The following is a 56591-nucleotide window of genomic DNA, read 5'->3' as shown; positions in this document are numbered from 1 at the left end:
CGCTTCATCGACGTCTCGGCCAACCATCACCTCGGCATCGACTCGCTTGAATTCGGCGCCGGAATAGCCGGCGATGCGCAACTGCTGGGTCACCACTTCGGTATCTGCCATGGAGAACGGTCCGGGTCCGCATGTTGCAGCGTGTTCCTTTACGGGTGGCAGGTGACGCAACACGACTTCCTTTGCGCGAGTGAGCCACGGGTTGTCGATTTGCGCGCGCCAGACAATCATGGTCGTGGTTCCTCCGGGTTGGAGCGCTGATCGCATGTTGCGCAAGCCCGCCACGGGATTTTCGAAAAACTGCGTTCCGAACCGCGAGAAGCAGAAATCGTACTCCGGCCTGAACGCGTGAGTTTCCACGTCCGCTTCGAGGAATGTTACATTTCCCAGGCGCGCTGCCTCGGCATCCGCACGTCCCGCGTCGAGGAAGGCACCACAGCAGTCAAGACCTACGACCTTGCCCGTCGGTCCAACGCGTTGAGCGATCTCAATCGTGGTCTCGTCCCATCCGCATCCAACGTCGAGCACATTGTTGCCGCTCCCGAGCGTGAGTGCGGGAAAAACCTTGGCACTATGCTGGCTAAGGCCTCCCACCAGCACATGTCGCCACTGGTTGAATTTTGGCACGAGTATCGCATTCCAGAAATCGACGTACTGGCTCTTGGGTTCGATTGCGCTCGCAATGTTCATAACGAAGCTCCAATTTCTGCTGCAAGTTTTTGGGGACGCCGTGGCGTCAGCCGTTAGCCTGGTATGGACGTTGCCGTCCGCAAAACGGCCGACGCCGACGCGCGTTCGCCGCCATCAAACGACTTGCTAACTATATATTCACCGCTGATGCATGCAGCCGTTGGACCACCGGCATATCGTGTCGCGAGCAGCCGCCGTTGCGTTGCCGGCTATTTCCTGGTGCGGGGATCGTCCGCCGGATTGACGTAGGTGATTGCAAAGGGACCTTGACCGTGAACCTGCACAATCGTTGGGCTGGTTATCCAGGCGTAATGGTTCATTTTCGCCGGTGCCTCGCCATACCCTCCTGAGGTCAACTCAATTCCCTTCTTTTCGTCCACGCTGTCGCCCATCCCGATGTGAAAATTGCCGGATACGACCGTCACGTTTTCCGTTGTCGGGTGATTGTGGGGCGGGATCTTGTAACCCGCCGGCATCTTCAGACGAACAACGTAGAGACCGTCCTTGCCTGGATCGCCCGAGAGCACCGCAAACTCCGCGCCTTTTGGAAAGAACGGCGGCGCCGGTCCCCAGGAGATGTCCTTGCCATTCATCGGCATCTTCATATCGTCCGCCAATGCGCCACTGGCACCGAGGACGACGAAAGCCATGAGCGCGAGTCGAGATGACATGGTGTCCTTCCAGGATTTCAAGGTGTCGGTCTGGGCCCGTGATTGCGCAGGCGAGGCCAGCTCGGATGCTGCTGCAGTCACGGAATAGTCGGCCTGTTTGGGGATGGTCACTGTTGCGTTGGTCATGGGTCTTCCTCCTGGTATTCGAAGTGGTCTGTGGTGCGATCGTGATGAACCAACCGTGGCCGAAAGACTCTGACTGAGGCTTGGTTTGTCCCTGAGATCAGCCTGAGTTTTCATCCAGACAGGCCCTTGGCCGGTTGAGCACACGTGCGGTTTCAGGGTTCTGGCGATCGGGGCATTGCGAGCTCAGTTCATTCCAATGTCCGCGTCTGACACTTTCGGACCTGCGCCGATGTCCGCCGGGAGTCCGACTGCGCCGGACGAAATTAACGAGTCTACATCCCTTGCGGAGCCGTAAGTGACAGCGTGATCCAGCCCGACGGGCAAATCAGAAAAAGCTGTCCAGCCCCGTTGCGAAAAATTTTCCGCTTGTGCCGTCGGGCAAATCAGTGATTTGACTCCGCGCGTCTCACCCGACAAGAGGGGCGGCTCGCGATCGTCACGAAACGCGCGGTGGGATGCGGTGGACGCGAAAGCTGCGACTGACGAGCGTGGCCGATGCGGACGGCGAAGTCGTGTGGTCCTGACGCCCCGACGCTGGCGTCAAGTCGTGCGGAAGTATCCGCATGGCGACGGTGGCAAGAAAGCCCGGTCGCCGGGGAGAGCACGAAGGAAACCGTAAAACCATTGCGCAGGGAAGGCCGGATGTTCTCCGCTGAACCTGTATGCTCGTGTGCGCATTCTTATGCACATATTGCACGCGAGACCGCGGGTGCAGCGCGCACCCGGCTTTCCCTGCGCCCTCTGTGTTTCAAGAGGGCCGACGATTGCAACAGCTCGGGCGCGTCGCGCCGCGAGAACGCAGACTCGCATCACTCCGGCTCTCGGAAAAATGAAGCAGGAATTCTCCCCACGTCGTCCCGGGCTTGACCCGGGACCCATAACCCCAGGGAGAAGTTTTGCGGAAGGTCTCTGCCACCGATGCCTTATTGAAACATCACGCGGTATGGGTCCCGGCTTTCGCCGGGACGACGTGTTGATAGCGCGCCGCCTAAACCGGTTTGCCTGCATACGGCATCGACGCCGTGAGCCCGCCGTCGACCGGGATCGCCTGGCCGTTGACGTAGGACGCCTCGTCGCTGGCGAGGAACAATCCCATCGCCGCCAGTTCATGCGGCTGGCCCGCGCGCTTCAGGGGATTGAGCTGGCCGATCTTGTCCTGGGTGCCGCGTTCCTTGGCGCGATCGAACACCGGTTTGGTCATGCCGGTTTCGATCAAGCCCGGGCACACCGCATTGATGCGAATGCCGGTGCCGGACAGCGAATAGGCCGTGGTCTGCACCAGGCTGATGACGCCGGCCTTGCTGGCGCCGTAAGGGTGCCCGCTGGCGCCGGCCTTCAGCCCCGCGACGGACGCGGTGCAGATGATCGAGCCAAACCCCTGTTTGGTCATATGTGGGATCGAATGTTTGATCGCGAGGAACGGACCGATCAAATTGATACGCAGCACTTCCTGCCAGTGCTCGACGGTTTGTTCGGGGATGGGCACCAGCCCGCCGCTGACGCCGGCATTGGCCCAGATCGCATCGAGCCGCCCGTATTTCGAAACCGCCTTGTCGATGAAGGCTTTTACGTCGCTTTCCGAACCCGCATCCGCCATCACGGCTTCCACGATGCCGCCGGCATCGCTGACCAGCTTTGCGGTTTCCTTCACGCTCTCGCTGCGGTCGACCGCAATCAGTTTTGCGCCTTCCTTGGTGAACAACAGCGAAGCGGCGCGCCCGATGCCGCTTCCAGCGCCGGTGATGATGACGGATTTGCCTTCGAGGCGGCCCATGAGGTTCTCCCTTGTAACTTATGCGTGTCGGCGCTTGCCGCTTCACGGAATTTCAAACAAGATTTCAAACGCCCAAGCCACTTGCAACGACAAGTCACTTGAGACGATGTGTGCACTGACGTACAGCCATGGCGAACAGTATGGAAGGGTATTCGCGATGTCCAATCCAGCCAAACCAACCGTCGTCACAACACGGTGGTGGTGGGTGCGCCATGCACCGGTGCGCAACGACGGCGGCAACATCTACGGCCAGTCGGACATCGCCTGCGACACCAGCGATCGCGAGGTGTTCGAGGCGGTCGCGAAGATTCTGCCGCGTAGCGCGGTCTGGTATGCGAGCAACCTGATGCGCACGCATCAGACGGCGGAGGCGATCTGGGCGGCGGGATTTCCAAAGCCTTCGGCGATGCCGCACGTGGCCGCCTTTGCCGAACAGCATCTCGGTGAATGGCAGGGAATGAACCGCGCCGCCTTCATCGCCAGCCGGCCGGTCGGCAGCCATTGGTTCGCTGATATCGACGAACCTGCACCGGGCGGTGAAAGTTTCATGGATCTCTATCATCGCACGCGTGGTGCGATCGAGCGGATCACCATCGAGGAGGCTGGCAAGGACGTGATCGCGGTTGCCCATGGCGGCACCATCAAGGCCGCCGTCGGCCTGGCGCTGGGTGGTCAAGCGGAAAAAGGCCTCGCCTTTGACATCGACAATTGTTCGGTGACGCGGCTCGATCACTTCTCAAGCACTGGCCACAGCAACTGGCGGCTGCCCATGGTGAACCAGCAGCCGTGGATCGCGGATGCCAGGCACGCCGCGATGCATCAGCCGGCCGGGCCGGAAGTCGTGCCGGAGACCAAGCTTGCCTGAAGCGCAGTTGTCGAATGCCGTGAACGCTGCGTAAGCTTAAGAGATGAAAATCAAAACCTGAAATTGGGAGAGAAACATGACCTTGTTCGATATGAAGGGAAAAGTCGCCGTCATCACCGGCTCGACGCGCGGCATCGGCCGCGCCATTGCCGAGCGCATGGCCGAGCACGGCGCCAAGGTTGTGATCTCCTCGCGCAAGCAGGATGTCTGCGACCAAGTGACCAAGGAGATCAACGACAAGTTCGGCAAAGGGACGGCGGTCGCGATCGCCGCGAATATTTCCAGCAAGGAAAACCTGCAAAACCTGGTCAACGAAACCAACCGCGCCTTCGGCAAGATCGACGTGCTGGTCTGCAACGCGGCGTCCAATCCATATTACGGTCCGCTCGGCGGCATTTCCGACGACCAGTTCCGCAAGATTCTCGACAACAATATCGTCGCCAACAACTGGCTGATCTCGATGGTGGTGCCGCAGATGATCGAGCGCAAGGACGGCTCGATCGTCATCGTCTCCTCGATCGGCGGCCTGAAGGGCTCCACGGTGCTCGGCGCCTACGCGATCTCGAAGGCGGCCGACATGCAGCTCGCGCGCAACCTCGCCTGCGAATACGGCAAGCACAATATCCGCGTGAACTGCATCGCGCCCGGCCTGATCAAGACCGATTTTGCCAAGGCGCTGTGGGACAATCCGGAAACCCTCAAAGCCTCCACGGCGCGCTCGCCGCTGCTGCGCATCGGCATCCCCGACGAGATCGCAGGGGCTGCGGTATTCATGGGATCGGCGGCCGGCGACTTCATGACCGGCCAGACCATCGTCATCGACGGCGGTGCCACGATCAGTTGACGCGATGGTTGGCCATTCCGGGGCCTATCGAACCCTGCGCGGGACGAAGCGCCCCGGAATCCGCCGAAGTGTCGATTTTCGTTAAGACTAACGGAATGCGGGCTGAACCGCTTCGCCGGCGACACGGCCAGCGCTGGCGCCTGCAACCTTTGATTTCACACGGCGGAGCTTGATTCACGCGCTTGAGGATGATTGGAATTCGAAAACAGCTTCGCGAAAGGGAAACTGTGGCGCCGTCGAGTCGGTGCTGTTCCGTCAATTGATAAGGATCCTTCCCGGAACATTGTCATTGCCGCGGCAAGTATTGATTCATGGATGCTCTCTAAGGTTGTGGGACGTTTTCCCGGAGTTCCCCATGACAACGCTCGATCTACCCGTCGCCAATGACGGGGCGCGCCTTTCGACATGGGCCAAAATTCTCTGCGCCCTTTTCTTCTTCTCCGGCTTTCCGGCCTTGATCTACCAGCTTACCTGGCAACGCGAGTTGTTTCGCATTTTCGGTGTCAATTCGGAGTCGGTGACCATCGTCATCACGGCCTTCATGCTTGGATTGGGACTCGGCAGTCTTGCCGGCGGCTGGGTTTCAAACCGGCGCGGGATCAGTCTGCTGCCCTTGTTGGCGGTGATCGAGATAATGACCGCCGCCTTCGGCATCGTGTCGCTCAGCGTGTTCGAGCAGGTCGGTGCGCTCATCGTCAATTGGTCGCTGCCGGCCATGGCCGCCGTCAACCTGTTGCTCGTCATCGTGCCGACGCTGCTGATGGGCGCGACCTTGCCGATCCTGGTTTCGCACCTGGTTCGTCGCTCCGGGCAAGTCGGCAACGCCGTCGGCCTGCTCTATTACGTCAATACGCTCGGCGCGGGGGCGGCCTGCGTCGTCTGCTGCATCGTGCTGTTCCCGTTCCTTGGCATGCATGGGGCGGTTTTTACCGCCGTTGGCGTCAACGTTGCCGTCGCCATCGGCGCAATGGCGGCGCACGCGCTGCATCCCGATGAACCTCGCGCTGTACCCTCGATGGCAGAAAATGGCGCGGGCGAGGCGATCGTTGCCATGCGACCCGTGTTGCTGCTGGCGGCGCTCGGCGGGTTCATTTCCTTATCGTATGAAATATTTCTGTTCCGAACCGTCTCCTATGCCTCCGGATCGAGTGCAACGGCATTTGGCCTGACGCTGGCGTGCTTTCTCGCTGGCATCGCAGGCGGGGCACAGAGCGCGGGCAAGGTATGTGAGACGCTCCCGCAGGCCGACGCGATGCGCAAAGCAGCCGACGAACTTGTTTTCGCAAATCTCCTCGGCCTGCTGTTTCTGCCGGCCATGGCGCATTTCGCCTGGCTCGGCAGCGGCGTTTTCGTCATTGCGATGGTGATGGTCTATTTGATCGCCCGCCGATGGGGATCGCTGCTGCCGTATCTCGCCCAATTCGGCGTCCGGGCCGACGATCGCGCCGGAATGCAAACGGGGCTGCTTTATTTCGCCAATATCCTCGGCTCCGCGGCCGGCGCTATCCTGACCGGCTTTGTTTTGACGAACTGTCTGACTCTGGTGCAGATCGCCGTGCTGCTGGTGATTGCGGGCACGGCCTGCGCGCTGGCCGTGATCGCGATGCTCGATGTCGCGCGCACGGAGCGGCTGAAGCGCGCGGCGGTCGCTGTCGGCGTGTCGGTTGTTGCCGTGGTCGTGACACCGTTGCTGTCGGAGCGCGTGCTCGAAAACCTGCTGTTCAAGGGCACCGTCGATCACGCCTTTGGCCATGTGGTCGAGAATCGCGGCGGCATCATTACCGTCGACACCGATGGCACCGTATTCGGCAACGGGATGTATGACGGACGCTTCAACACGCGATTACAGGACGATCGAAACGGCATCATCCGGCCCTACGCGTTGAGTTTGTTTCACGCATCTCCGCGCGACGTTCTGATGATCGGGCTGGCATCGGGTTCGTGGGCGCAGGTGATCGCCAACAATCCCGCGGTGAACTCGCTTACGGTGGTCGAGATCAACCCGGGCTATGTTGACTTGATCGCACAGCAGCCGGAGGTCGCTTCCGTGCTCGGCAACCCGAAAGTCACCATCATCAAGGACGATGGCAGACGCTGGTTGAGCCACCATCCCGAACGGCGCTTCGACGCGATCGTATCGAACACGACCTGGAATTTTCGCGCCAATGCCGCAAACCTGCTATCGACCGAATTTCTCAAGCTCGGGCAGCAGCACCTCAATCCGCACGGAATCATGTTCTACAATACGACCGACTCCGCTCGCGTGCAGCGAACCGCCTGCCTGGCATTTCCTTACGGGGCACGGTTCACCAACCACATGGTCGTTTCGGAAACTCCAATCGACTGGAATTTTAGCCGCTGGCGCCAGACGCTGGAGTCTTACGTCATTGATGGGCACAACGAGTTCGACAGCCAAAGCGCAGACGACCGCGTACTGCTGGATTCACTGGCAACGGTCGATCAAAGTTCGCAGCACATGATCGAGGGCTGTCCGGAAGTGCTCGCCCGCACGGCGGGTAGCCAATCTATCACGGACGACAACATGGGAACCGAGTGGCGCCATTACCTTGGAATGGAATGAAGGGCGTCTGGGCGCATCTCGGGACAGCCCCGCAGGGCCGTCCCGGGAACGATGTCCGTCATTCCACCGCCGCGTACACCAGATCGCGTAGCAGCGAGCGGGTATATTGCCGTTGACCCGGGCCCTGCATCATGAACACCGCGAACAGGTCCTCCTTCGGATCGATCCAGAAGAACGTGCCGGCCATGCCGCTCCAGAAGAATTGACCGAGCGAACCCGGGAACGGCGCAATTCCGGCATGGGTGCGGACCGCAAAACCGAGCCCAAAACCGTGGCCGGGCGGCATCAAGGGAGAGTCGACCTTGACCTCGGGGCCGAGATGATCCGACGCCATCAGCTCCAGCGTCTTGCGGCCGACGATCCTGACGCCGTCGAGGCTGCCGCCATTGAGCAGCATCTGGCTGAACCGCGCATAGTCCATCGTGGTGGAGACCAGTCCGCCACCGCCGGATTCCATCCCCGGCTTTTCCAGCATGTTGAAGAGCTGCACCTTATCGCCGGTCCAGGGATCGGTCGGGAACGGCTCGGCGAGACGGCCGGCATTGGCTTCGGCGGTGTGGAACGCGGTCTCCGCCATTTGCAGCGGTGCCAGGATGCGTTCGGCGAGGAACGCACTGAGCGACTTGCCGCTGACGACTTCGATGATGCGGCCGAGGATGTCGGTGGAGCGGCTGTAGTTCCACTCCGCGCCGGGCTGGCACATCAGGGGCAGGCTGGCGACGAGGCTCGCGTGTTCCGCGTTGGTGATCTTGCGGCTGCGCAGCCGCGACTGCTGATACAGCCGCTGCACCAGGCCGTTGCCGGTGTGGTCGTAGGTGATGCCCGAGGTGTGCCGCAGCAGATCCTGAACCGTCATCTGCCGCTTCAGCGGGACGAGTTCGAGTTCGCCGTTGTGTTCGACGCCGACTTTCTGGTTGGCAAATTCCGGGATGAATTTTGCGACCGCGTCGCTGAGCAGAAAATGGCCGTCCTCGATCAGCATCATGATGCCGATCGAGACGATCGGCTTGGTCATCGAGAAGATGCGGAAGATGCTGTCCTTCGCCATCGGCGCTGCGGCCAAGGGGCTCTGCTTGCCGATGGCGTCGAACCAGCCGATCTGGCCGCGGCGCGCCACCAGCACGGTCGCGCCGGGCAGGGTGCCCTTGTCGACCTCGCGTTTGAACGCATCGGACAGAAGCTGCAGGCGAACGGGGGAGAGCCCGAGCTGCTCCGGCTTGGCATGCGGCAGCGACGGGGTCTGCGGGGCGGAAGTCTGCCTGGCGGCGGTTTGGGCGTTCATGGTCTCTCACATTTGCTCTTGTTGTTTGTGGTGAGCTTGAAGTTTGGCGCAGAAGTTCCGAATTGAACAGGGTGATTTCTGCCGGCGGACCGGCAACCCGATGGGAATTTGCCGCGCGGCGGCGTTGCATTTCAGTGTCGCCCGCTATGGCGAAAACTATCGTAACTGGCTGTTGCGGAGCCGGTGGTTTGTCGGCGTTCGACCGCTTCGCCCTTGCAATCGGGGTGTGGCTTATGCTTGAAACGGCACGAACCGGCGGCGACGCACGGTTCCCTGCAGGAGTGTAGCTCAATTGGTAGAGCACCGGTCTCCAAAACCGGGGGTCGCAGGTTCGAGCCCTGCCACTCCTGCCAGCAAAATCAAAGACTTGGATGAACTTCCTGCTGCTGGGCCGCAGCTAGCCAAAAAACGCGGTGACGACTGCCATGTCCGACATCGCGGGAGCGACGCCGCGCAGATTCGCATCGATCACGCGCCGGCAGGCGTCGACCGTGACGGCGTCGCCAAGGTCGTTCGCGGCGTCAAGGACCGTCCAGGCGGGGTCGACTGGCGGCTTTTCCTGGTCGTCGCCAAGCAGTGCCATGGTTATCTCATTGCCGGTTGATGGGACGAACACGATGCGCGGCAATTTTTAAGAAGCCGATCGCGGTCTTGTTTGGATTTGAGATGCGGCGTTAGCGGCGATTAACCATTCGGGTTCCGGATCGGGTCGGAACAGCGCGAAATAACGCGGCTAATCCTCGTCCTCTTGTGGAGGTGGCGGCTGCGGCTTTTGGCGTTTCCGCGGGGCGATCGGCTGCGGCGGCGGATCGTCCTGCGGTCGAAAGAAAACTTCAAAGCAAGCCGGGCTCAGGCGCGGACCGCTGGCCCTCAGACACGCGGCCACGCCGTCGGGGTCCGGCATATAGGCGCCGCAAAGTCGAAAGGCGTCCGGGGTGCAGGCTTCACGCTGTTGCGGGGTACCCTGGGCGAAGACAAAGGCTGGAAGCAGAAGGAACGCGGCACCTGCGATCCCGCAACAAATTCGATACGACGCCATTCCGATTTCCTGCTCCTTTGCCGGATTCCTGAGGGCAGATCAGGCCATGCATATGCGTCAATAAATGGGCTCGGGCGCAAGGCGCGAGCGGTGATCGCGGTGGGTTGATGCCTGCGAATTAGGCTGCAGTAGTGAGAGCAGGCGTCCGAGGCTCGATTGATTGAGCCCCGGATTTATTTCGCGCGTGGATTAGGTCCGGCGGGGATATCGCACCGGTCCGATCCAGGATAATGCGTTAAGGCGTTGATTTCTCTTGCTGCCAGCGCCTGTCGGGACGCCGGGGGCGGCGCCTGGCACCTTGACCTTTTGCCCAACTGGCAGTAGATACCCGCCACCTGCTGCCGGCCCGCTCTGCGGATATCCGGCGCGGCTTTAAATTCCCCCGAACAATCGAGCCCGCTTGGCGGCTCATCCTTCGAGAGAGGGCTGGGCCTAATTCGGCTGTTCGGATTTTCTTGAAATCAGACAATCGTCTCACGAAGGACGCGGATACCCAACGATGGCTTTCAGCCCGTTCAAATTCCTGCAGGAAGTGCGCTCGGAGACCAACAAGGTCACCTGGCCGACGCGCCGCGAGACGACGATCACCACGATCATGGTGTTCGTGATGGTTGCGCTGGCTTCGATTTTCTTCTTCGCCTCGGATCAGATTATCCGTTATCTCGTCACCTTCTTGCTGGGTGTGCACTAATGAGCACCGGAACTCAAACGATGGATAAGCGCTGGTATATCGTCCACGCCTATTCGAACTTCGAAAAGAAGGTCGCGGAATCGATCCGCGAGCAGTCGAAGCAGCGCGGGCTCGAGGAACTGTTCGAGCTGGTGCTGGTGCCGACCGAAAAGGTCACCGAAGTGCGCCGCGGCCGCAAGATCGATGCCGAGCGAAAATTCTTCCCGGGCTATGTGCTGGTGAAGATGAAGCTGACCGACGAGGCGTTTCATCTCATCAAGAACACGCCGAAGGTGACCGGTTTCCTCGGCGCCGAAAACAAGCCGATGCCGATCTCGGAAGCCGAGGCGATGCGGATCCTGCACCAGGTGCAGGAAGGCGTCGAGCGTCCGAAGGCGTCGGTGTCGTTCGAGATCGGCGAGAATGTCCGCGTGGCCGATGGGCCGTTCGCGTCGTTCTCCGGGGTGGTCGAGGAAATCGACGAGGCGCGTTCGCGCGTCAAGGTCGCGGTGTCGATCTTCGGTCGCGCCACGCCGGTCGAACTGGAATTCGGGCAGGTCGAGAAGGTCTGATCGTTTTCAAGCGGCAACGCCGCTTGAGGAGTGCCGTGGGAGGAGATGGACGATCGCCAGTCGTCCGTCGAACCGCACCACGGTCCTGTGAAGCTTCCGGAATCCTCCGGAGCAACATGAGGAGTGACGTATGGCGAAGAAAGTGACCGGATACCTGAAATTGCAGGTGCCGGCCGGTGCGGCGAATCCTTCGCCCCCGATCGGTCCCGCGCTTGGTCAGCGCGGTCTCAACATCATGGAATTCTGCAAGGCGTTCAACGCCCAGACGCAGAAGGAAGAAAAGAACACCCCGATTCCGGTGGTGATCACGATCTACGCCGATCGTTCGTTCACCTTCGAGATGAAGACCCCCCCGATGTCCTTCTTCCTCAAGCAGGCCGCCAAAATCCAGTCCGGGTCGAAAGCCCCGGGCCGCGACAAGGCCGGCGCGGTGACCAAAGCGCAGGTGCGCGAGATCGCCGAGAAGAAGATGAAGGATCTCAATTGCGACTCCATCGAGTCGGCCATGAAGATGGTCGAGGGCTCTGCCCGTTCGATGGGTCTTGAAGTTGCGGGGTAACGGGTCATGGCAATCGGTAAGCGTTTGAAGAAGGCCCGCGAGGGCGTCGACCGCGAAAAGCTCTATCCGCTCGCGGATGCCATCAAGATGGTCAAGGAACGCGCCAAGTCGAAATTCGACGAGACCATCGAGATCGCGATCAATCTCGGCGTCGATCCGCGTCACGCTGACCAGATGGTTCGCGGCGTGGTGACGCTGCCGAACGGCACCGGCCGCACCTTGCGCGTCGGCGTGTTCGCGCGCGGCGCCAAGGCGGATGAAGCCAGGGCCGCAGGTGCCGACGTCGTCGGCGCCGAAGACCTGGTCGAGAAGGTGCAGGGCGGCACGATCGACTTCGATCGTTGTATCGCCACCCCCGACATGATGCCGCTGGTCGGCCGCCTCGGTAAGGTGCTCGGCCCGCGCGGCATGATGCCGAACCCGAAGATCGGCACCGTGACGATGGACGTCGCCAACGCCGTGAAGGGCGCCAAGGGCGGCTCGGTCGAATTCCGCGTCGAGAAGGCCGGCATCGTGCAGGCCGGTATCGGCAAGGCGTCGTTCACCGAAGAAAAGCTGGTGCAGAACGTCAAGGCGCTCGCGGATGCGGTCGCCAAGGCGAAGCCTGCCGGCGCCAAGGGCACCTACATCCAGCGCGTGGCGGTTTCCTCCACCATGGGCCCGGGCGTGAAGGTCGAGCCGGGCACGCTGCTCGGTTAAGCTTCTTGCGGCACATTTGACGAACTAACGGCGAAACAGCGAAAGCTGTTTCGCCGTTTTCGTTTGGGACCAGCGCGCGCTCAGCTGTTCCTCTGCTTTGCGGGTGCGATGCCCGGCACGATCGCGCGGGGTAGGGCAGGCGTCGGCTTTTCGTCGAGCGCGGTTGCCACGGTCCGGCTGACGCCGACGACCAGGGTTGCCAGATAATGGTCGGCCTGTTCGCGGATATCGCAAAACCCGCCATGGGTCGTGTCCGACAGCGCAAACTCATCGTTGGTGTTGAAGGTGTTGCGAACCGCCTTGCGGCTGTAGGCGCCGACATTGGCGAAAATGTACTGGCTCAGCGCATCCGGGAAATACATCTGGCCGGTGAGCATGTTCTTGTCGTCGATGAAGATCTTGAAGTGCACATGCACGGTGCGGCCGTCGTACCAGCCGGGATAGACGCTGCGGAAGGCGGCTTCGCCGCGGGCGTCCGCGATCTGGGTGCCGCGCATGAAAGTGCCGCCGGAGGTATCGACATTGTGCTTGTCGCCCTGGCCGGGATAGCCGGAGTAGTAACCGTCCGCCCGTGTGTGCCAGATATCGACGCGCGCGCCGGAGACCGGTGTGCAATTGGCTGCGTCGAGCACGACAAAGCGCAACCGCAGCGGTACGCCGGGATGGCCTTCGGTGATATCGGCGCGCTGCAGTTTTGGATCGAAGTAGAACGGGCCCGGTATTGCCGCCGGCGTCAGGATGCATGCCGGCGTCAGCGCTGCGGTCGGTGCTGACGGAGTTTGCGCGAACGCCCCGGGGACGGATGCGGCCACTGCGGGCGCGGAGGCGAGCGCTGTGAGCGCCGCACGGCGGCTAAGGGGCGATTCTTCAAACCACGACGATTTTTCGAAGGAAGACATGGCTGAGCTTCCGGAACTGCATGAGCTCTCGTCGAGGCATGATACACGGACCCGGGATATTGCAGTAAGTTACAAATATTCGCGCGGCACATGCGCCGTTTCGAAGGTCAGGACGCCTCGTCCGCACAGTCCGCAGGAATTGAAATGCCCGAAAAAGTCCTGGTCTATTCGCGCTTCCCCAAGGCGCTGATGCTCCGCATCGGCGAACGCTACGAACTGCTGGATGCCGCCGGCAAACCACCGGCCCAGGTGTTTGGGGCCGACCAGCTCGCGGATATTCGCGCCATGATCACCGCCGGCGGCACGCCGCTCGGCGCCGACATGATGGACATGGTGCCGAAACTCGGCGCCATCGTCTGTTACGGCACCGGCTATGACGGCGTCGATCTCGCCGCGGCGGCAAAGCGCAAAATTACCCTGGGCCACAGCCCCGGTGCGAATGCCTCGTCGGTCGCCGATATCGCGGTGACGCTGATGCTGGCGGCGATCCGCCGCTTGCCGGTCGCCGACAATTACGTCAGGAGCGGCGACTGGGCCGCCGCAAAACCGTCGCCGATGATGCGCCCGCAGGCGGGCATGCGCGGCCGCAAGGTCGGCGTCTACGGCATGGGCGAGATCGGCCGCAAGATCGCCGCGCGCGTCGCCTCGTTCGAGACCGAGGTCGGCTATTTCAGCCGCAGCCGGCACGACGTGCCGTATCAGTATTTTCCGAGCCTGGAGGCGCTGACCGAATGGTGCAGCGTGTTGATGATTGCGGTGCGTGCCGGCGGCGACACCCACCACATCGTCAATGCCGATATCCTGCGCAAGCTCGGCAAGGACGGCTATGTCGTCAACATCGCGCGCGGCTCGGTGATCGACCAAAAGGCGCTGATCGCGGCGCTGTCGGACCAGACCATCGCCGGCGCCGGGCTCGACGTCTACGCGAAAGAGCCGCACGCGCCGGACGCGCTGACCGCGTTTCCGAACGTGGTACTGTCCCCGCATATCGGCGGTCACACGCTGGAATCGCATGTGGCGATGCAGGATTGCGTGATGGCCAATCTCGCGGCGTATTTTGCCGGAAAGGCGCTTCCCTATGAGGTCAAAGGCGCCTGAATCGCAGATTTCTACTTTCGATATCGTAATGAAGTGCGAGCATATCTACCAGACAACAGTCGCGCGACGATCCGACATCAGCTCTCACGGGTGGCCACCGGGGCTACCGAGCTTGGACAATCCATCCAACAATCCGCCGGAATTTCCGGCCCTAAACAACCCACCCAGGAGCCCGCCGGCGCTCCGGTTGCCCAGCCAGTGTCGGGCGCGAAGATTATCGTAGACGTCAAGGCCGCCAACGACGGTAGGTGTAGCGTGATCGATTTCCCATCCGTACGCGGTGGTCTTGCCGTACTCCGCCCAGCAGATAACCCGACCATCACAATCGATACGGTCTGAACTATCCTCGAGTGAGCGGGCGCTGTTCCAGGCGACTATTTTGCGTCGCTCGTCCTCTGTTTGGCCGGCCGAGGCAAGCAGCGTTGGACCAAGAAGGGGGACGTCGTTAGGACCAGTCATTTGTACTCCCGAGCTGAAACAGAATCTTCCGGTAGTGATTCTATGTTCATGATATGTTCTTTTCGGCGCGTAGTCCATCGGCCAGGTCCATCGGCCAGCTTGAGCCCGCCCCGGGTGAAATTCGGTTTTCCAAACTGGTCTGAATTTTGCTCTTGGCAAACAGGGCGAGACTCGTTAAAGAGCCGCTTCCGGGCGTGCTGGCAGTTGCTGGCGGGTCCGTGCTCGCATTCCGAAAACCCGATACGGTAGGAGATCATTCCTTTCAGGACATCCGCATGGATTGCTCGAAAGGAAGGGAACCCGTCGCTTTGGCGGAATGCAGGCAGGGGTCTTCGGCTTAGCCGGATGACCTCGATCCTGTCCGAGACTGCAGGCGCCCGCGATAAACCATCGGTTTTTCAACGGCTTAATTCAATGCCTGCATAGACGGGTGAAGACCGGATTTCGCTTACGTCGCCTTTGGCGGCGGATGGCTTGTTTGGTTCGAACCTCGACACCCCGCGCCACCTGGTTCGGGAGGGCAGGCTTTTCAATGTCGTCGTGCCCGGCGTGTCTTGAGGCTGTTGTCTTGAGGTCAGGTTTTGGGCGGGACGATGGGTGCAACCCGGCGGTCTCGCTCTAAAGCGCGAAGGCCGCCAACCGGAGAGAGCTTGCTGTGGAAAGAGCGGCAAAAAAGGACGCGGTTGAAGCGCTGAACGGGGTCTTCAAGGCCACGAGCGTTGCAGTCGTCGCCCACTATTCCGGCCTCACCGTGGCCCAGATGCAGAAGCTGCGCATGCAGATGAAGCAGGCGGGCGCGTCGGTGAAGGTCTCGAAGAACCGTCTCGCCAAAATTGCTCTTGAAGGCACAGACGTCGTTGCCATCGGCTCCCTGCTGAAGGGACCGACCGTGATCGCGACTTCAAACGATCCGGTAGCGGCGCCGAAGGTTGCCATCGAATTTGCCAAGGCGAACGAACAGTTCGTCATTCTCGGCGGATCGATGGGTAAAACCGTCCTGGATGTTAACGGCGTCAAGGCGCTTGCCGCCCTGCCGTCACTCGATGAACTGCGCGGAAAGATTGTCGGCCTGCTTGTGGCGCCGGCGACCAAGATCGCTCAGCTCTCGACTGCGCCCGCGGCCAAGCTCGCGCGCGTCATCCAGGCCTATGCCTCAAAGAGCGAAGCGGCCTGACCCTTCGCAATTCAAACCTGGTTCGAACCAATACGTTTAAGGAAACAGATCAATGGCTGACCTACAGAAAATCGTCGACGACCTCTCGAGCCTCACCGTGCTCGAAGCTGCCGAGCTCGCAAAGCTCCTGGAAGAAAAGTGGGGCGTGTCCGCCGCTGCTGCCGTGGCCGTTGCCGGTCCCGCTGCCGCCGCTGCTGCTCCGGCTGAAGAAAAGACCGAGTTCACGGTCATGCTCGTCGCCGCCGGCGACAAGAAGATCGAAGTCATCAAGGAAGTCCGTGCCATCACCGGCCTCGGCCTCAAGGAAGCCAAGGACCTCGTCGAAGGCGCGCCCAAGGCTGTCAAGGAAGGCGTGAACAAGGACGAGTCCGAGAAGATCAAGGCCCAGCTCGAAAAGGCTGGCGCTAAAGTCGAGTTGAAGTAAGCGTACACAAAAATGTGTGGGGATTCGCGGGGTTAACCCTCGAATCTCCACTATTGTCACCCCATATCGGGACGGCAGCAGGAAAACACGGTAGGCGGCGGGGACGGCAGGGTTCCCGGCGTAAGCCGTTGGGAGACAGTCAAATTTCGGGCTTTTTCAGTCCGTGAAGCGAAAAGTTGTGACGGGCGGGTGCAGTCATGCGCCCGCGCGTCGTTTTGCGTTTTGAAGGCGTGGAGAACGGGTTTGGGACTTAATTCCTGAATTTGGGCTTTGTTCCAGCGAAGCGATTCGAAATTCAACCCGGGGGCGATGGCAGTCGCGCTTCGGAAGGTTCGCCCATCAGGGGCGACGAAATGAGAGGCCACGATGGCGCAGCAGACATTCACCGGTCGCAAACGTGTTCGCAAGTTTTTCGGACACATCAAGGAAGTCGCCGAGATGCCGAACCTCATCGAGGTTCAGAAGGCGTCCTATGACCAGTTCCTGATGGTGGACGAGCCGGTCGGCGGGCGGCTGGACGAGGGCCTGCAGGCGGTGTTCCGTTCGGTATTTCCGATCTCGGATTTCTCCGGCACCTCGATGCTGGAATTCGTCCGCTACGAATTCGAGCCGCCGAAATACGACGTCGACGAGTGCCGCCAGCGCGGCATGACCTATGCTGCGCCGCTGAAGGTGACGCTGCGCCTGATCGTGTTCGATATCGATGAGGAAACCGGCGCCAAGTCGGTGAAGGACATCAAGGAGCAGGACGTCTACATGGGCGATATCCCGCTCATGACCATGAACGGCACCTTCGTCGTCAATGGCACCGAGCGCGTCATCGTTTCGCAGATGCACCGGTCGCCCGGCGTGTTCTTCGATCACGACAAGGGCAAGACCCATTCGTCCGGCAAGCTGCTGTTCGCCGCGCGCGTAATTCCGTATCGCGGCTCCTGGCTCGATATCGAATTCGACGCCAAGGACATCGTGTTCGCGCGCATCGATCGCCGCCGCAAGATTCCCGTGACCTCGCTGATGTACGCGCTCGGTCTCGACGGCGAGACGATCCTGTCGACCTTCTACAAGAAGATCAATTACAAGCGGGGCAAGGAAGGCTGGCGCGTGCCGTTCGACGCCACCCGTTTCCGCGGCTACTCGACCATCAACGACCTGATCGACGCCGACACCGGCAAGGTGGTGCTCGAGGCCGGCAAGAAGCTCACCGTGCGCGCGGCGCGTCAGCTGCAGGAAAAGGGCCTCAAGGCGCTGCGTCTGTCGGACGAAGAGCTGATCGGCAACTACCTCGCCGAAGACCTCGTCAATCCGAAGACCGGTGAAATCTACGCCGAAGCCGGCGAGGAGATCACCGAGAAGTCACTGAAGGCGCTGAACGAGCAGGGCTACAAGGAACTGCCGCTGCTCGACATCGACCACGTCAATGTCGGCGCCTACATCCGCAACACGCTGCATGCCGACAAGAACATGACGCGTGAAGACGCGCTGTTCGACATCTATCGCGTGATGCGTCCCGGCGAGCCGCCGACCATCGACTCGGCGCAGACCATGTTCCAGTCGCTGTTCTTCGACTCTGAGCGTTACGACCTGTCCGCGGTCGGCCGCGTCAAGATGAACATGCGCCTCGAACTCGATGCGCCCGATACCCACCGCACGCTGCGCAAGGAAGACATTCTCGCCGTCATCAAGACGCTGGTCGATCTGCGCGACGGCAAGGGCGAGATCGACGACATCGACCATCTCGGCAACCGCCGCGTCCGCTCGGTCGGTGAATTGATGGAGAACCAGTACCGCATCGGTCTGTTGCGCATGGAGCGCGCGATCAAGGAGCGCATGTCCAGTGTCGATATCGACACCGTGATGCCGCAGGATTTGATCAACGCCAAGCCGGCGGCAGCCGCGGTGCGCGAGTTCTTCGGCTCGTCGCAGCTGTCGCAGTTCATGGACCAGACCAACCCGCTGTCGGAGATCACCCACAAGCGCCGTCTCTCGGCGCTTGGACCGGGCGGTCTGACCCGCGAGCGGGCCGGCTTCGAAGTCCGCGACGTGCATCCGACCCATTACGGCCGTATCTGCCCGATCGAGACGCCGGAAGGCCCGAACATCGGTCTGATCAACTCGCTCGCGACCTTTGCTCGCGTCAACAAATATGGCTTCGTGGAGACGCCCTATCGTAAGGTGAAGGACGGCCGCGTCACCGACGAGGTCGTGTATCTCTCGGCGATGGAAGAGGGCCGTTATCGCGTGGCGCAGGCCAACGTGCCGCTCGACGCCAAGGGCCGCTTCACCGAGGACCTGATCGTCTGCCGTCACGCCGGAGAAGTGCTGCCGATCACGCCCGACAAGGTCGACTACATGGACGTGTCGCCGAAGCAGCTGGTTTCGGTCGCTGCGGCCCTGATCCCGTTCCTCGAGAACGACGACGCCAACCGCGCGCTGATGGGCTCGAACATGCAGCGCCAGGCGGTGCCGCTGGTTCGCGCCGAGGCGCCGTTCGTCGGTACCGGCATGGAAGGCGTGGTTGCCCGTGATTCCGGCGCTGCGATCGCCGCCCGCCGTTCCGGCGTGATCGACCAGATCGACGCCACCCGCGTCGTGATCCGCGCCACCGAAGATCTCGATCCGACCAAGTCGGGCGTCGATATCTACCGGCTGATGAAGTACCAGCGCTCCAACCAGTCGACCTGCATCAACCAGCGTCCGCTGGTGAAGGTCGGCGACATCGTCAAGAAGGGCGACATCATCGCCGACGGTCCGTCGACCGATCTCGGAGAACTCGCGCTCGGCCGCAACGTGCTGGTCGCGTTCATGCCGTGGAATGGCTACAACTTCGAAGACTCGATCCTGCTCTCCGAAAGAATCGTGAAGGACGACGTCTTCACCTCGATCCACATCGAGGAGTTCGAGGTGATGGCGCGCGATACCAAGCTCGGGCCTGAGGAAATCACCCGCGACATTCCGAACGTTTCGGAAGAAGCGCTGAAGAACCTCGACGAAGCCGGCATCGTCTATATCGGCGCGGAAGTGCGCGCCGGCGACATCCTGGTCGGCAAGATCACGCCGAAGGGCGAAAGCCCGATGACGCCGGAAGAAAAGCTCCTGCGCGCCATCTTCGGCGAAAAGGCTTCCGACGTCCGCGATACCTCGCTGCGCGTGCCTCCGGGCGTGCAGGGCACCATCGTGGAAGTCCGCGTCTTCAACCGGCACGGCGTCGACAAGGACGAGCGCGCGCTGGCGATCGAGCGGGAAGAGATCGAGCGTTTGGCCAAGGACCGCGACGACGAACAGGCGATTCTCGACCGTAACGTCTACGGCCGTCTGGCGGAGCTTCTGGAAAACCGCCAGGGCATCGCCGGTCCGAAGGGCTTCAAGAAGGACACCAAGATCACGCGCGCGGTGCTCGACGAGCATCCGCGGTCGCAGTGGTGGATGTTTGCTTCGCCCAACGACAAGCTGATGGCTGAAATCGAGGCGATGCGAAAGCAGTACGACGAATCGAAGAAGGGCCTTGAACAGCGCTTCCTCGACAAGGTCGAGAAGCTGCAGCGTGGCGACGAATTGCCGCCCGGCGTGATGAAGATGGTCAAGGTCTTCGTCGCGGTGAAGCGCAAGATCCAGCCCGGCGACAAGATGGCCGGCCGTCACGGCAACAAGGGTGTGGTATCCAAGATCGTTCCGATCGAGGACATGCCGTTCCTCGAGGACGGTACCCATGCCGACATCGTGCTCAATCCGCTCGGCGTGCCCTCGCGCATGAACGTCGGCCAGATTCTGGAGACGCATCTTGGCTGGGCCTGCGCGGGCCTCGGCAAGCGCATCGGCCAGACCATCGACGCCTATTATCACAAGCAGGATCTCAAGCCGCTGCGCGAGACCCTGAAGAAGATCTATGGCGACGATGAAACCATCAAATCGCTCAACGACAACGAGTTGGTGGAGCTCGGCCGCAACCTCAGCCACGGCGTGCCGATCGCAACGCCGGTGTTCGACGGCGCCAAGGAAGCCGACATCGAGGAGATGCTGAAGCTCGCGGGCTTCGACGCCTCGGGTCAATCGACTGTCTATGACGGCCGGACCGGCGACGCCTTCGACCGCAAGGTGACGGTGGGCTACATCTACATGCTCAAGCTGCACCATCTCGTGGACGACAAGATCCACGCGCGTTCGATCGGACCGTACTCGCTCGTCACCCAGCAGCCGCTGGGCGGCAAGGCGCAGTTCGGCGGCCAGCGCTTCGGCGAAATGGAGGTGTGGGCGCTCGAAGCGTACGGCGCCGCCTACACGCTGCAGGAAATGCTGACCGTGAAGTCGGACGACGTCGCCGGCCGTACCAAGGTGTACGAGGCGATCGTGCGCGGCGACGACACGTTCGAGGCGGGTATCCCGGAATCGTTCAACGTGCTGGTCAAGGAAATGCGCTCGCTCGGCCTCAACGTCGATCTGCACAATTCCAAGATAGCGCCGGGGACCACGTCCGAGGCGGCAGAGTAACGCGAAGATTTTGTGCCCGGCTCAAAAGCGCGAAGCCCGTCTTCGCTCAAATGTGCCGGGCATTCGCGCCTTGCTCGGACGTTGAGCGGGGCGCGGTCCAGAAAGAATTTCGAATTTGCTGCCGGTGACGATCGGCACGCGAGGAGAAGACCATGAATCAAGAAATTATGAATCTCTTCAATCCGACGACGCCGGCGCAGGTCTTCGACCAGATCCGGATTTCGATCGCGTCTCCGGAGAAGATTCTGTCCTGGTCCTACGGCGAGATCAAGAAGCCGGAGACCATCAACTACCGCACCTTCAAGCCGGAGCGTGACGGCCTGTTCTGCGCGCGCATATTCGGGCCGATCAAGGACTACGAGTGCCTGTGCGGCAAGTACAAGCGGATGAAGTACAAGGGCATCATCTGCGAAAAGTGCTCGGTCGAAGTGACGCTGTCGCGGGTCCGGCGCGAGCGCATGGGCCATATCGAACTGGCGGCGCCGGTTGCTCACATCTGGTTCCTGAAGTCGCTGCCGTCGCGCATCGGCCTGCTGCTCGACATGACGCTGAAGGATCTCGAGCGGATTCTGTATTTTGAATATTACGTCGTTCTCGAGCCCGGGTTGACCGCGCTCAAGGACCGTCAGCTGCTGTCGGAAGACGAGTACCTGAAGGCGCAGGACGAATACGGCCAGGATTCGTTCACCGCCATGATCGGCGCCGAGGCGATCCGCGAGCTGTTGAAGGGCCTGGAGCTCGAAAAGCTCGAGGTCTCGCTCCGTGCCGAAATGCACGAGACTGAATCCGACATCAAGCACAAGAAGCTCGCCAAGCGCCTGAAGATCGTCGAGGCCTTCCGCTATTCCGGCAACAAGCCGGAGTGGATGATCCTGACCGTGGTGCCGGTGATTCCGCCGGACCTGCGTCCGCTGGTGCCGCTCGACGGCGGCCGCTTTGCGACCTCCGACCTCAACGACCTCTACCGCCGCGTCATCAACCGCAACAACCGCCTGAAGCGGCTGATGGAGCTGCGCGCGCCCGACATCATCATCCGCAACGAAAAGCGCATGCTGCAGGAGGCCGTCGACGCGTTGTTCGACAACGGCCGCCGCGGCCGCGTCATCACCGGCGCCAACAAGCGCCCGCTGAAGTCGCTGGCCGACATGCTGAAGGGCAAGCAGGGCCGCTTCCGGCAGAACCTGCTCGGCAAGCGCGTCGACTATTCCGGCCGTTCGGTGATCGTGGTCGGTCCTGAACTGCGGCTGCATCAGTGCGGCCTGCCGAAGAAGATGGCGCTCGAACTGTTCAAGCCGTTCATCTATTCGCGGCTCGACGCCAAGGGTCTGTCCACCACGGTGAAGCAGGCCAAGAAGCTGGTCGAAAAAGAGCGTCCCGAGGTCTGGGATATCCTCGACGAGGTGATCCGCGAGCATCCGGTGCTGCTGAACCGCGCGCCGACGCTGCATCGCCTCGGCATCCAGGCGTTCGAACCGGTGCTGATCGAAGGCAAGGCGATCCAGCTGCATCCGCTGGTTTGCGCGGCGTTCAACGCCGACTTCGACGGCGACCAGATGGCCGTGCACGTTCCGCTGTCGCTGGAAGCGCAGCTGGAAGCGCGCGTGCTGATGATGTCGACCAACAATATCCTGCATCCGGCGAACGGCCAGCCGATCATCGTGCCGTCGCAGGACATCGTGCTCGGCCTGTATTACCTGTCGATCATGCGCGAAGGCCTGCCCGGCGAGGGCAAGATCTTCGGCGACATGGCCGAGCTCGAGCATGCCCTGCATTCGAAGGTCATCCACCTCCACACCAAGATCAAGTTCCGGTGGGAAGGCTCGGACGAGAACGGCAAGCAGGCCAGGCGCTGGATTGAGACCACCGCGGGCCGCGTCATGCTCGGCAACGTGCTGCCGAAGTCGTCCAAGATTTCGTACGAAATCATCAACAAGCTGATGACCAAGCGCGAAATCTCCGGCGTGATCGACCAGGTCTATCGTCACTGCGGCCAGAAGGAGACGGTGATCTTCTGCGATCGCATCATGGCGCTCGGATTCTACAACGCGTTCAAGGCCGGCATCTCGTTCGGCAAGGACGACATGGTCGTGCCGCACAGCAAGTGGAAGATCGTCGATACGACGCGTGCGCTGGCGAAGGATTTCGAGCAGCAGTACAATGACGGTCTGATCACCCATGGCGAGAAGTACAACAAGGTGGTCGACGCCTGGTCGAAGGCGACCGAAGAAATCGCCAAGGAGATGATGAAGGAAATCTCCTCGACCAAGAAGACGCCGAAGGGCGCCGACGCCGACATCAACTCGATCTACATGATGGCGCATTCGGGCGCGCGCGGTTCGCCGGCGCAGATGCGTCAGCTCGCCGGTATGCGCGGCCTGATGGCCAAGCCGTCGGGTGAGATCATCGAAACGCCGATCATTTCCAATTTCAAGGAAGGTCTGTCGGTGCTCGAATACTTCAACTCGACCCACGGCGCCCGCAAGGGCCTCGCGGACACCGCGTTGAAGACCGCGAACTCGGGCTATCTGACCCGTCGTCTGGTCGACGTCGCGCAGGACTGCATCATCACGCAGGACGATTGCGGCACCAAGCTCGGCATCAAGATGCGCGCCATCATCGATGCCGGCACCGTGGTTGCGTCGCTGGCGTCCCGCATTCTCGGCCGCACCGCGGGCGAGGATCTGCGCGATCCCGCGACCAACAAGGTCGTGGTCAAGCGCGGCACGCTGATGGAAGAAATGCATGTCGACGCCATCCAGCAGGCCGGCATCCAGGAAGTGAAGATTCGCTCGGCGCTGACCTGCGAACTCGTCAACGGCATCTGCGGCAAGTGCTACGGCCGCGATCTGGCCCGCGGCACGCCGGTCAACCATGGCGAGGCGGTCGGCGTCATCGCGGCGCAATCGATCGGAGAGCCCGGCACCCAGTTGACGATGCGCACGTTCCACATCGGCGGCGCGGCGCAGATCAACGAGCAGTCGTTCGTGGAGTCGAACTTCGACGGCAAGGTGACCATCAAGAACAAGGCCATCGCAAGGAACAGCGAAGGCCACCTGGTCGCGATGGTCCGCAACATGGTGTTTGCGATCACCGATGCCGACGGCACCGAGCGTGCGACCCACCGCATTCAGTACGGCGCGCGCGTGCACGTCGATGAAGGCGATATGGTCAAGCGCGGCCAGCGCATCGCGGAATGGGACCCGTACTCACGGCCGGTTCTCACCGAAGTCGAAGGCACCATCGGGTTCGAGGATCTGGTCGAAGGCCAGTCGATCTCGGAAACGCTCGACGAATCCACCGGTATCGCCAAGCGCGTCGTCATCGACTGGCGCGCGTCGCGGGGCGGGGCGGATCTGCGTCCGGCCATCGTGGTCAAGGGCAAGGATGGCAAGGTGCTGAAGCTCGCACGTGGCGGCGATGCCCGCTACATGCTGTCGGTCGATGCCATTCTGTCGGTCGACGTCGGCGCCAAGGTCAAGTCCGGCGACATCCTGGCGCGTATCTCGACCGAGAGCGCCAAGACCCGCGACATCACCGGCGGTCTGCCGCGGGTGGCCGAACTGTTCGAGGCCCGCAAGCCAAAGGACGCGGCGATCATCGCGGAAATCGCGGGCACCATCCGCTTTGGCCGCGACTACAAGAACAAGCGCCGCATCTCGATCGAGCCGATGGACAAGACCGAGGAGACCAGGGAGTACCTGATCCCGAAGGGCAAGCACATCCATCTGCAGGACGGCGACATCGTCGAAAAGGGCGATTTCATCGTCGAAGGCAATCCGGCGCCGCACGACATCCTGGCGATCAAGGGCATCGAGGAACTCGCAGCCTATCTGGTCAACGAAATCCAGGAGGTCTACCGGCTGCAGGGCGTGCTCATCAACGACAAGCACATCGAAGTGATTGTCCGTCAGATGCTGCAGAAGGTGGAGGTCACCGACCAGGGCGACACCGACATGATCTCGGGCGAGCAGGTCGACAAGATCGAGTTCGACGTGCTGAACGCCAAGGCCAAGGAAGAGGGCAAGAAGATCGCCACGGGAACGCCGGTTCTGCTCGGCATCACCAAGGCGAGCCTGCAGACCCGCTCATTCTTCTCGGCGGCCTCGTTCCAGGAGACCACCCGCGTGCTCACCGAAGCCGCCGTCAACGGCAAGGTGGACCCGCTGGAAGGCCTCAAGGAGAACGTCATTGTCGGCCGGCTGATCCCGGCGGGCACCGGCGCTTCGATGGCCAAGATTCGCGAAGTCGCGGTCAAGCGCGACAAGCTGATTCTCGACGAGCGCGAGAAGCAGGCTGCGATCGTGCCGGCTGCTCCCGAAGTGGAACCGCTGGCGCTGCCGCCGGCGGAATAAGCTGCTCCGGAAGAATACGGTGAATACGAAAAGGCCGGCTTATCGCCGGCCTTTTTGCTGCTTTCTTTCATTGCTGCGATGCAGGAACCTGCTTTGTTCATCTTTCCTTCAGAGTGAAAAGCGCTTTTGCTAGGACGACTTAGACCGGACGCTTCGCAGCGGGGCCGGAGACGACGGAACACACATGCTTGATCTTGCAATCGTTGGCGGCGGCCCCGGCGGGCTGATGAGCGCCTGGTATCTGAAAAAGAAGCTCGGCGACCTCTGCCGTATCACGATCTACGAGGCGTCCGACCGCGTCGGCGGCAAGATCGTCACGCGCAAATTCGATTCCGCGCCCGCGATGTACGAGGCCGGCGTTGCCGAGATCTACGATTACTCGATGACCGGTCCTGATCCGCTGCGCGAACTGATCCAGCATTTCGGTCTGCAGACGATTCCGATGGATGCCGAGCAGGTCCAGTTCGACGGCGAACTCCTGAACGACGTGCCGGGCATGCGCCGCAAATATGGCGCCAGGACCGCGGACGCGATCGAGGCGTTCCGCAAGCGCTGCGCCAACATGGTGTCGCCAATCGAATATTATGAGGGCGTCGGCGCCCACGACAACGAGCATCCCTGGGCCTACATGACCTGCGAGCAATTGCTCGACAAGGAAGTCGACGATCCCATCGCCAAGCGCTTCTTCAAGGTGATGGCGCGTTCCGATCTCGCGACCGAAAGCCACAACACCAACGGGCTGAATGCGCTGAAGAATTTTGTGATGGACGTCGACGGCTATATCGGCCTGTACTCGATCCAGAACGGCAACGAACAGCTGATCGATTGCCTGAAGTCCGAGGTCGAGGCGGACATCCAGCTCAACCACCGGGTTCTCAAGGTCGGCAAGACCGAAGGCGGCCGCTACCAGCTCAACATGATGAACGGCAAGGGGCCGGAGACGCGGGATTTCGATCTCGTCGTGATGTGCCTGCCGCATTCCTGGCTCGCCACCATGCGCTGGGACGGCGAAGAGCTGCGCAAGTCGATGGTCAAGCATGTCGCTTACTTCGACCGGCCGGCGCATTACCTGCGCGTCTCGATCCTGTTCGACGAGCCGTTCTGGGGCGAGAAGATCCCGGGCGCCTGGTTCATGTCGGAAGCGTTCGGCGGCTGCTGCGTCTACAACGAAGGCGCGCGCCACGATGTCGGCAAGCACGGGGTGTTGAACTGGCTGATCGCGGGCTCCGACGCGCTGGCGTTCGCCAATCTGAGCGATCAGGAACTGATCGACGCCGCGCTGAAATCGCTGCCGGCTTCGCTCGGCGATGCCCGTGAGCATTTCGTCGAGGGCAAGACCCATCGCTGGCTGTCGTCGGTGAATGCGCTGCCAGGCGGGTTGCCCGCGCGCGATATCATGACCAATCACCGCCCCGAGCCGAAAGCGCATCCGGGGCTGGTCGTGGTCGGCGATTATCTGTTCGACTCGACGCTGAACGGGCTGCTCGACTCCTCCGATGCCGCCACCGACATCATCGTCACCGAGATGATGCGGCTGCGTCGCGCCCGCTCACAGGACGGCAAGCTGCTGTCGGACAAGATCGACCGCGGCTATTTCGAGAATTATCGCGGGCTCGGTCCCTACAGCGAAGTCTGGAGCCAGTTTACCGATCCCGCTTACCTGACGGACCTGATCAAGATCGTCTGGAACCGGGCCAAGGGCTACAAGCTCCTGGTCGCGGGCTCCGCCAGCGGCGAACTGGTCGGGGCGCTGCGCGAACGCGGCATCGACGCATGGGGCATCGAAAACAACCGCACCGTGCACGCCAGGACGCCGAAGGGCTTGAAGAAGTTCAACAAGCTCGGCTCGATCGTGGATATGCCGTTCAAGGACGACGAATTCGATTTCGTGTTCGAGACCAGCCTGTGCCACGTCGGGGAAAAGCAGGTGGCGCGTGCGGTGCGCGAACTGAATCGCGTGATGAAGACCGGTCTGGTGTTCGGATCGGTGACCTCGGATATGGCGCCGGGGCTGATCGATCGCTACGACCTGTTGCGCGGGGTGAAGAAGCTCGGCACCTGGTGGGAGTGGTCGGAGTTGTTCTTCGGTAACGGATTCGACCTCTCGATGCATCGCCGCGACACCACCGACGCGTTGTGGGCGGCGACGCTCGCCGCCAACAAGGGGCCGGGGCACTGGTACGCGGACTCCGACAGCCTGCGCTATTCGTTCTTTGACAAGGTCGAATCGGACGAGTAATCGACAGCGCCGGCTACGCCAATTGTTTTGCCGAATTCATCCTGATCGCATAGGATCGGCGCGGTAGCGTCATCCGCTACAGCGTTCGATTTTGCGGTCAAGCCGGCCGTGCAGCATCGGTTGGTTTTATGGCGCCAAAGCCTCCTTCTTCGGATGATCGGGATCCTGCTGTCGCGGACGATCCCGAGCTTGCGAAGAAGTTTGCGACCGGGGCCGATTCCGCCGGCGCGGCACCGCCCGGCAAGGCGGCCGCATCGTCGCCGCCCGATGATGACGACGAGGATGACAAAGACGACGATCTGGAGCTCGACGACGATGATGATGACGAGGATCTCGTCGTTTTCACCGCCAAGGAAGCCGCCGGCGCGCTAGCAACGACCTACGGCTTCGTCAAGCCGTTCCTGATCAACTACAAGAAGCTATTGGCATTCGTCGGCTTCGGCGTCCTGGTCGAGACGCTGTTCAACGTCTTCATGCCGCTCAGCCTGAAATTCCTGATCGACGACGCGCTCGGCGAAGAGGATTTTCAGGCTCTCTACATAATCCTCGGCGTGCTTGCGGTCGCGGGCATCGTCACCTCGATCGTCGCGGTCTGGTACGAGCGGTGGGATGCGCGGCTGGCGGCGTGCGTCATTTCCGACGTGCGAAACCGGCTGTTCGAGCACGTCCAGAATTTGCCGTCGGCCTATTTTGCACGCACCAAGCGCGGCGAGATTCTCTCGCGTTTCTCGATCGACCTCTCGGCCTTCGAGGGCTCGATCAAAAGCTTTGCCAACAGCGCGGCCCTGCCGTTTTTCGAACTGATCGCCGGCATCCTCCTGCTGCTTTTCTTGAACTGGCAGCTCGCGGTGGTGTCGCTGCTGGTGTTTCCGATCACGCTGATCGGCCCGCGGATCCTGACGCCGAAGGCGGTGCAGGCCAATTACGAGCAGAAGCTCAACGAATCCGCGCTGCTCGGCATGGTTCAGGAGAACGTTGCGGCGCAGGCGGTGGTGAAGGCGTTCAGCCTGCAGCGCCGGACGCTCGGCTGGTTCACCATGCGCAACCAGGAGGTGCGCCTGAAAACCGCCTCTGCCGGGTTCCTTTCGACCATGGTGGAACGCACCGTCACGATCTCGGTGCTGTTGCTGCACCTCGTGGTGTTGGCGATCGGCGCCTATCTTGCCACCAAGGGCCAGATCACCATCGGTACCTTCGTCACCTTCGAGAGCGCGTTCTGGGAGGTGTCCTACAACATCGCCCACATCATGCATTTCATTCCGGTGTCGATCCAGTCGGCGGCGGCGGTGCGCCACATCCAGGAATTGCTCGACGAGCCGACGCGCGGCGCCGATCGTCCGGGGGCGCCCGATCTGCCGCGCATCACCAACGACATCACCTTCGATCACGTCACCTTCCAGTATGACGGCAGCCAGACGCCGGTGCTCGACAATCTCAGCCTCAAGCTCAATGTCGGAAAAAGCATCGCGATCGTCGGCCCCAGCGGCTCCGGCAAGAGCACGCTGCTCAATCTGATCCTGCGCCTCTACGTGGCGGATGAAGGGCGCGTCAGCATCGACGGCGTCGATATCCGCCGCGTAACCCGCGAATCGCTGCGGCGGAGCATGGCGGTGGTGTTCCAGGAGAACATGCTGTTCAACATGTCGATCCGCGAGAACATCCGGCTCGGCAAGGAAGCCGCCAGCGACGAAGAGGTGGTGGAGGCAGCGCGAAAAGCCGAGATCCATCGCTACATCATGAGCCTGCCGCAGAAATACGACACGCCGGTCGGAGAGCGCGGCGACACGCTGTCGGGCGGCCAGCGCCAGCGCATCGCGATTGCGCGCGCGATCATCCGCAATCCGTCCGTGCTGCTGCTCGATGAAGCAACCTCCGCGCTGGACCAGACCACGGAAGCCGCGATCAATCGCACGCTGTTGAAGGTGGCGAAGGGACGCACCATGATCTGGTCGACCCATCGCCTGACCTCGGTGGTCGATATGGACGAGATCATCGTGATCTCCGGCGGCAAGGCGATCGAGCGCGGCTCGCACGCAAAATTGCTCGCCGCCAATGGCGTCTATCGCAAATTATGGGACGATCAGGGCCATGCGCCGCACAATGCCGCCGGTCAGGCGGACGATGACAGCGACGATGATGACGACGAAGATGATGACGACGAGGAATGAGCGCGGCGCGTCGGTGCTGCGCTGAGGCGGCCGTGGGCGCGTCGCACGGCGCCCTTGCTCAGCCAGCCAGGAAGCGCGCCCAGCGCTGTGCCCGCAAGGCCGCCGCCGATAATCGCAATGTCGGTGTATCTCATGGGAGATCCCGCCATTGTTGCGCCGGGAAAGGAGCATTACCGTCGCGACGCTCGCGGGACGGGCTCAGGCGAGCTTCCCGTGCTGCGGTTGCCCGGCCGATCCGGCGCTTCGTTGCGGGCCATTCGACCCGGCCAACAGCCGCTTGCGGATGGCGTGTCGTGCTCCCTGGGCCAGCCGAACCATAAAACGGGCCCAGCGTTGCGCGCGCCACGGCAGCCCGTGGTCGGTTGATAGCGAGCGCAGGTGATAGGCTTTGGCGCGGCACCGCGCCTCGCAATCCACCTTTTCGGGATCATCGTAGAACTGTGAAATCTTTTGTGCGTCCATGCCGTCGGTCGAGAGCCAGGCCGGGATGTAGACGTTGCACAGGCGCCCGACGTCGGTGAACACTTTTGTAGTGCCGGTTCCGGCTGCAGGGCAGGAGGTGGCGAAGGCATCGCCGACCAGCACGATGCCGGGCTGCAGATGGCCCTCGGTGACGCAGAGATCGGCCGGCCTGATCTTGACCGGTCCACTCACCTTGAATCCGCCCGTCATGCGCGCAAGGCCGGGCATCATGGCGCGCAGGGTCGCTTCCGGCGCCTGCTTGAATTGCTGGAACCAGGGATCTGTCATGTCGCGATAGACCATGAGATTGCCGCGCATCTTTCCGCCGATCGGAAACAGCGAAAGATAGGCCATCCGCGCGCGCGCCGATTTCGGCCAATAGGTCAGCGCCGGGAATGCGAAAGCTGTATGGCCGGCCGGCTCGATGTCGAAGCCGAGCGTGACCGAATGGCATTGGCTGATGACCTTGCGCTGGATGCCGAGCGTATGGCGAAGGCCGATGTTGAGTCCGTTCGCCAGCACCACCAGCCGCGCCGAGATTTCGTCGCCGTTCGAGAGCTCAATTTTCTGCCGCTCGCCGCTGCTGGCGATGGCGGAGGCCTTGGCGAAAATGGTTTCCACGCCGGGCGGGATTTGCGCACGCACGGTGTTGACGAGCGTGTCGTACATGATGCCGTGCTGGTCGCTGGGTTTCTTGGCAACGACGTAGCCGAAACGTGCTTCCCACACTTCGCCGTCAAGTGTGGTCGCCCGCAAGGTCGGCTCGGCAAGACCGGTCTTGCGCAACAGATCGAGCTGCTCGCCGCCGATCTTCTCGCAGCGCAGTTCGGGCGGGTAGACCGGGTGCGGATCGATCAGGACGGCCGGGATCCCGGCGCGTCCCAGCATCGCTGCCGCCGTTGAGCCGGCGAGACCGCCGCCGATGATTGCGACATCCGTGTAACGCATGCCTGGGCCTTTGATCGATGGCCCTATCTCTGCGCCGCAAGATGCAAACAAAGCTTGAAAGAGATGCCAGGAATAACGCCAAAACCCCCGCGATTTAACCGAAAAGCAATCTCGGAAGAACACGATCCGCCGCGATCGCACGGCGTAGCAGGGCACTCATTCGATGGTTTTGGTAACGATCGATTCACCAAACCTGGCCATCGCCCCGTATTGGGACGATCTGGTCCGGCGCGCGTCGTCGAACGTTTTCATGAATCCGGCCGCGCTGATGGCGGCGTGCGAGACGGGTTTTGCCGACATTCAGATGATGCTGGCCTGGGAGAAGGGCGTCGAGCCGCGCCGGCTGGTCGGCGTCTGGGCGCTGCAGGTGCGCAAGGTCGCGCCGTTCTGGCCGGCGCTTCTGGAGGCGCTGCCGTACAATTACGCCTTCCTGTCCAGTCCCGTGATCGATCCGGCGTTTGTCGAGGAGGTGATCCCGGCGTTCTTCGCGGCGATCGAACAGAATCGGTCGCTGCCGAAGGTGCTGAGCATAAAGTCCTTCGATGCCGAATGTCCGAGCTACCCCGCTATCCTCAAATTGCTGGCCGAGCGCGGCATCGTGCCATTGATGCTTGCCGAACATGCACGGCCGTTCGTAACACGGGAGTTCGGTATCAAGCGCTCCGGCTCGACGCGCAAGAAGCTGCGGCAGGACTGGAATCGCCTGACTGCGCTCGGTGCGGTCGAAGTGCTCAACCAGCGAACGCCCGAGGGGGCGGTGGAGGCCTTCGAAACCTTTCTCGCGCTGGAAAAAGCAAGCTGGAAGGGCGCTCAGGGGACGGCGCTGTTGTCCGACCCGGCGGATGCCGCCTTTGTCAGGAACTTGCTGCAGCATCTCGCCGCCCGACAGAACGCGTCGGTGGCGCTGCTGCGCATCAACGGCCAGGCGGTTGCCGCGCAGGTGCTGATGTATTGCGGCGCCACGGCCTACACCTGGAAGACGGCCTTCGACGCCAACTATGCCAAATATTCACCGGGCGCGCTGCTGATCGATCGCGTGACCGACCAGTTGTTCGCCGGCTCCGATGTTCATGCGATCAACTCCTGTGCCGCGGAAACGAGTTTCATGGCCCAGCTTTGGGCTGGACGACGCAACATGGTCGACCTGCTGTTCAACATTGGGCCGGCGAAATCACTGCATTACCGGATGGAAGTCGCGCGGCACCTTGGATACGAACGCCTGCGGGACTTGCGCGATCGGTTGCGGGGCCGAATTGGGGCGTCGGGTCCCAAAAAGCCGGACACCGCCACGCGCCAGGCTTAATAATACCCGGGTAATATTAGCGTTTTCGGGATTGATCCAGCCTTTATTGCCGACCACCGCGGTGGCCGGGCCGATGCCCCTTCGGCCAAGCCGGCCGGCGCGGTCTGACCTGGCGTCGGGGGATTCGCGCCCTACTTGGGAAATGCCGGATATAGCTGCCGATCGAATTTTTGAGGCGTGCTGAATCCCGCTGCGGCAGAGGCCTTTCTGTTATTGTCGTTTCGCCTTGACTTGGCTTCCCGCCGCTTATAAAAGGCCGCTACTTCACGACAGGCGGTGAGCAACGCCAGCGTCGGAACGGAACACCCTTCGGATCCTTCGGGATCAGGACGGGCACCAACCTCGACGAATGCCGCTCAAACGCTGTCGATCATATAGCTAGGCAATGCCAGGGCGATATTAGTTCTCTTGAGCACGTTCTCTTGAGAGTGAACTCGGATGCATGACCTCGATGACGGGCCGAACAGCGAACGCTGACCGGTCCTGGATCGCGGTCCTCTGTGGTGTCGAAGCGCTTTCCGCTCAGTGATGAGTGGTTGGCGCGATTTCGTCTTGCGTGGATGTTTCCGCGCGAGACGGCCGAACGGGACGGCTAGTCCCGAGAAGAATTTGCGAAAACCGTCTTTGGGTTTCGCACGAATTAAAAGGGTGAAGGCTGACATGCCGACGATCAACCAGCTGATCGCAAAACCGCGTACGGTTCAGAAGTCGCGCAAGAAGGTGCCGGCGCTGCAGCAGTCGCCGCAGAAGCGCGGCGTTTGCACGCGCGTCTACACCACGACCCCGAAGAAGCCGAACTCGGCGCTTCGCAAGGTCGCCAAGGTGCGCCTGACCAACGGCTTCGAGGTGATCGGCTACATCCCCGGTGAAGGTCATAACCTTCAGGAGCACTCGGTGGTCATGATCCGCGGCGGCCGCGTCAAGGATTTGCCCGGCGTGCGTTACCACATTCTCCGCGGCGTCCTCGATACCCAGGGCGTCAAGAACCGTAAGCAGCGCCGTTCGAAGTACGGCGCGAAGCGTCCGAAGTAATCGGGAACAGACCAGATGTCTCGTCGCCATTCTGCTGAAAAACGTGAAGTGAACCCGGACCCGAAGTTCGGGAACATCATCATCACGAAGTTCATGAACTCGATCATGTATGACGGCAAGAAGTCTGCCGCCGAAGGCATCGTCTATGGCGCGCTCGCCATGATCGAGGCCAAGACCAAGCAGGGCCCGCTGCCGGTGTTCGAGCAGGCGCTGGAAAACGTGATGCCGACCATCGAGGTGCGTTCGCGCCGCGTCGGCGGCGCCACCTACCAGGTGCCGGTCGAAGTGCGCTCCGTGCGCCGTCAGGCGCTGGGCATTCGCTGGATCATTACGGCTGCGCGCGAGCGCAACGAGAAGACCATGACGGAGCGGCTCTCGGCGGAGTTGCTCGACGCGTCGAACAACCGGGGCAACGCCGTCAAGAAGCGTGAAGACGTGCACCGGATGGCGGAAGCCAACCGCGCCTTCTCGCACTATCGCTGGTAACGGCGAAACTTAGGATTTTAAGGAACAGCCCATGCCCCGCGTTCATGCCATAGAGAACTACCGAAATTTCGGTATCATGGCGCATATCGATGCCGGCAAGACCACGACCACCGAGCGCATCCTCTATTACACCGGCAAGAGCCACAAGATCGGCGAAGTGCACGAAGGTGCCGCGACGATGGACTGGATGGAGCAGGAGCAGGAGCGCGGCATCACCATCACGTCGGCCGCGACCACCGCATTCTGGAGCGGCAAGCGCCTCAACATCATCGACACCCCCGGCCACGTCGACTTCACCATCGAAGTCGAGCGTTCGCTGCGCGTGCTCGACGGCGCCGTATGTGTGCTCGATTCCAACCAGGGCGTTGAGCCGCAGACCGAGACCGTCTGGCGTCAGGGCGACAAGTACCGCGTTCCGCGCATCGTCTTCGCCAACAAGATGGATAAGACCGGCGCCGACTTCTACAAATGCATGCAGGATATTGTCGATCGCCTCGGCGCCAAGCCGATTGCGATCCAGCTTCCGATCGGTTCCGAGAACAACTTCAAGGGCCTGGTCGATCTCGTCCGCATGAAGGGCGTGGTCTGGGAAGAAGAGAAGCTCGACGCCAAGTTCGTAGACATCGATATTCCCGCTGACATGGTCGAGAAGGCCAAGGAATATCGCGAGAAGCTGCTGGAAGCTGCCGTCGAACTCGACGACGAGGTTCTCGCCGCTTACCTCGACGGCAAGGAGCCCGATGAGGCGACCTTGAAGCGCATGATTCGCAAGGCCGTGCTGACAGGCGCGTTCTTCCCGGTACTGTGCGGCTCGGCGTTCAAGAACAAGGGCGTGCAGCCTTTGCTGGACGCAGTCGTGGACTACCTGCCGTCGCCGGTCGACGTGCCCGCCATCAAGGGCCTCGATGAAGACGGTAACGAAGTCGTTCGCCTGCCGAACGACAAGGAGCCGCTGGCTCTGCTGGCGTTCAAGATCATGGACGACCCGTTCGTCGGCACCATCACTTTCTGCCGCATCTATTCCGGCACGCTGATGTCGGGTACCGGCGTCATCAATTCGACGCGCGACCGCAAGGAGCGTATCGGCCGCATGCTGCTGATGCATGCCAACAACCGCGAAGACATCAAGGAAGCCTATGCCGGCGACATCGTCGCGTTGGCAGGCCTGAAGGAAGCCCGCACCGGTGACACGCTGTGCGACCCCGACAAGCCAGTGATCCTCGAAAAGATGGAATTCCCGGAGCCGGTGATCGAAATCGCGATCGAGCCGAAGTCGAAGGCCGACCAGGAAAAGCTCGGCGTCGCCTTGGCGAAGCTCGCTGCGGAAGATCCGTCGTTCCGGGTGTCGACCGATGTGGAGTCCGGCCAGACCATTCTCAAGGGCATGGGCGAACTCCATCTCGACATCAAGGTCGACATCCTGCGCCGTACCTACAAGGTCGACGCCAATATCGGCGCGCCGCAGGTGGCGTTCCGCGAGCGCGTCACCAAGCGCGCCGAGGTTAAGTACACGCACAAGAAGCAGACCGGCGGTACCGGTCAGTTCGCCGAAGTGTCGATCATCGTTGAGCCGAACGAGCCCGGCAAGGGCTATGAATTCGAGTCCAAGGTCGTCGGCGGCGCGGTGCCGAAGGAATACATCCCCGGCGTCGAAAAGGGCCTCAACAGCGTCATGGGCTCCGGCGTCGTCGCCGGCTTCCCGGTGGTCGACGTCAAGGTCCAGCTGGTCGACGGCAAGTATCACGACGTCGACTCCTCGGCGCTGGCCTTCGAAATCGCAGCGCGCGCGGCGTTCCGCGAAGCGCTGACGAAGGGCAAGTCTGTTCTGCTCGAGCCGATCATGAAGGTCGAGGTGGTGACCCCGGAAGACTATACCGGATCGGTCATCGGCGATCTGAATTCACGGCGCGGCCAGATCCAGGGTCAAGACATGCGCGGCAACGCCAACGTCATCAACGCGATGGTGCCGCTCATGAACATGTTCGGGTACGTGAATAACCTGCGCTCGATGAGCCAGGGACGCGCGACCTTCACCATGCAATTCGATCACTACGCGGAAGCACCCGCGAACGTGTCGGCAGAAGTCCAGAAGAAGTTTGCCTGATTGTCGTTGGTTCAAAGCTAACGACTGAACGGAGAGTCAAATGGCCAAAGCAAAGTTTGAACGTAATAAACCGCACTGCAACATCGGAACCATCGGTCACGTCGACCATGGCAAGACCTCGCTGACCGCAGCGATCACCAAGGTGCTGGCGGAAACCGGCGGTGCGACGTTCACGGCGTACGACCAGATCGACAAGGCGCCGGAAGAAAAGGCGCGCGGCATCACGATCTCGACCGCCCACGTCGAATACGAAACCACGAACCGGCACTACGCCCACGTCGATTGCCCGGGCCACGCTGACTACGTGAAGAACATGATCACCGGTGCGGCGCAGATGGACGGCGCGATCCTGGTGGTGTCGGCCGCCGACGGCCCGATGCCGCAGACCCGCGAGCACATCCTGCTCGCCCGTCAGGTCGGCGTTCCCGCGCTGGTCGTGTTCCTGAACAAGTGCGACATGGTCGACGATCCGGAATTGCTCGAGCTCGTCGAACTCGAAGTTCGCGAACTGCTGTCGAAGTACGAATTCCCCGGCGACACCATTCCGATCGTCAAGGGCTCGGCACTGGCCGCGCTCGAAGACAAGGACAAGGCGCTCGGCCACGACGCGATCCTCGAGTTGATGAAGGCGGTGGACAGCTACATTCCGCAGCCGGAGCGTCCGATCGACCAGCCGTTCCTGATGCCGGTGGAAGACGTGTTCTCGATCTCCGGCCGCGGTACGGTCGTGACCGGTCGTGTCGAGCGCGGCGTCGTCAAGGTCGGCGAGGAAATCGAGATCGTCGGTCTGCGCGCGACGCAGAAGACCATCGTCACCGGCGTCGAAATGTTCCGCAAGCTGCTCGATCAGGGCCAGGCCGGCGACAACATCGGCGCGCTGCTGCGCGGTACCAAGCGTGAGGAAGTCGAGCGCGGCCAGGTGCTGTGCAAGCCGGGTTCGGTCAAGCCGCACACCAAGTTCAAGGCCGAGGCTTACATCCTCACCAAGGAAGAGGGCGGTCGTCACACCCCGTTCTTCACCAACTACCGGCCGCAGTTCTATTTCCGCACCACCGACGTGACCGGCGTCGTGCATCTGCCCGAAGGCACCGAGATGGTGATGCCGGGCGACAACATCGCGATGGAAGTGCACCTGATCGTGCCGATCGCGATGGAAGAAAAGCTCCGTTTCGCGATCCGTGAAGGTGGCCGCACTGTCGGCGCCGGCGTCGTCGCAAGCATCATCGAGTAAGAGTGGACAACAGCGGTAGCGGACAGGATCTTCTGTTCGCTACGACCGCTCGCTATTCGCAATAAGCGACGAAGAAAGAGACAACGGCAATGAACGGCCAAAATATTCGCATCCGGCTCAAGGCGTTCGACCATCGAATTCTCGATACGTCGACCCGCGAGATCGTGAATACGGCGAAACGCACCGGTGCCCAGGTTCGCGGACCCATTCCGCTGCCGACCCGCATCGAGAAGTTCACCGTCAACCGTTCGCCGCACGTCGACAAGAAGAGCCGCGAGCAGTTCGAGATGCGCACTCACAAGCGTCTTCTCGATATTGTCGATCCGACCCCGCAGACCGTCGATGCTTTGATGAAGCTCGATCTGGCCGCAGGTGTCGACGTCGAGATCAAGCTCTAAGATTTTTTGGATCGTCCGAAGTTAGCGGACAGAAAGAACAGGAAGCACGCCGATGCGCTCCGGAGTGATCGCACAAAAGGTCGGGATGACGCGGGTCTTTACGGAGACCGGCGAACATATCCCTGTGACCGTGCTGAAGCTGGGCAATTGCCAGGTGCTGGGACATCGCACGACCGAGAAGAACGGTTATGTCGCGCTGCAGCTCGGTTCCGGCGCCCGCAAGACCGTCTATCTGCCGAAGGCAGAGCGCGGCCAGTTTGCGGTGTCGAAGGTCGAGCCCAAGCGGAAGGTTACCGAGTTTCGCGTGTCGGAAGACGCGCTGATCCCGGTGGGCGCCGAAATTCAGGCGGACCATTTCGTGGTCGGCCAGTTCGTCGACGTCACCGGCACCTCGGTCGGTAAGGGTTTTGCCGGCGGCATGAAGCGCTGGAATTTCGGCGGTCTGCGCGCCACCCACGGTGTGTCGGTGTCGCATCGTTCGATCGGTTCGACCGGCGGGCGCCAGGATCCCGGCAAGACCTTCAAGAACAAGAAGATGCCCGGTCACATGGGTGTCGATCGCATCACCACGCTCAATCTGCGTGTGGTGCAGACCGACGTCGAGCGCGGCCTGATCCTCGTCGAAGGCGCCGTTCCCGGCTCCAAGGGCGGATGGATCTCGGTGCGCGACGCCGTCAAGAAGCCGTTGCCGAAGGACGCGCCGAAGCCCGGCAAGTTCAAGGTCGCCGGCGGCGAGCAGGCAGCGCAAGCGCCGGCCGAGCAGGAGGGCGCGTGAGATGGAACTGAAAGTCACGACCCTTGAAGGCAAAGAGGCTGGCTCGGTTCAGCTTTCCGACGAGATTTTCGGCCTGGAGCCGCGCAAGGATATCATCCAGCGCTGCGTCAACTGGCAGCTCGCCAAGCGTCAGGCCGGCACGCACAAGGCGCAGGGTCGCGCCGATGTGTGGCGTACCGGCAAGAAGATGTACAAGCAGAAGGGCACCGGCGGTGCTCGTCACGGTTCGGCCCGCGTGCCGCAGTTCCGTGGCGGTGGCCGTGCGTTCGGTCCCGTCGTGCGCTCGCATGCCTTTGCCCTGCCGAAGAAGGTTCGGGCGCTGGCGCTTCGCCATGCCCTGTCCGCCAAGGCCAAGGACGGCGGCCTGATCGTGATTGAATCGGCGACGCTCGAGGCGGCCAAGACCAAGGCCCTGATCGGGCACTTCTCGGGTCTCGGCCTGACCAATGCGCTGATCATCGACGGCGCCGAGCTGCATAACGGTTTCGCCGTTGCGGCGCGCAACATTCCGAACATCGACGTGCTGCCGATCCAGGGCATCAACGTCTATGATATTTTGCGTCGCCATAAACTGGTGCTGACCAAGTCGGCGGTGGATGCGTTGGAGGCGCGCTTCAAATGAAGAATATCGATCCGCGCCATTACGACATCATCGTTGCCCCGGTCGTGACCGAAAAGGCAACGGTTGCGTCCGAGCACAACAAGGTCGTGTTCAAGGTCGCCGGCAAGGCGACCAAGCCGCAAATCAAGGAAGCCGTCGAGAAGCTGTTCGACGTCAAGGTGAAGAGCGTGAACACGCTGGTGCGCAAGGGCAAGACCAAGGTGTTCCGCGGCAATTTCGGTTCGCAGTCGGACGTGAAGCGGGCGATCGTGACCCTCGAAGAGGGCCACCGCATCGACGTCACGACCGGACTATAAGGCGATACAGCGATGGCATTGAAAACTTACAATCCCACGACGCCGGGCCAGCGCCAGCTGGTGATGGTCGATCGTTCGGCGCTCTACAAGGGCAAGCCCGTCAAGGCGTTGACCGAGGGCAAGATCAGCAATGGCGGCCGGAACAACACCGGACGCATCACGGTCCGCTTCCGCGGCGGTGGCCACAAGAAGGCCTACCGGATGGTCGATTTCAAGCGCAACAAGGTCGACGTTCCCGCGACCGTTGAGCGGCTGGAATACGATCCGAACCGCACCGCGTTCCTCGCGCTGATCAAGTATTCGGACGGCGAGCAGGCCTATATCCTGGCGCCGCAGCGGCTGGCCGCGGGTGATGTCGTGGTCGCCGGCAACTATGTCGACGTCAAGCCCGGCAACGTGATGCCGCTCGGCAACATGCCGGTCGGCACCATCATCCACAATATCGAGATGAAGATCGGCAAGGGTGGCCAGATCGCGCGGTCCGCCGGCACCTATGCGCAGATCGTCGGCCGCGACCAGGACTACGTCATTCTGCGCCTGAACTCGGGCGAGCAGCGCCTGGTGCACGGCCGTTGCCGCGGCACCATCGGCGCCGTCTCCAACCCCGATCACATGAATATCTCGATCGGCAAGGCCGGCCGCACCCGCTGGCTGGGCTGGCGTCCGCATAACCGCGGCGTCGTCATGAACCCGATCGATCACCCGCACGGCGGCGGTGAAGGCCGCACCTCGGGCGGCCGCCACCCGGTTACGCCGTGGGGCAAGCCGACCAAGGGCAAGAAGACCCGTTCGAATAAGTCGACCAACAGATTCATTCTCTTAAGCCGCCACAAGCGGAAGAAGTAAGGAACGCCGGACATGGTTCGTTCAGTCTGGAAAGGCCCGTTCGTCGAAGGCTCTCTGCTCAAGAAGGCAGATGCCGCGCGTGCGTCCGGCCGTCACGACGTCATCAAGATCTGGAGCCGCCGCTCGACCATCCTGCCGCAGTTCGTCGGCCTGGTCTTCGGCGTCTACAACGGCCAGAAGCATGTGCCGGTATCGGTCAACGAGGAAATGGTGGGTCACAAGTTCGGCGAGTTCTCGCCGACCCGTACCTTCCATGGCCATTCTGGCGACAAGAAAGCCAAGAAGGCTTGAGGAATAAGCGATGAGCAAACCAAAGCGCGAACGTGTCCTCGCGGACAACGAGGCCAAGGCGGTAGCCCGGATGCTGCGCGTCAGCCCGCAGAAGCTCAATCTTGTCGCGCAGTTGATTCGCGGCCGGAAGGCTTCGGCGGCGCTCGCCGACCTGCAGTTCTCGCGCAAGCGGATCGCGGTCGACGTCAAGAAGTGCTTGGAGTCGGCGATCGCCAACGCCGAAAACAACCACGACCTCGAGGTCGACGATCTGGTCGTCGCCGAGGCCCATGTCGGCAACGGCATCGTGATGAAGCGTTTTGCACCGCGCGGCCGTGGCCGCTCGGGCCGTGTATTCAAACCGTTCTCGCACCTGACCATCGTGGTTCGTCAGGTCGAGGCCGAGGCTGGCGCTTAAGGGCGCGGGAGAAGACGATGGGTCAAAAGATCAATCCAATCGGACTGCGTCTCGGTATCAACCGGACATGGGATTCCCGTTGGTTCGCCGGCAAGAACGAATACGGCAAGTTGCTGCATGAGGACGTCAAGATCCGCGAGATCCTGCACAAGGAGCTCAAGCAGGCCGCCGTCGCCCGCATCGTGATCGAGCGTCCGCACAAGAAGTGCCGCGTGACGATCCATTCGGCGCGTCCCGGCGTCGTGATCGGCAAGAAGGGCGCCGACATCGACAAGCTGCGCAAGCGAGTTGCCGATATCACCGCTTCCGACGTCGTCATCAACATCGTCGAGATCCGCAAGCCGGAACTGGACGCCACCCTGGTCGCCGAATCGATCGCGCAGCAGCTCGAGCGCCGCGTCGCGTTCCGCCGCGCCATGAAGCGGGCGGTGCAGTCGGCGATGCGTCTTGGTGCCGAAGGCATTCGTATCAACTGCTCGGGCCGTCTCGGCGGCGCCGAAATCGCGCGCATGGAATGGTATCGCGAAGGCCGCGTGCCGCTGCACACGCTGCGCGCCGACATCGATTACGGCGTCGCGACCGCGTTCACCACGTTCGGCACCTGCGGCGTCAAGGTCTGGATCTTCAAGGGCGAAATCCTCGAGCACGATCCGATGGCCCAGGACAAGAAGATGGCTGAAGGCGACAATACCCGGCCGCGCCGCGACGCTGCGTGAGACAATAGAGAAGGTTTGAGGGCGTAAGCCATGATGCAACCAAAGAAAACGAAGTTCCGGAAGGCGCATAAGGGCCGTATCCACGGCGTCGCGACTTCGGGCGCAACGTTGTCGTTCGGTCAGTTCGGCCTGAAGGCGATGGCGCCCGAGCGCCTCACCGCCCGTCAGATCGAAGCCGCGCGCCGCGCGCTGACCCGTCACATGAAGCGCGCCGGCCGCGTCTGGATCCGCATCTTCCCAGACCTGCCGGTGTCGAAGAAGCCCGCCGAAGTCCGCATGGGCTCCGGCAAGGGTACGCCGGAATTGTGGGTGGCGCGGGTCAAGCCGGGCCGTGTGATCTTCGAGATCGACGGCGTGAACGTGCAGACCGCGAAGGAAGCGCTGTCGCTGGCGGCTGCGAAACTGCCGATCAAGACGCGCTTCGTCGCGCGCATCGCGGAGTGATTGATATGGCCGAGATGAAAACCGCCGATATCCGCGCCATGAGCGAGGATCAGAGAGAGGACGCCGTCCTCAACCTGAAGAAGGAACGCTTCAACCTGCGTTTCCAGCGCGCCACCGGGCAGCTGGAGAACACCTCGCGGCTGCGTGAAGCCCGCCGCGATATCGCCCGCATCAAGACCATCGCCGCGCAAGCGCGCGCGAAGAAGAAGTAAGAGGCCGGATATGCCGAAACGTACCCTTCAAGGCGTGGTCGTCAGCGACAAGCAAGCCAAGACGGTGGTGGTGCGCGTCGATCGCCGCTTCACCCATCCGATCTACAAGAAGACGATCCGTCGCTCGAAAAACTATCACGCGCACGACGAGAACAACGAGTTCAAGCCGGGCGACATGGTGTGGATCGAGGAAAGCAAGCCGATCTCGAAGCTGAAGCGCTGGACCGTGGTCCGGGGTGAACAGAAGAAAACGGCCTGACGCTCGTTCGGCCTGGCCGGACGAACTCGGGAAAATTTTTAAGGCGCTAATTCGAGCGCATCAGAAAGAGGACTAGGTGCATCAATGATTCAGATGCAGACCAACCTCGACGTGGCCGACAATTCAGGCGCACGCCGTGTCATGTGCATCAAGGTGCTTGGGGGCTCCAAGCGCCGCTATGCCACCGTGGGTGACGTCATTGTCGTGTCGATCAAGGAAGCGATTCCGCGCGGCAAGGTGAAGAAGGGCGACGTGATGAAGGCCGTCGTGGTGCGAGTCCGCAAGGACATCCGCCGCGCCGACGGCTCGGTCATCCGTTTCGACCGCAACGCCGCCGTGCTGATCAACAACCAGTCGGAGCCGGTCGGCACCCGTATCTTCGGGCCCGTGCCGCGCGAGCTGCGCGCCAAGAACCACATGAAGATCATTTCGCTTGCGCCGGAGGTGCTGTGATGGCTGCCAAGATCCGGAAGGGTGACAAGGTCATCGTGCTGAGCGGCCGCGACAAGGGCCGCACCGGCGAAGTATTCGAGGTGCGTCCCACCGAGAACAAGGCGCTGGTGCGTGGCGTCAACATGGTGAAGCGTCACCAGAAGCAGACCCAGGCCCAGGAAGGCGGCATCGTCTCCAAGGAGGCGCCGATCCACCTGTCCAACGTCGCGTATGTCGGCAAGGACGGCAAACCGACCCGCGTGGGCTTCAAGATTCAGGCTGATGGCAAGAAGGTACGGATTGCCAAGAGCTCGGGAGCAGAGATCGATGGCTGAGACCGCTTATGTGCCGCGCTTGCGCGCGCAGTTCGACAAGGAAATCCGCGGCAAGCTGACCGAACAGTTCGGCTATGCCAACGTCATGCAGGTGCCGCGCCTCGACAAGGTCGTCCTCAACATGGGCGTCGGCGAGGCCGTCAACGACCGCAAAAAGGCCGAGACCGCAGCCGCCGATCTGGCGCTGATCGCGGGCCAGAAGGCGATCGTGACCTATTCGCGCGTCGCGATCGCGACCTTCAAGCTGCGTGAGAACCAGCCGATCGGCTGCAAGGTCACGCTGCGCAAGGCCAGGATGTACGAGTTCATCGACCGCCTGATCAACGTGGCGCTGCCGCGCGTGCGCGACTTCCGCGGCCTCAACCCGAAGAGCTTCGACGGCCGCGGCAACTATTCGCTCGGCATCAAGGAGCACATCATTTTCCCCGAAATCGACTTCGACAAGGCCGGGGAAACATGGGGCATGGACATCACGGTCTGCACCACGGCAGCCACCGACGACGAGGCGCGTGCCTTGTTGACCGCTTTCAATTTCCCGTTCCGGCAGTGAGACGCAGGTAAAGCCTCTCAAACGCGGAAACCCAGGAGCCAAGCATGGCAAAGAAGAGTTCGACCGAGAAGAACAACCGGCGCAAGCGGATGACCAAGAATGCCGCCCCCCAGCGCGCGAAGTTGAAGGCGATCATCGCCGACAAGACCAAGCCGATGGAAGAGCGGTTCGCCGCGACGCTGAAGCTTGCCGAGATGCCGCGCAATTCGTCGGCGACCCGGATCCGCAACCGTTGCGAGCTGACCGGACGTCCGCGCTCGATCTATCGCAAGAACAAGCTTTCCCGCATCGCGCTGCGTGAACTCGGCTCCAAGGGCCTGGTTCCCGGGCTCGTGAAGTCGAGCTGGTAAGGGGGGTCGTCAGATGTCAACGCACGATCCGATCAGCGATCTCATCACCCGCATCCGCAATGCGCAGATGCGTTCCAAGTCCAAGGTCTCGACCCCGGGGTCGAGGATGCGCGCCAGCGTGCTCGAAGTGCTGAAGTCCGAGGGTTATATCCGCGGCTATGCCAGCGTCGAACATTCGTCCGGCCGCAGCGAGCTCGAGATCGAGCTGAAATATTTCGACGGCGAGCCTGTGATTCGCGAGATCGAGCGGGTTTCGAAGCCGGGACGGCGGGTTTACGCCTCGGTGAAGAACCTGCCGCGCGTCAACAACGGTCTCGGCATTTCGGTGTTGTCGACGCCGAAGGGAATCATGGCTGACCACGAAGCGCGCGACGCGAACGTGGGCGGCGAAATTCTCTTCACGGTGTTCTAGTGCGCATTCCGCAAAAGTGGGAACCGGTTTTGCGACAAGAATGCGCACAAGCTTTTAATTTGACGCGTTTTCTACGGCGAACCGCTACACACTTCGCCGGAAAACGCTAAGGAGAAGGATTAGCCATGTCACGAGTTGGCAAACGGCCCGTAACGATCCCGTCCGGTGTGACGGCGACCGTTGAGGGGCAGACGGTGAAGATGAAGGGCCCCAAGGGCCAGCTTCAGTTCATCGTGCATGACGATGTCGAAGTGAAGTTCGAGAACGGCGCGGTCAAGGTTGCGCCGCGGCTCGAGACCAACCGCGCGCAGGCGATGTACGGCACCGCGCGCGCCCAGGTCGCGAACCTGGTCGAGGGCGTCACCAAGGGTTTTGAGAAGAAGCTCGAAATCACCGGCGTCGGCTACCGCGCCGCCCTGCAGGGCAAGAACCTGCAGCTCGCGCTCGGTTACAGCCACGACGTCGTCTACGCGATCCCGGAAGGCATCACCATCGTGGTGCCGAAGCCGACCGAGATCACCATCACCGGCAACGATTCCCAGCGCGTCGGCCAGGTTGCGGCCGAGATCCGCGCCTATCGTCCGCCGGAGCCCTACAAGGGCAAGGGCGTGAAGTACGCCAACGAATTCATCTTCCGCAAGGAAGGCAAGAAGAAGTAACGGAGCCGGTCATGTCACTCAAGGTTACAAATGCCCGGCGCAAGCAACGCGTGAGGCTGTCGTTGCGCCGGTCCGCCAATGGACGTCCGCGTCTGTCGGTATTCCGCTCGTCCAAGCACATCTACGCCCAGGTCATCGACGACCTGAAGGGCGAGACGCTGGCTTCGGCGTCGTCGCTGGAGAAGGCGATGCGCGAGAGCGGCAACACGGGCGCCAACATCGATGCGGCCAAGGCCGTCGGCAAGCTGCTGGCGGAACGCGCCGTGAAGAACGGCGTCACCGAAGTGGTGTTCGATCGCGGCGGCTATCTCTATCACGGGCGCGTCAAGGCGCTCGCGGATGCCGCCCGCGAAAGCGGACTGAGCTTCTAAGGCTCGGCTTCTAAAAGAATTTGGTTTTGAACGGACACGAGGAAAGAGGCGTCAGCCTCTCAGAGATTGGAAAACACCATGGCAGGTGAACGCGAACGCGGCGGACGCGAACGTAGCAGGGATCGCGACGAGCGTGACAGCGAGTTCGTCGACAAGCTCGTCCACATCAATCGCGTGGCGAAGGTCGTCAAGGGCGGCAAGCGCTTCGGCTTTGCAGCACTGGTCGTGATCGGCGACCAGAAGGGCCGGGTCGGATTCGGCCACGGCAAGGCGCGCGAAGTTCCCGAGGCGATCCGCAAGGCGACCGAGTCGGCCAAGCGCAATCTGACGCGCGTCGCATTGCGCGAAGGCCGCACGCTGCATCACGATATCGCCGGCCGTCACGGGGCGGGCCGCGTCTATCTGCGCGCAGCACCGGCCGGTACCGGCATCATCGCCGGCGGTCCGATGCGCGCGGTGTTCGAAACGCTCGGCATCCAGGACGTGGTGGCGAAGTCGATCGGCTCGTCGAATCCCTACAACATGGTTCGCGCCACCTTCGACGCGCTGAAGCATCAGGATTCGCCGCGTTCGGTGGCGGCACGCCGCAACATCAAGGTGTCCACGCTGCAGTCGCGCCGCGTCGGCGGCGACGCCGAAGTGGTGGCTGAATAAACAACAGGCGCGTCGCAGCGCTTTTCGGAGTTATAACGATGGCCAACGCCGCAAAGATGATCAAGGTCGAGCAGACCCACAGCGCAATCCGCCGCCACCACTCGCAGCGTGCGACGCTGATCGGCCTCAAGCTCAACAAGATCGGCCGCGTCACCGAATTGCAGGACACGCCTGCGGTTCGCGGCATGATCGCCAAGGTTCAACATCTCGTCCGCGTCGTCGGCGAGTAGTCGTAGAAACAAGGAGACAGGGCGATGAAGCTCAGCGATATCGCCGACAACGCCGGCTCGCGCAAGAAGCGCATGCGCGTCGGCCGTGGCATCGGTTCAGGCAAGGGCAAGCAGGCCGGCCGCGGCGGCAAGGGCCAGACCGCGCGTTCGGGCGTGCGCATCAAGGGTTTTGAAGGCGGCCAGATGCCGCTGCATCGGCGTCTGCCGAAGCGCGGCTTCACCAACATCTTCAAGCTCGATTTTGCCGAGATCAATCTCGACCGGCTGCAGGAGGCGATCGACGCCAAGCTGCTCGATGCGGGTTCCACCATCAACGCCGAATCGCTGGTGAAGTCGGGCGCGCTGCGCCGCGCCAAGGATGGCGTGCGGCTGCTCGGCCGGGGTGAACTCAAGGCCAAGCTGACCATCGAGGTTCACGGCGCTTCGAAATCCGCCATTGCCGCGGTCGAAAAGGCCGGCGGCACGGTGAAGATCCTGGCTCCGGCCAAGAAGGACGAAGGCGAGGCGGCGTAACATCTGCGTCATCGCCCGCTGGCCGCGGCTAATCCGCGTACAGAACGATGGACTTATCGTAGCCGAGCACCAAATAATGTCCGGCGTCTGCCGATGGCCCCATGACGGGCGTCGGCGCGAGGGCGGCGGGAGAAAGCCAAGACATGGTCTCAGCAGCAGAACAACTTGCGGCAAACCTCAATTTCGGCGCTCTGGCCAAAGCCGACGAACTGAAGAAGCGCATCTGGTTCACACTGGGTGCGCTGCTTGTTTATCGGCTCGGCACCTATATCCCGCTGCCCGGCATCGACCCCAATATCTGGGAGCAGGTGTTCAAGTCGCAGGCCGGCGGCATCCTCGGCATGTTCAACATGTTCGCCGGCGGCGGCATCCACCGCATGGCGATCTTCGCCTTGAACATCATGCCGTATATCTCGGCCTCCATCATCATCCAGCTTCTGACCACGGTTTCGCCGCAGCTCGAGGCCCTGAAGAAGGAAGGCGAGGCCGGCCGCAAGACGCTGAACCAGTACACCCGCTATCTGACGGTGATTCTGGCCGCATTCCAGTCCTACGGCATCGCCGTCGGCCTCGAGGGCGCCGGTAATGTGGTCAGCGATCCCGGCCTGTTCTTCCGTCTCTCGACCGCGATCACGCTGACCGGCGGCACTATGTTCCTGATGTGGCTCGGCGAGCAGATCACCTCGCGCGGCATCGGCAACGGTATTTCGCTGATCATTCTCTCTGGCATCGTCGCCGAGCTGCCGTCGGCGCTCGCCAACATGCTGGAACTCGGCCGCCAGGGCGCGCTGTCGACCGGGCTGATCCTGGTCGTGATCGTGATGGCGGTCGCCGTGATCGCCTTCATCGTGTTCATGGAGCGCGCGCAGCGCCGGCTTCTGATCCAGTATCCGAAGCGCCAGGTCGGCAACAAGATGTTCGAGGGCCAGTCCTCGCATCTGCCGCTCAAGCTCAACACTTCGGGCGTGATCCCGCCGATCTTCGCGTCCTCGCTGCTGCTGCTGCCGACCACGGTGGCGAATTTCAACGCCGGCAAGGGCCCGGAATGGTTCCAGTGGATCACCACCCAGCTCGGCCACGGCCGTCCGCTGTTCCTGATTCTCTATCTGGCGCTGATCGTGTTCTTTGCGTTCTTCTACACCGCGATCGTGTTCAACCCGACCGAGACCGCGGACAATCTGAAGAAACATGGCGGTTTCATCCCCGGCATCCGTCCGGGCGAACGCACCGCCGAATATATCGACTACGTGCTGTCGCGCATCACGGTGCTGGGCGCGATCTACCTCGCGATCGTCTGCCTGATTCCCGAAATTCTGATTTCCTACGCCTCGGTGCCGTTCTACTTTGGCGGCACCTCGCTGTTGATCGTTGTCAGCGTGACGATGGATACGGTGGCGCAGGTGCAGGGCTATCTGCTCGCCCACCAGTATGAGGGGCTGATCAGGAAATCCAAGCTCAGGGGCCGCCGCCGCTGATTGGCGGCCTGGAACTCAAAACACGGGTGTGCGGTAGTCGCTCACCAAGCCGGGGGGCGAGTAGTCATGAGATTGATCCTGTTGGGACCGCCTGGCTCAGGCAAGGGGACCCAGGCGCAGCGCCTTGTCCACAAGCACGGCATCGTCCAGCTCTCCACCGGCGAAATGCTGCGCGCCGCGGTTGCCGCGGGTACGCCCGTCGGCATGCAGGCCAAGGAAATCATGTCCAGCGGCGGGCTGGTGCCCGACGAGGTCGTGGTCGGGATCATTTCCGACCGGCTCGACCTGCCTGACGCCAAGAGGGGGTTCATCCTCGACGGCTTTCCGCGCACGGTGCCGCAGGCAGCCGCGCTCGACGAACTCCTGAAGAAAAAGCATCTCAAACTCGATGCGGTGGTCGAGCTTCGCGTCAACGAAAGCGCGCTGCTGGAGCGGGTCGAAACCCGGGCCGCGGAGACGCGCGCGCGGGGCGAGGAAGTGCGAATCGATGACACCCCGGAGGTGTTGACCACGCGCCTCGCCCAATACCGCGCCCTGACCGAGCCGCTGATTCACTACTATTCCGAAAAGCGGAAGCTGTTGACCGTCGATGGTATGATGACCATCGAACACGTCACCCGGGAAATTAACCGAATCCTCGCTGCGATCGGCGCCGTGGAACCCAAGCCGGTGGCCGGTGCGCCGGCCAAGCGGGCCGCTGGCGCCGCCAGGATCGGGGGCGGAGCAACCGCCAGGAAAGCCGCAAAGACCACCAAAAAGGCCCGGAAGGCCGGGAAACCGGCCTCCAAGGGGGCTAAAAAGCCCTCCAAGGTCGCCAAGCCTGCCAAGAAGACGGTGAAGAAGGCCGCCAAAACTGGGGCAAAGAAACCGGCGAAAAAGGTCACGAAAAGGCGAGCTAAGCGATAGCAGCGGTTGACGAAACCGAGTTGAATCCTTTAATAAGCCTCGCATCCAAGTCGGATAGTTTCAGACGATGCCGGACCCCGAGGAATCTGAGGGGACGGGCGTCGTGTTCGCGTTTGCGGACACCTGCCCGAGAACAGCAAGAACTTAAAGCCCGGTCCGCGAGGGACCGGCGACAGGAGAGAAGTCCGTGGCCCGTATTGCCGGCGTTAATATCCCAACCAACAAGCGCGTCCTGATCGCGCTCCAGTACATCCATGGCATCGGCCAGAAGAACGCGGCCGAGATCATCGAGAAGGTGAAGATCCCCGAGGATCGCCGCGTCAGCCAGCTCAGCGATCAGGAAGTGCTGCAGATCCGCGAAGTGATCGACCGCGACTATCTGGTCGAGGGCGATCTTCGTCGTGAGGTTGGCATCAACATCAAGCGTCTGATGGACCTCGGCTGCTATCGCGGCCTGCGTCATCGCCGCGGCTTGCCGGTGCGCGGTCAGCGCACCCACACCAATGCGCGCACGCGCAAGGGTCCGGCCAAGTCGATCGCCGGCAAGAAAAAGTAATTTTGCGAATAGCGAGTAGGGAGTGGCGAATAGTTCTATTCGCTACTCGCCATTCGCTACTGGCGTTTTTAGGTGTAGCCGCTGGCATTACGGCGGCGTTTGAGATCACAGGAAAGGTTTTGGAATGGGCAAGGAAGCCACCCGCGTACGCCGCCGCGAACGCAAGAACATCGCCTCCGGCATCGCGCACGTGAATTCGTCGTTCAACAACACGACCATCACCATCACCGACGCGCAGGGCAACACCATTGCCTGGTCGTCGGCCGGCACGATGGGCTTCAAGGGTTCGCGCAAGTCGACCCCATATGCGGCCCAGGTCGCAGCCGAAGACGTTTCCAAGAAGGCGCAGGAACACGGCATGCGCACGCTGGAAGTGGAAGTTGCCGGCCCCGGTTCGGGCCGCGAATCGGCGCTTCGTGCGCTGCAGGCGGCGGGCTTCACCGTCACATCGATCCGCGACGTGACCACGATCCCGCATAATGGCTGCCGTCCGCGCAAGCGCCGGCGGGTTTGATATTCGATCGCGGGCGATTTTTCGCCTGCGATTGTTTTTGGAATTTGTAAAGCGCGGACTGATCCGCGATCTCCAACGCCAGTAGCGGGCCATCGAGCGGCCCAAATGACTGGCCCATGGGTGACACAGTGACGATCCAGAAAAATTGGCAAGAAAATTGGCAAGAACTTATTCGACCGAACAAGTTGCAGATCACGCCGGGCACCGACGCGACCCGGTTTGCGACCGTTGTCGCCGAGCCGCTCGAGCGCGGCTTCGGCCAGACGCTCGGTAACGCGCTGCGCCGCATCCTTTTGTCCTCGCTGCAGGGCGCTGCGGTGCAGTCGGTGCATATCGACGGCGTGTTGCACGAGTTCTCCTCGATCGCGGGCGTTCGCGAGGACGTCACCGACATCGTGCTCAACATCAAGGACATCGCGATCAAGATGCAGGGCGAAGGCCCCAAGCGCATGGTCGTGAAGAAGCAGGGCCCGGGCGCCGTCACCGCCGGCGACATCCAGACCGTCGGCGATGTCGTGGTGCTCAATCCCGACCTGCAGATCTGCACCCTGGACGAGGGCGCGGAAATCCGCATGGAATTCACCGTCGCCTCCGGCAAGGGCTACGTCGCCGCCGAGCGTAACCGTCCCGAGGACGCGCCGATCGGCCTGATCCCGGTCGACAGCCTGTTCTCCCCGGTCCGCAAGGTCTCCTACAAGGTCGAGAACACCCGCGAGGGCCAGATCCTCGACTACGACAAGCTGACCATGACGATCGAGACCAACGGCGCGATCACGCCGGAAGATGCGGTGGCCTATGCCGCCCGCATCCTGCAGGATCAGCTCAACGTGTTCGTGAACTTCGAAGAGCCGCGCAAGGAAGTGGCGCAGGAGATCATCCCCGATCTCGCGTTCAACCCGGCGTTCCTCAAGAAGGTCGACGAACTCGAACTGTCGGTGCGTTCGGCAAACTGCCTGAAGAACGACAACATCGTCTACATCGGCGACCTCGTGCAGAAGTCGGAAGCGGAAATGCTCCGCACCCCGAACTTCGGCCGCAAGTCGCTGAACGAGATCAAGGAAGTGCTGGCCCAGATGGGTCTGCATCTCGGCATGGAAGTGCCGGGCTGGCCGCCGGAGAATATCGACGAGTTGGCCAAGCGCTTCGAGGATCATTATTGATTTCGTCATTCCGGGGCGCGCGCAAGCGCGAACTGCGGTGCGCAGTTGCGCACCTGAGAATCTCGAGATTCCGGATCGCCGCTTCGCGACGTCCGGAATGACTGGGGCGAACGCAGGCGGCCCACCTGAGCAGATTGTCCGACGAACCGTCGCGACGAAACGAGTATTGAGGAATATAAAATGCGTCACGGCAAGGTTCATCGGAAGCTCAACCGCACCGCCGAGCATCGGCGTGCGATGTTCGCCAACATGTGCGCGGCGCTGATCAAGCACGAGCAGATCGTCACCACGCTGCCGAAGGCCAAGGAATTGCGCCCGATCGTGGAAAAGCTGGTCACGCTCGGCAAGAAGGGCGGCCTCTCAATGCGCCGCCAGGCGATCTCCGAGATGCGCGACAAGGATCAGGTCCGCAAGCTGTTCGACGTACTGGCGACCCGCTACAAGGACCGCCAGGGCGGCTACACCCGCATCATCAAGGCCGGCTTCCGCTACGGCGACAACGCCCCGATGGCGGTGATCGAATTCGTCGACCGCGACGTCGATGCCAAGGGCCTCGACTCCGGTCCGGTGCAGGAAAAGTCCGCCGAAGCGGCGTAAGGCTTTCTCGGATTGGTTTTCAAAAGCGGCGCCTCGGGCGCCGCTTTTTTTATCCCGTCGTCCCGGCCCAGATGCGCAATTGCGCATCAGGAGCCGGGACCCATAACCACAGGAAGTGGTTTTGCGGCACGGCGTCAGCCACGCTGCCTTACCCGAGAGATCACGCGGTATGGGTCCCGGCGAAGGCCCATAGGCGTTAAAATAGTCTTGCGGCGCGGAATCGTCTGTGATTCCAAAGTGTCATGAGACACGAATCGCTTGTGAACGAAGACTGGAAGAATGTTGTCGCCCGGCTTGGCGGGGTGGAAACGCTCAATGTGACGGCGCGCGAGACGAAAGCGTTTTTGCGTCCGCGAGAGATCACCAACGCGGTGGATTTGCTGCGCGTGATCCTGGCCTATTGTCTGGGCGAGCGGGGGTTGCGGTCGACTGCGGCCTGGGCGACATCGGTGGGCCTTGTCGATATTTCGAGCGTGGCGCTGCTGTATCGCTTGCGTCAGTGCGGAGACTGGCTCGCGTTGCTGGTGGGTCAGATGCTTGCGGCCGCCGCCCCGCAAGCGAGTCGCGGTCGGATCATCCGCATCGTTGATGCCACCACAGTGCCGAAGAACGGAGCTGACGCCAGAAAGAAGAACGAGTTGTGGCGGATTCACAGCGCCTTCGATCTTCCGCAGGAGCGCTTTGGCCACTTCGAACTGACCGATCAGCAGGCGGGCGAGACGCTCGACCGGATACCGGTGGTGGCGGGCGAGATTCGCCTTGGCGACCGTGCCTATTTGCAACCGGATCGCATGGCGAGCGTGATCGAAGCCGGCGGAGATTTCGTGATCCGGGCTGGCTGGAAGAGCGCGTGCTGGCTCGATGGTAAAGGCAATGTGCTCGATCTCGTCGCCGAGTTGCGCAAGGCGGCGGCCCGTCGGCTGATCGATCGGCCGATTTGGATAAAACGCAAAAGTGGCGAGCCTCTCGCCTTGCGTCTGGTCGCGGTCAAGAAGCCGGCGCATGCTGCTGCCGAGGCGCGACGCAAGGCGCGTCGGCCGCCCAGCGCGGAGGCCATCAGATATCCAAGCAAACGCTCGACGCGGCAGATTGGGTGATCCTGGTGACCTCACTGAAGCCGACAGAGTTCGCGACCGCGGATGTTCTCGCACTCTATCGCCTGCGATGGCGGATTGAACTCGGCTTCAAACGGCTAAACCGAAGTTTTCACCCATGAATCGCATAAGTATCTGATGCGGTTTGATCATTCGTCCGCGAGGCTACTCGGTTACTGGACACGAACGGGATTGAGCCCGAGCAGATCGAAGGCCGCCTCCTGGAGGGCGGTTGGTTTGGAGTGAAGGGTAAAGCGGTGCTTGGGGCGCGCGGGCACGTGCATGGTGTTGCGAGCGAGTGTTCCGAGATGCGCAATGAGGTCACCGAAGCTCATGACGCGCTGACCGTCTGCCGATCGCCTGGTTGTCTTCTTGACCTTGACGACGTCTGACGGTGCGGTGGCCGCAACTGGAGAAGTTCGCTCCGCTTTGGCTGCTGCCAGATCGGTGTCGTGGAACAACAGCGGCGCTAGGGCCTCCCGTAGGAGCCACTCGACATGGTAGGCGAGCATGCACAGGAAGACATGAGCCCGCACCCTGTCCGCGGTCCAATGACGGATCGGCCGGATTTCCAGATCGACGCTCTTCAGGGATCGGAATGCCCGTTCGACGTGCGAGAGATCCTTGTAGGCCTGAACTGCTTCTGCGGCATTCAGATGCTCGGCAGGCATGCTGGTTCGGATCACATAGATGCCGTCGAGGCGCGCCTCTGCCTCGATCTGATCGAGCCGTCTATGCCAGGAGAGATGACCATCGCGGATCGTAACGACGAAGTGCTTGGCCATCTTTCTTTTGTTAAGAACCGCGCCGACCGCCAGACCTATTTCGGCAGCGTCACGCAAGGGAGCGTTCCTGCGCCGGACCTTGGCTTCGATCCGGGCCAGTTCGCGTTCAGTCACTGCTAACAAGTCCTCACGCTTGCGCGCCCGTTCGGCGGCGAGGTCGTGATTGCGGCACGCGATCAGCCGTTCGCCTGGGAACATGTCCGGCGCGCTGATTTCGGCGAGATCGCGATCATCGAACAACGACAGCTGTAACGGCCCATTTTCCGCGGCCAGCGCCTGCACCGCCGGTGCACGCAGGCAGGTGATCCAATCGAGATTCGCGGGCCTAAGTTCGTCGCGAATGCGGGCCGAGGTGATCATGCTGCGATCTCCGACCAGCACCAGACGACTGATCCTGAAGCGATCCTTCACCTTCTCGATCTGCGCGCTCAAGGTTGAGGGATCCGCGGTGTTGCCGTCGAACACCTCCACGGCGATCGGCAGTCCCTCGCGTGTGCAGAGCAGCCCATAGACAATTTGCGGCCGGTCCTTGCGGTGATCCCGGCTGTGGCCATAGCGCGCCAGCGGGCAGCAGCGGCCCTCGAAGTAAGATGAGCTGACGTCATAGAGGACCAGCACGCCGTCTTCGAGATGCCGCCGCGCCAAGCCATTTTCGACGCGGCCCTGACGTTCGAGCAGCCAATCCAGCGCCTCATAGGCCTCCCGCTCCTTGACCCGGCCAAGGTGCAAGACCGCGCCCAGACTCGATACCGCCGTCTCCTCATCGATCGCGCGGACAAAGCCCAGCTTCGATCGTGGCGCAATCAACCGATCAACCACCATGGCGACAACGAGATCGCAGCAGCGTCGCGAGGCCGGATCCTTCGCCGCACCCAGAATCAACCGGTCGAGGCCAATCTTGCGGATCATTCCAAGCGCCGCCGCAACATGGCCGTGCGGCAATGAGCGCTCGACTTCCAGTTCCTGCGGACCAGTGCCGATGACCGTTCCGCCCTTCAGCACCGCCTTCAACGTATCGATCATATCACGCGGCAGCTTGCTGAGATTGGCCAACGTCCGCTTCTGCGAACGGCCTTGCTCGTCGCGATAACTCTCCCGCAGCAACACCGCAGGCGGAGAGTCTCGATTGGGCACCATCTCGATGAACATGCCCGAATCGAATCATATCCTCGCCGATTTGGGAATCCCCTTACATGGACACAATCACAGGATCATTCCCACCCTAACCCACTGCACTGACTCAAGTCTCTCCTGACGACACGAGCAAACTTCGGGCTAAAGAGCCTGATCGGTCTCAAGGGACCACCAGGAATCGACGAACGCTCCGCCAGACCTCATGTGCTGGCTCATCTATTGACTATTCTACTGCTCGAGCCGCTCATCGACGAACTTGAGGACTCTCCCCGCTTGGTCGAAGCCGCCTGACACCGCCTGGTGCCTGGCGTCTGCTCCAGCACCTCATCGCCTCGCTACTCCAAGCGGTGATTCCACAGCCCACGATCGACCGCCTGCGCCGAGCAAAATCGGTCCTCCAACGCCATCTCCGCGAGCCGCCAAGAAAACGTCAGTATCAAACAATGTTCCCACTATCTTAACGCATATGGGCGTTCGCCGGGACGACGTTGGAGTTGTGCCAGCTATGCCGGCTGGGCAATTGCGGCCGCGTGTGGCGCTTCCGATATCTCCGTCATCACAGATGGAGACGGCACATGAATATCGACCTTTCGGGAAAAACCGCGCTGGTGACGGGCTCGACCTCCGGCATCGGTCACGCGATTGCAAAAGGCCTTGCGGCGACCGGGGCCAGCGTGGTGGTCAACGGACGGACGCAAGCGAAGGTCGACGCCGCCGCGGCGGGGTTGGCCAAGGGGGTGCCGGGCGGCAAGGTCCGCGGCATTGCCGCCGATGTCTCGACCGCTGCCGGATGCGAGGCCCTGGTGGCGGCGCTGCCGCAGGTCGACATCCTCATCAACAATGCCGGGATTTTCGAGCCGAAGGATTTTCTCGACATCCCCGACGAGGACTGGGAGCCGCTTCTTCGACGCCAATGTAATGTCCGGCGTGCGGCTGGCGCGCGCCTATCTGCCGGGCATGCTGAAGCGGAATTGGGGCCGCATCGTTTTCATCTCGTCCGAATCCGCGTTGAACATTCCGAAGGAAATGATCCACTACGGCATGACCAAGACCGCGCAGCTCGCGGTCTCGCGGGGGCTGGCGGAAATGACCCGCGGCACCGCGGTCACGGTCAATTCGGTATTACCGGGACCGACCATGTCGGAAGGCGTTGAGACCTTCGTCAAGGATCTCGCGAAGCAAAACGGCCAGTCGGTGGAAGAGGCGGCGTCGCAGTTCGTAAAGCAGTTCCGCCCGACCTCGCTGCTGCAGCGCTTTGCCGGCGTCGAGGAGATCGCCAACATGGTGGTCTACATCGCCTCGAAAGAAGCCTCAGCCACCAACGGCGCCGCGCTGCGCGCCGAGGGCGGTATCGTCCAGACCATCGCGTGAG

General features: G+C 61.8%; 56 protein-coding genes, 1 tRNA gene and 1 pseudogene (1 of these 58 running past the window's edge). 50 read left to right on the top strand and 8 right to left on the bottom strand.

Annotated elements, in window-relative coordinates:
* From V1289_RS00580 to V1289_RS00570, 3 genes are all read right to left on the bottom strand, one after another.
* Positions 1-690: the 5' portion of a class I SAM-dependent methyltransferase gene (locus V1289_RS00580; RefSeq protein WP_334395182.1), read on the bottom strand. Its footprint begins 183 nt before the window's first position; only the first 690 of its 873 coding nucleotides appear in the window; the start codon lies at positions 688-690; its stop codon lies off the left edge, out of view.
* 209 nt (positions 691-899) lie between these two features.
* Positions 900-1487 (bottom strand): cupin domain-containing protein, encoded by a 588-nt coding sequence (locus V1289_RS00575; protein WP_334395181.1) that lies wholly within the window; start codon positions 1485-1487, stop codon positions 900-902.
* A gap of 988 nt (positions 1488-2475) precedes the next feature.
* On the bottom strand, positions 2476-3261 hold the full coding sequence (locus V1289_RS00570) for an SDR family NAD(P)-dependent oxidoreductase (RefSeq protein WP_334395180.1): 786 nt from the start codon (positions 3259-3261) through the stop codon (positions 2476-2478).
* A gap of 157 nt (positions 3262-3418) precedes the next feature.
* Between V1289_RS00570 and V1289_RS00565 the strand changes: the two genes are divergently transcribed.
* From V1289_RS00565 to V1289_RS00555, 3 genes are all read left to right on the top strand, one after another.
* Complete coding sequence (locus tag V1289_RS00565) at positions 3419-4126, top strand: histidine phosphatase family protein (protein WP_309177644.1); 708 nt, start codon at positions 3419-3421, stop codon at positions 4124-4126.
* A gap of 76 nt (positions 4127-4202) precedes the next feature.
* The gene (locus V1289_RS00560; protein WP_334395179.1) at positions 4203-4970 is read left to right on the top strand and encodes an SDR family NAD(P)-dependent oxidoreductase; all 768 of its coding nucleotides are present in this window, start codon (positions 4203-4205) and stop codon (positions 4968-4970) included.
* Between the two features lie 355 nt (positions 4971-5325).
* Entirely contained in the window at positions 5326-7551 is a 2226-nt protein-coding gene (locus tag V1289_RS00555) for a fused MFS/spermidine synthase (RefSeq protein ID WP_334395178.1), read from the top strand.
* A gap of 58 nt (positions 7552-7609) precedes the next feature.
* On the opposite strand, the gene V1289_RS00550 is transcribed toward V1289_RS00555, so the two are convergent.
* A complete protein-coding gene (locus V1289_RS00550; protein WP_334395177.1) occupies positions 7610-8833 on the bottom strand; it encodes a serine hydrolase domain-containing protein in 1224 nt (407 codons plus the stop codon).
* Positions 8834-9110: 277 nt separating this feature from the next.
* Between V1289_RS00550 and V1289_RS00545 the strand changes: the two genes are divergently transcribed.
* Positions 9111-9186, top strand: a tRNA-Trp gene (locus V1289_RS00545).
* Between the two features lie 44 nt (positions 9187-9230).
* Here V1289_RS00545 and V1289_RS00540 read toward each other — a convergent pair.
* On the bottom strand, positions 9231-9416 hold the full coding sequence (locus V1289_RS00540; protein ID WP_334395176.1) for a hypothetical protein: 186 nt from the start codon (positions 9414-9416) through the stop codon (positions 9231-9233).
* Between the two features lie 955 nt (positions 9417-10371).
* Here V1289_RS00540 and secE point away from each other — a divergent pair.
* From secE to rplA, 4 genes are all read left to right on the top strand, one after another.
* Positions 10372-10563, top strand: coding sequence for a preprotein translocase subunit SecE (gene secE, locus V1289_RS00530; protein WP_074276023.1), 192 nt, complete (start codon positions 10372-10374; stop codon positions 10561-10563).
* 20 nt (positions 10564-10583) lie between these two features.
* Complete coding sequence (nusG, locus tag V1289_RS00525) at positions 10584-11114, top strand: transcription termination/antitermination protein NusG (RefSeq protein WP_074278525.1); 531 nt, start codon at positions 10584-10586, stop codon at positions 11112-11114.
* A gap of 130 nt (positions 11115-11244) precedes the next feature.
* Complete coding sequence (gene rplK, locus V1289_RS00520) at positions 11245-11673, top strand: 50S ribosomal protein L11 (protein WP_007602986.1); 429 nt, start codon at positions 11245-11247, stop codon at positions 11671-11673.
* Between the two features lie 6 nt (positions 11674-11679).
* The gene (gene rplA, locus V1289_RS00515; protein ID WP_334395174.1) at positions 11680-12372 is read left to right on the top strand and encodes a 50S ribosomal protein L1; all 693 of its coding nucleotides are present in this window, start codon (positions 11680-11682) and stop codon (positions 12370-12372) included.
* An 80-nt stretch (positions 12373-12452) separates the two neighbouring features.
* On the opposite strand, the gene V1289_RS00510 is transcribed toward rplA, so the two are convergent.
* Positions 12453-13271: an intradiol ring-cleavage dioxygenase gene (locus V1289_RS00510; protein WP_334395173.1), complete on the bottom strand. Its 819-nt coding sequence runs from the start codon at positions 13269-13271 to the stop codon at positions 12453-12455.
* A 144-nt stretch (positions 13272-13415) separates the two neighbouring features.
* Between V1289_RS00510 and V1289_RS00505 the strand changes: the two genes are divergently transcribed.
* The 7 genes from V1289_RS00505 (at position 13416) to V1289_RS00475 (ending at position 29670) form a co-directional block, all read left to right on the top strand.
* Positions 13416-14369, top strand: coding sequence for a 2-hydroxyacid dehydrogenase (locus V1289_RS00505; protein WP_334395172.1), 954 nt, complete (start codon positions 13416-13418; stop codon positions 14367-14369).
* A gap of 1114 nt (positions 14370-15483) precedes the next feature.
* The gene (gene rplJ, locus V1289_RS00500) at positions 15484-16002 is read left to right on the top strand and encodes a 50S ribosomal protein L10 (RefSeq protein ID WP_334395171.1); all 519 of its coding nucleotides are present in this window, start codon (positions 15484-15486) and stop codon (positions 16000-16002) included.
* A 52-nt stretch (positions 16003-16054) separates the two neighbouring features.
* A complete protein-coding gene (rplL, locus tag V1289_RS00495; protein ID WP_309177635.1) occupies positions 16055-16426 on the top strand; it encodes a 50S ribosomal protein L7/L12 in 372 nt (123 codons plus the stop codon).
* A 366-nt stretch (positions 16427-16792) separates the two neighbouring features.
* Positions 16793-20911 (top strand): DNA-directed RNA polymerase subunit beta, encoded by a 4119-nt coding sequence (gene rpoB / locus V1289_RS00490; protein WP_334395170.1) that lies wholly within the window; start codon positions 16793-16795, stop codon positions 20909-20911.
* Positions 20912-21063: 152 nt separating this feature from the next.
* Complete coding sequence (gene rpoC / locus V1289_RS00485; RefSeq protein ID WP_309177633.1) at positions 21064-25263, top strand: DNA-directed RNA polymerase subunit beta'; 4200 nt, start codon at positions 21064-21066, stop codon at positions 25261-25263.
* A 184-nt stretch (positions 25264-25447) separates the two neighbouring features.
* Positions 25448-27502, top strand: coding sequence for an FAD-dependent oxidoreductase (locus V1289_RS00480; protein WP_334395169.1), 2055 nt, complete (start codon positions 25448-25450; stop codon positions 27500-27502).
* A 128-nt stretch (positions 27503-27630) separates the two neighbouring features.
* Positions 27631-29670 (top strand): ABC transporter ATP-binding protein, encoded by a 2040-nt coding sequence (locus V1289_RS00475; RefSeq protein WP_334395168.1) that lies wholly within the window; start codon positions 27631-27633, stop codon positions 29668-29670.
* A 198-nt stretch (positions 29671-29868) separates the two neighbouring features.
* On the opposite strand, the gene V1289_RS00470 is transcribed toward V1289_RS00475, so the two are convergent.
* A complete protein-coding gene (locus tag V1289_RS00470) occupies positions 29869-31080 on the bottom strand; it encodes an FAD-dependent oxidoreductase (protein ID WP_334395167.1) in 1212 nt (403 codons plus the stop codon).
* A gap of 163 nt (positions 31081-31243) precedes the next feature.
* Between V1289_RS00470 and V1289_RS00465 the strand changes: the two genes are divergently transcribed.
* The 34 genes from V1289_RS00465 (at position 31244) to V1289_RS49440 (ending at position 53422) form a co-directional block, all read left to right on the top strand.
* Positions 31244-32383 (top strand): GNAT family N-acetyltransferase, encoded by a 1140-nt coding sequence (locus V1289_RS00465; RefSeq protein ID WP_334395166.1) that lies wholly within the window; start codon positions 31244-31246, stop codon positions 32381-32383.
* Positions 32384-33043: 660 nt separating this feature from the next.
* The gene (gene rpsL / locus V1289_RS00460; protein ID WP_057849132.1) at positions 33044-33415 is read left to right on the top strand and encodes a 30S ribosomal protein S12; all 372 of its coding nucleotides are present in this window, start codon (positions 33044-33046) and stop codon (positions 33413-33415) included.
* 15 nt (positions 33416-33430) lie between these two features.
* Positions 33431-33901 (top strand): 30S ribosomal protein S7, encoded by a 471-nt coding sequence (gene rpsG, locus V1289_RS00455; protein ID WP_074276034.1) that lies wholly within the window; start codon positions 33431-33433, stop codon positions 33899-33901.
* Between the two features lie 31 nt (positions 33902-33932).
* Positions 33933-36005, top strand: a complete 2073-nt coding sequence (fusA, locus tag V1289_RS00450) for an elongation factor G (protein ID WP_309177628.1) — start codon at positions 33933-33935, stop codon at positions 36003-36005.
* Between the two features lie 40 nt (positions 36006-36045).
* Entirely contained in the window at positions 36046-37236 is a 1191-nt protein-coding gene (tuf, locus tag V1289_RS00445; protein ID WP_309177627.1) for an elongation factor Tu, read from the top strand.
* An 89-nt stretch (positions 37237-37325) separates the two neighbouring features.
* On the top strand, positions 37326-37634 hold the full coding sequence (gene rpsJ / locus V1289_RS00440) for a 30S ribosomal protein S10 (RefSeq protein ID WP_002712302.1): 309 nt from the start codon (positions 37326-37328) through the stop codon (positions 37632-37634).
* 52 nt (positions 37635-37686) lie between these two features.
* A complete protein-coding gene (rplC, locus tag V1289_RS00435; protein ID WP_074276037.1) occupies positions 37687-38409 on the top strand; it encodes a 50S ribosomal protein L3 in 723 nt (240 codons plus the stop codon).
* Between the two features lies 1 nt (position 38410).
* Positions 38411-39031, top strand: coding sequence for a 50S ribosomal protein L4 (gene rplD, locus V1289_RS00430; RefSeq protein WP_074276038.1), 621 nt, complete (start codon positions 38411-38413; stop codon positions 39029-39031).
* The gene (locus V1289_RS00425; RefSeq protein ID WP_074276039.1) at positions 39028-39327 is read left to right on the top strand and encodes a 50S ribosomal protein L23; all 300 of its coding nucleotides are present in this window, start codon (positions 39028-39030) and stop codon (positions 39325-39327) included. The genes rplD and V1289_RS00425 overlap by 4 nt, the downstream gene beginning before the upstream one ends.
* Before the next feature lie 12 nt (positions 39328-39339).
* Entirely contained in the window at positions 39340-40173 is an 834-nt protein-coding gene (gene rplB / locus V1289_RS00420) for a 50S ribosomal protein L2 (RefSeq protein WP_074276040.1), read from the top strand.
* A gap of 12 nt (positions 40174-40185) precedes the next feature.
* The gene (gene rpsS, locus V1289_RS00415; protein ID WP_027536815.1) at positions 40186-40464 is read left to right on the top strand and encodes a 30S ribosomal protein S19; all 279 of its coding nucleotides are present in this window, start codon (positions 40186-40188) and stop codon (positions 40462-40464) included.
* A 10-nt stretch (positions 40465-40474) separates the two neighbouring features.
* Entirely contained in the window at positions 40475-40861 is a 387-nt protein-coding gene (gene rplV, locus V1289_RS00410) for a 50S ribosomal protein L22 (protein ID WP_074276041.1), read from the top strand.
* Between the two features lie 17 nt (positions 40862-40878).
* Entirely contained in the window at positions 40879-41577 is a 699-nt protein-coding gene (gene rpsC, locus V1289_RS00405; RefSeq protein WP_074828492.1) for a 30S ribosomal protein S3, read from the top strand.
* Positions 41578-41607: 30 nt separating this feature from the next.
* A complete protein-coding gene (gene rplP / locus V1289_RS00400) occupies positions 41608-42021 on the top strand; it encodes a 50S ribosomal protein L16 (RefSeq protein WP_074276043.1) in 414 nt (137 codons plus the stop codon).
* 5 nt (positions 42022-42026) lie between these two features.
* Positions 42027-42233, top strand: coding sequence for a 50S ribosomal protein L29 (rpmC, locus tag V1289_RS00395; RefSeq protein WP_074276044.1), 207 nt, complete (start codon positions 42027-42029; stop codon positions 42231-42233).
* Between the two features lie 10 nt (positions 42234-42243).
* Entirely contained in the window at positions 42244-42492 is a 249-nt protein-coding gene (rpsQ, locus tag V1289_RS00390) for a 30S ribosomal protein S17 (RefSeq protein WP_009797129.1), read from the top strand.
* An 84-nt stretch (positions 42493-42576) separates the two neighbouring features.
* The gene (gene rplN, locus V1289_RS00385) at positions 42577-42945 is read left to right on the top strand and encodes a 50S ribosomal protein L14 (RefSeq protein WP_011473865.1); all 369 of its coding nucleotides are present in this window, start codon (positions 42577-42579) and stop codon (positions 42943-42945) included.
* On the top strand, positions 42945-43259 hold the full coding sequence (rplX, locus tag V1289_RS00380; protein ID WP_309177625.1) for a 50S ribosomal protein L24: 315 nt from the start codon (positions 42945-42947) through the stop codon (positions 43257-43259). The genes rplN and rplX overlap by 1 nt, the downstream gene beginning before the upstream one ends.
* Complete coding sequence (gene rplE, locus V1289_RS00375; protein WP_309177624.1) at positions 43252-43809, top strand: 50S ribosomal protein L5; 558 nt, start codon at positions 43252-43254, stop codon at positions 43807-43809. The genes rplX and rplE overlap by 8 nt, the downstream gene beginning before the upstream one ends.
* Before the next feature lie 44 nt (positions 43810-43853).
* A complete protein-coding gene (gene rpsN, locus V1289_RS00370) occupies positions 43854-44159 on the top strand; it encodes a 30S ribosomal protein S14 (RefSeq protein ID WP_334395165.1) in 306 nt (101 codons plus the stop codon).
* 13 nt (positions 44160-44172) lie between these two features.
* Complete coding sequence (gene rpsH / locus V1289_RS00365; RefSeq protein WP_334395164.1) at positions 44173-44571, top strand: 30S ribosomal protein S8; 399 nt, start codon at positions 44173-44175, stop codon at positions 44569-44571.
* 125 nt (positions 44572-44696) lie between these two features.
* Entirely contained in the window at positions 44697-45230 is a 534-nt protein-coding gene (gene rplF, locus V1289_RS00360; protein ID WP_074276049.1) for a 50S ribosomal protein L6, read from the top strand.
* Between the two features lie 11 nt (positions 45231-45241).
* Complete coding sequence (gene rplR / locus V1289_RS00355; protein WP_074276050.1) at positions 45242-45601, top strand: 50S ribosomal protein L18; 360 nt, start codon at positions 45242-45244, stop codon at positions 45599-45601.
* Between the two features lie 78 nt (positions 45602-45679).
* On the top strand, positions 45680-46255 hold the full coding sequence (rpsE, locus tag V1289_RS00350) for a 30S ribosomal protein S5 (RefSeq protein WP_057902127.1): 576 nt from the start codon (positions 45680-45682) through the stop codon (positions 46253-46255).
* Positions 46256-46293: 38 nt separating this feature from the next.
* On the top strand, positions 46294-46485 hold the full coding sequence (rpmD, locus tag V1289_RS00345) for a 50S ribosomal protein L30 (protein ID WP_309177622.1): 192 nt from the start codon (positions 46294-46296) through the stop codon (positions 46483-46485).
* Between the two features lie 24 nt (positions 46486-46509).
* Positions 46510-46998, top strand: a complete 489-nt coding sequence (rplO, locus tag V1289_RS00340) for a 50S ribosomal protein L15 (RefSeq protein WP_309177621.1) — start codon at positions 46510-46512, stop codon at positions 46996-46998.
* A 143-nt stretch (positions 46999-47141) separates the two neighbouring features.
* Positions 47142-48473, top strand: coding sequence for a preprotein translocase subunit SecY (secY, locus tag V1289_RS00335; RefSeq protein WP_074276053.1), 1332 nt, complete (start codon positions 47142-47144; stop codon positions 48471-48473).
* 66 nt (positions 48474-48539) lie between these two features.
* Complete coding sequence (locus V1289_RS00330; RefSeq protein WP_334395163.1) at positions 48540-49379, top strand: adenylate kinase; 840 nt, start codon at positions 48540-48542, stop codon at positions 49377-49379.
* A gap of 187 nt (positions 49380-49566) precedes the next feature.
* Entirely contained in the window at positions 49567-49935 is a 369-nt protein-coding gene (rpsM, locus tag V1289_RS00325) for a 30S ribosomal protein S13 (protein ID WP_027536799.1), read from the top strand.
* A 124-nt stretch (positions 49936-50059) separates the two neighbouring features.
* A complete protein-coding gene (gene rpsK / locus V1289_RS00320) occupies positions 50060-50449 on the top strand; it encodes a 30S ribosomal protein S11 (protein ID WP_006021048.1) in 390 nt (129 codons plus the stop codon).
* Positions 50450-50565: 116 nt separating this feature from the next.
* On the top strand, positions 50566-51609 hold the full coding sequence (locus V1289_RS00315) for a DNA-directed RNA polymerase subunit alpha (RefSeq protein ID WP_334395162.1): 1044 nt from the start codon (positions 50566-50568) through the stop codon (positions 51607-51609).
* A gap of 180 nt (positions 51610-51789) precedes the next feature.
* Positions 51790-52206, top strand: coding sequence for a 50S ribosomal protein L17 (gene rplQ, locus V1289_RS00310; protein ID WP_074276056.1), 417 nt, complete (start codon positions 51790-51792; stop codon positions 52204-52206).
* Positions 52207-52448: 242 nt separating this feature from the next.
* Positions 52449-53303 (top strand): transposase, encoded by an 855-nt coding sequence (locus tag V1289_RS00305; protein WP_334395161.1) that lies wholly within the window; start codon positions 52449-52451, stop codon positions 53301-53303.
* On the top strand, positions 53300-53422 hold the full coding sequence (locus V1289_RS49440) for a transposase (protein WP_442895932.1): 123 nt from the start codon (positions 53300-53302) through the stop codon (positions 53420-53422). Before V1289_RS00305 ends, V1289_RS49440 begins: the two co-directional genes overlap by 4 nt.
* 51 nt (positions 53423-53473) lie before the next feature.
* Here the strand turns inward: V1289_RS49440 and V1289_RS00300 are convergent, their stop codons facing one another.
* Positions 53474-55234, bottom strand: a complete 1761-nt coding sequence (locus tag V1289_RS00300; RefSeq protein WP_334395160.1) for an IS1634 family transposase — start codon at positions 55232-55234, stop codon at positions 53474-53476.
* Positions 55235-55794: 560 nt separating this feature from the next.
* Between V1289_RS00300 and V1289_RS00295 the strand changes: the two are divergent.
* Positions 55795-56590: pseudogene (locus V1289_RS00295) on the top strand (SDR family NAD(P)-dependent oxidoreductase).
* Position 56591 lies beyond the last annotated feature (1 nt).

The organism is Bradyrhizobium sp. AZCC 2289 (assembly GCF_036924615.1).
In the GTDB taxonomy this organism is placed as follows: Bacteria; Pseudomonadota; Alphaproteobacteria; order Rhizobiales; family Xanthobacteraceae; genus Bradyrhizobium.
The sequence above is the reverse complement of the archived record's forward strand: the minus strand, read 5'-3'. Positions and strand labels throughout refer to the sequence as shown.

What these genes read in the sequence shown, in the direction of transcription:
- V1289_RS00575 (WP_334395181.1), bottom strand. Translation starts at nt 1,487, where the DNA reads ATGACCAACGCAACAGTGACCATCCCCAAACAGGCCGACTATTCCGTG.
- V1289_RS00570 (WP_334395180.1), bottom strand. Translation starts at nt 3,261, where the DNA reads ATGGGCCGCCTCGAAGGCAAATCCGTCATCATCACCGGCGCTGGAAGC.
- V1289_RS00565 (WP_309177644.1), top strand. Translation starts at nt 3,419, where the DNA reads ATGTCCAATCCAGCCAAACCAACCGTCGTCACAACACGGTGGTGGTGG.
- V1289_RS00560 (WP_334395179.1), top strand. Translation starts at nt 4,203, where the DNA reads ATGACCTTGTTCGATATGAAGGGAAAAGTCGCCGTCATCACCGGCTCG.
- V1289_RS00555 (WP_334395178.1), top strand. Translation starts at nt 5,326, where the DNA reads ATGACAACGCTCGATCTACCCGTCGCCAATGACGGGGCGCGCCTTTCG.
- V1289_RS00550 (WP_334395177.1), bottom strand. Translation starts at nt 8,833, where the DNA reads ATGAACGCCCAAACCGCCGCCAGGCAGACTTCCGCCCCGCAGACCCCG.
- V1289_RS00540 (WP_334395176.1), bottom strand. Translation starts at nt 9,416, where the DNA reads ATGGCACTGCTTGGCGACGACCAGGAAAAGCCGCCAGTCGACCCCGCC.
- secE (WP_074276023.1), top strand. Translation starts at nt 10,372, where the DNA reads ATGGCTTTCAGCCCGTTCAAATTCCTGCAGGAAGTGCGCTCGGAGACC.
- nusG (WP_074278525.1), top strand. Translation starts at nt 10,584, where the DNA reads ATGGATAAGCGCTGGTATATCGTCCACGCCTATTCGAACTTCGAAAAG.
- rplK (WP_007602986.1), top strand. Translation starts at nt 11,245, where the DNA reads ATGGCGAAGAAAGTGACCGGATACCTGAAATTGCAGGTGCCGGCCGGT.
- rplA (WP_334395174.1), top strand. Translation starts at nt 11,680, where the DNA reads ATGGCAATCGGTAAGCGTTTGAAGAAGGCCCGCGAGGGCGTCGACCGC.
- V1289_RS00510 (WP_334395173.1), bottom strand. Translation starts at nt 13,271, where the DNA reads ATGTCTTCCTTCGAAAAATCGTCGTGGTTTGAAGAATCGCCCCTTAGC.
- V1289_RS00505 (WP_334395172.1), top strand. Translation starts at nt 13,416, where the DNA reads ATGCCCGAAAAAGTCCTGGTCTATTCGCGCTTCCCCAAGGCGCTGATG.
- rplL (WP_309177635.1), top strand. Translation starts at nt 16,055, where the DNA reads ATGGCTGACCTACAGAAAATCGTCGACGACCTCTCGAGCCTCACCGTG.
- rpoB (WP_334395170.1), top strand. Translation starts at nt 16,793, where the DNA reads ATGGCGCAGCAGACATTCACCGGTCGCAAACGTGTTCGCAAGTTTTTC.
- rpoC (WP_309177633.1), top strand. Translation starts at nt 21,064, where the DNA reads ATGAATCAAGAAATTATGAATCTCTTCAATCCGACGACGCCGGCGCAG.
- V1289_RS00480 (WP_334395169.1), top strand. Translation starts at nt 25,448, where the DNA reads ATGCTTGATCTTGCAATCGTTGGCGGCGGCCCCGGCGGGCTGATGAGC.
- V1289_RS00475 (WP_334395168.1), top strand. Translation starts at nt 27,631, where the DNA reads ATGGCGCCAAAGCCTCCTTCTTCGGATGATCGGGATCCTGCTGTCGCG.
- V1289_RS00470 (WP_334395167.1), bottom strand. Translation starts at nt 31,080, where the DNA reads ATGCGTTACACGGATGTCGCAATCATCGGCGGCGGTCTCGCCGGCTCA.
- V1289_RS00465 (WP_334395166.1), top strand. Translation starts at nt 31,244, where the DNA reads ATGGTTTTGGTAACGATCGATTCACCAAACCTGGCCATCGCCCCGTAT.
- rpsL (WP_057849132.1), top strand. Translation starts at nt 33,044, where the DNA reads ATGCCGACGATCAACCAGCTGATCGCAAAACCGCGTACGGTTCAGAAG.
- rpsG (WP_074276034.1), top strand. Translation starts at nt 33,431, where the DNA reads ATGTCTCGTCGCCATTCTGCTGAAAAACGTGAAGTGAACCCGGACCCG.
- fusA (WP_309177628.1), top strand. Translation starts at nt 33,933, where the DNA reads ATGCCCCGCGTTCATGCCATAGAGAACTACCGAAATTTCGGTATCATG.
- tuf (WP_309177627.1), top strand. Translation starts at nt 36,046, where the DNA reads ATGGCCAAAGCAAAGTTTGAACGTAATAAACCGCACTGCAACATCGGA.
- rpsJ (WP_002712302.1), top strand. Translation starts at nt 37,326, where the DNA reads ATGAACGGCCAAAATATTCGCATCCGGCTCAAGGCGTTCGACCATCGA.
- rplC (WP_074276037.1), top strand. Translation starts at nt 37,687, where the DNA reads ATGCGCTCCGGAGTGATCGCACAAAAGGTCGGGATGACGCGGGTCTTT.
- rplD (WP_074276038.1), top strand. Translation starts at nt 38,411, where the DNA reads ATGGAACTGAAAGTCACGACCCTTGAAGGCAAAGAGGCTGGCTCGGTT.
- V1289_RS00425 (WP_074276039.1), top strand. Translation starts at nt 39,028, where the DNA reads ATGAAGAATATCGATCCGCGCCATTACGACATCATCGTTGCCCCGGTC.
- rplB (WP_074276040.1), top strand. Translation starts at nt 39,340, where the DNA reads ATGGCATTGAAAACTTACAATCCCACGACGCCGGGCCAGCGCCAGCTG.
- rpsS (WP_027536815.1), top strand. Translation starts at nt 40,186, where the DNA reads ATGGTTCGTTCAGTCTGGAAAGGCCCGTTCGTCGAAGGCTCTCTGCTC.
- rplV (WP_074276041.1), top strand. Translation starts at nt 40,475, where the DNA reads ATGAGCAAACCAAAGCGCGAACGTGTCCTCGCGGACAACGAGGCCAAG.
- rpsC (WP_074828492.1), top strand. Translation starts at nt 40,879, where the DNA reads ATGGGTCAAAAGATCAATCCAATCGGACTGCGTCTCGGTATCAACCGG.
- rplP (WP_074276043.1), top strand. Translation starts at nt 41,608, where the DNA reads ATGATGCAACCAAAGAAAACGAAGTTCCGGAAGGCGCATAAGGGCCGT.
- rpmC (WP_074276044.1), top strand. Translation starts at nt 42,027, where the DNA reads ATGGCCGAGATGAAAACCGCCGATATCCGCGCCATGAGCGAGGATCAG.
- rpsQ (WP_009797129.1), top strand. Translation starts at nt 42,244, where the DNA reads ATGCCGAAACGTACCCTTCAAGGCGTGGTCGTCAGCGACAAGCAAGCC.
- rplN (WP_011473865.1), top strand. Translation starts at nt 42,577, where the DNA reads ATGATTCAGATGCAGACCAACCTCGACGTGGCCGACAATTCAGGCGCA.
- rplX (WP_309177625.1), top strand. Translation starts at nt 42,945, where the DNA reads ATGGCTGCCAAGATCCGGAAGGGTGACAAGGTCATCGTGCTGAGCGGC.
- rplE (WP_309177624.1), top strand. Translation starts at nt 43,252, where the DNA reads ATGGCTGAGACCGCTTATGTGCCGCGCTTGCGCGCGCAGTTCGACAAG.
- rpsN (WP_334395165.1), top strand. Translation starts at nt 43,854, where the DNA reads ATGGCAAAGAAGAGTTCGACCGAGAAGAACAACCGGCGCAAGCGGATG.
- rpsH (WP_334395164.1), top strand. Translation starts at nt 44,173, where the DNA reads ATGTCAACGCACGATCCGATCAGCGATCTCATCACCCGCATCCGCAAT.
- rplF (WP_074276049.1), top strand. Translation starts at nt 44,697, where the DNA reads ATGTCACGAGTTGGCAAACGGCCCGTAACGATCCCGTCCGGTGTGACG.
- rplR (WP_074276050.1), top strand. Translation starts at nt 45,242, where the DNA reads ATGTCACTCAAGGTTACAAATGCCCGGCGCAAGCAACGCGTGAGGCTG.
- rpsE (WP_057902127.1), top strand. Translation starts at nt 45,680, where the DNA reads ATGGCAGGTGAACGCGAACGCGGCGGACGCGAACGTAGCAGGGATCGC.
- rpmD (WP_309177622.1), top strand. Translation starts at nt 46,294, where the DNA reads ATGGCCAACGCCGCAAAGATGATCAAGGTCGAGCAGACCCACAGCGCA.
- rplO (WP_309177621.1), top strand. Translation starts at nt 46,510, where the DNA reads ATGAAGCTCAGCGATATCGCCGACAACGCCGGCTCGCGCAAGAAGCGC.
- secY (WP_074276053.1), top strand. Translation starts at nt 47,142, where the DNA reads ATGGTCTCAGCAGCAGAACAACTTGCGGCAAACCTCAATTTCGGCGCT.
- V1289_RS00330 (WP_334395163.1), top strand. Translation starts at nt 48,540, where the DNA reads ATGAGATTGATCCTGTTGGGACCGCCTGGCTCAGGCAAGGGGACCCAG.
- rpsK (WP_006021048.1), top strand. Translation starts at nt 50,060, where the DNA reads ATGGGCAAGGAAGCCACCCGCGTACGCCGCCGCGAACGCAAGAACATC.
- V1289_RS00315 (WP_334395162.1), top strand. Translation starts at nt 50,566, where the DNA reads ATGGGTGACACAGTGACGATCCAGAAAAATTGGCAAGAAAATTGGCAA.
- rplQ (WP_074276056.1), top strand. Translation starts at nt 51,790, where the DNA reads ATGCGTCACGGCAAGGTTCATCGGAAGCTCAACCGCACCGCCGAGCAT.
- V1289_RS00305 (WP_334395161.1), top strand. Translation starts at nt 52,449, where the DNA reads ATGAGACACGAATCGCTTGTGAACGAAGACTGGAAGAATGTTGTCGCC.
- V1289_RS00300 (WP_334395160.1), bottom strand. Translation starts at nt 55,234, where the DNA reads ATGTTCATCGAGATGGTGCCCAATCGAGACTCTCCGCCTGCGGTGTTG.